At 42.1% G+C, this 57671-nt stretch carries 48 protein-coding genes and 4 tRNA genes (2 of these 52 cut by a window edge); 35 read left to right on the forward strand and 17 right to left on the reverse strand.

Annotated elements, in window-relative coordinates:
• Both MN869_RS16275 and MN869_RS16280 read right to left on the reverse strand, forming a co-directional pair.
• Positions 1-96, reverse strand: partial view of an SDR family NAD(P)-dependent oxidoreductase gene (locus MN869_RS16275; protein WP_005297403.1) — the beginning only. Its footprint begins 792 nt before the window's first position; 96 of the gene's 888 nt are visible here — the first part of the coding sequence; it begins with the start codon at positions 94-96; its stop codon lies beyond the left edge, outside the window.
• Positions 97-345: 249 nt separating this feature from the next.
• The gene (locus tag MN869_RS16280; RefSeq protein WP_171550753.1) at positions 346-1623 is read right to left on the reverse strand and encodes an aminotransferase class V-fold PLP-dependent enzyme; all 1278 of its coding nucleotides are present in this window, start codon (positions 1621-1623) and stop codon (positions 346-348) included.
• Between the two features lie 298 nt (positions 1624-1921).
• On the opposite strand from MN869_RS16280, the gene ettA reads away from it, so the two are divergent.
• Positions 1922-3583 (forward strand): energy-dependent translational throttle protein EttA, encoded by a 1662-nt coding sequence (gene ettA, locus MN869_RS16285; RefSeq protein WP_243308724.1) that lies wholly within the window; start codon positions 1922-1924, stop codon positions 3581-3583.
• A gap of 45 nt (positions 3584-3628) precedes the next feature.
• Here ettA and MN869_RS16290 read toward each other — a convergent pair whose 3' ends face one another.
• Both MN869_RS16290 and MN869_RS16295 read right to left on the reverse strand, forming a co-directional pair.
• The gene (locus MN869_RS16290) at positions 3629-4006 is read right to left on the reverse strand and encodes an SEL1-like repeat protein (protein WP_004803862.1); all 378 of its coding nucleotides are present in this window, start codon (positions 4004-4006) and stop codon (positions 3629-3631) included.
• A 172-nt stretch (positions 4007-4178) separates the two neighbouring features.
• Entirely contained in the window at positions 4179-4862 is a 684-nt protein-coding gene (locus MN869_RS16295; protein WP_243308726.1) for a hypothetical protein, read from the reverse strand.
• Positions 4863-5015: 153 nt separating this feature from the next.
• Between MN869_RS16295 and MN869_RS16300 the strand changes: the two genes are divergently transcribed.
• The 5 genes from MN869_RS16300 to MN869_RS16320 all read left to right on the forward strand — a co-directional run bounded on the left by MN869_RS16300 (position 5016) and on the right by MN869_RS16320 (position 12344).
• Positions 5016-5411: a cation efflux protein, CzcI-like gene (locus MN869_RS16300; RefSeq protein ID WP_216077928.1), complete on the forward strand. Its 396-nt coding sequence runs from the start codon at positions 5016-5018 to the stop codon at positions 5409-5411.
• 54 nt (positions 5412-5465) lie between these two features.
• The gene (locus tag MN869_RS16305; RefSeq protein ID WP_243308728.1) at positions 5466-6887 is read left to right on the forward strand and encodes a TolC family protein; all 1422 of its coding nucleotides are present in this window, start codon (positions 5466-5468) and stop codon (positions 6885-6887) included.
• Positions 6887-8116, forward strand: a complete 1230-nt coding sequence (locus MN869_RS16310; protein WP_243308730.1) for an efflux RND transporter periplasmic adaptor subunit — start codon at positions 6887-6889, stop codon at positions 8114-8116. Before MN869_RS16305 ends, MN869_RS16310 begins: the two co-directional genes overlap by 1 nt.
• Entirely contained in the window at positions 8106-11273 is a 3168-nt protein-coding gene (locus MN869_RS16315) for a CusA/CzcA family heavy metal efflux RND transporter (protein WP_243308732.1), read from the forward strand. Before MN869_RS16310 ends, MN869_RS16315 begins: the two co-directional genes overlap by 11 nt.
• Positions 11274-11399: 126 nt before the next feature.
• Entirely contained in the window at positions 11400-12344 is a 945-nt protein-coding gene (locus tag MN869_RS16320; RefSeq protein WP_243308734.1) for a cation diffusion facilitator family transporter, read from the forward strand.
• Between the two features lie 28 nt (positions 12345-12372).
• Here the strand turns inward: MN869_RS16320 and MN869_RS16325 are convergent, their stop codons facing one another.
• Positions 12373-12711 carry a hypothetical protein gene (locus tag MN869_RS16325; protein ID WP_243308736.1) on the reverse strand — a complete coding sequence of 113 codons (339 nt, stop codon included), beginning with the start codon at positions 12709-12711 and terminating at the stop codon, positions 12373-12375.
• Positions 12712-12939: 228 nt separating this feature from the next.
• On the opposite strand from MN869_RS16325, the gene MN869_RS16330 reads away from it, so the two are divergent.
• Both MN869_RS16330 and MN869_RS16335 read left to right on the forward strand, forming a co-directional pair.
• Positions 12940-14550 carry a hypothetical protein gene (locus MN869_RS16330; protein WP_243308738.1) on the forward strand — a complete coding sequence of 537 codons (1611 nt, stop codon included), beginning with the start codon at positions 12940-12942 and terminating at the stop codon, positions 14548-14550.
• A 206-nt stretch (positions 14551-14756) separates the two neighbouring features.
• On the forward strand, positions 14757-15665 hold the full coding sequence (locus tag MN869_RS16335; RefSeq protein WP_171061116.1) for a hypothetical protein: 909 nt from the start codon (positions 14757-14759) through the stop codon (positions 15663-15665).
• A gap of 43 nt (positions 15666-15708) precedes the next feature.
• Here the strand turns inward: MN869_RS16335 and MN869_RS16340 are convergent.
• The 7 genes from MN869_RS16340 to MN869_RS16370 form a co-directional block, all read right to left on the reverse strand.
• Positions 15709-15784 (reverse strand) — tRNA-Glu (locus tag MN869_RS16340).
• 100 nt (positions 15785-15884) lie between these two features.
• A tRNA-Glu gene (locus MN869_RS16345) sits at positions 15885-15960 on the reverse strand.
• Positions 15961-16205: 245 nt separating this feature from the next.
• Positions 16206-17612, reverse strand: coding sequence for an amino acid permease (locus MN869_RS16350; protein ID WP_005185572.1), 1407 nt, complete (start codon positions 17610-17612; stop codon positions 16206-16208).
• A gap of 110 nt (positions 17613-17722) precedes the next feature.
• Positions 17723-17798 (reverse strand) — tRNA-Glu (locus MN869_RS16355).
• A 69-nt stretch (positions 17799-17867) separates the two neighbouring features.
• Positions 17868-17943, reverse strand: a tRNA-Ala gene (locus tag MN869_RS16360).
• A gap of 58 nt (positions 17944-18001) precedes the next feature.
• On the reverse strand, positions 18002-19510 hold the full coding sequence (gene gltX / locus MN869_RS16365; protein WP_171550746.1) for a glutamate--tRNA ligase: 1509 nt from the start codon (positions 19508-19510) through the stop codon (positions 18002-18004).
• 105 nt (positions 19511-19615) lie between these two features.
• Positions 19616-19921 (reverse strand): hypothetical protein, encoded by a 306-nt coding sequence (locus MN869_RS16370; RefSeq protein WP_004803883.1) that lies wholly within the window; start codon positions 19919-19921, stop codon positions 19616-19618.
• A 408-nt stretch (positions 19922-20329) separates the two neighbouring features.
• On the opposite strand from MN869_RS16370, the gene MN869_RS16375 reads away from it, so the two are divergent.
• The 8 genes from MN869_RS16375 to MN869_RS16410 all read left to right on the forward strand — a co-directional run bounded on the left by MN869_RS16375 (position 20330) and on the right by MN869_RS16410 (position 29548).
• The gene (locus MN869_RS16375; protein WP_004803885.1) at positions 20330-21325 is read left to right on the forward strand and encodes a sulfate ABC transporter substrate-binding protein; all 996 of its coding nucleotides are present in this window, start codon (positions 20330-20332) and stop codon (positions 21323-21325) included.
• Positions 21326-21522: 197 nt separating this feature from the next.
• On the forward strand, positions 21523-22443 hold the full coding sequence (rsmH, locus tag MN869_RS16380; protein WP_243308740.1) for a 16S rRNA (cytosine(1402)-N(4))-methyltransferase RsmH: 921 nt from the start codon (positions 21523-21525) through the stop codon (positions 22441-22443).
• Positions 22444-22445: 2 nt separating this feature from the next.
• Positions 22446-22784 carry a cell division protein FtsL gene (locus MN869_RS16385; RefSeq protein WP_004803889.1) on the forward strand — a complete coding sequence of 113 codons (339 nt, stop codon included), beginning with the start codon at positions 22446-22448 and terminating at the stop codon, positions 22782-22784.
• Between the two features lie 10 nt (positions 22785-22794).
• Entirely contained in the window at positions 22795-24624 is a 1830-nt protein-coding gene (gene ftsI, locus MN869_RS16390; protein WP_243308743.1) for a penicillin-binding protein PBP3, read from the forward strand.
• Between the two features lie 7 nt (positions 24625-24631).
• Positions 24632-26131 (forward strand): UDP-N-acetylmuramoyl-L-alanyl-D-glutamate--2,6-diaminopimelate ligase, encoded by a 1500-nt coding sequence (locus MN869_RS16395; protein ID WP_243308745.1) that lies wholly within the window; start codon positions 24632-24634, stop codon positions 26129-26131.
• Between the two features lie 22 nt (positions 26132-26153).
• Complete coding sequence (murF, locus tag MN869_RS16400; protein ID WP_243308746.1) at positions 26154-27551, forward strand: UDP-N-acetylmuramoyl-tripeptide--D-alanyl-D-alanine ligase; 1398 nt, start codon at positions 26154-26156, stop codon at positions 27549-27551.
• Positions 27552-28670, forward strand: coding sequence for a phospho-N-acetylmuramoyl-pentapeptide-transferase (mraY, locus tag MN869_RS16405; protein WP_004803897.1), 1119 nt, complete (start codon positions 27552-27554; stop codon positions 28668-28670).
• A 59-nt stretch (positions 28671-28729) separates the two neighbouring features.
• A complete protein-coding gene (locus MN869_RS16410) occupies positions 28730-29548 on the forward strand; it encodes a putative RNA methyltransferase (RefSeq protein WP_243308747.1) in 819 nt (272 codons plus the stop codon).
• A 15-nt stretch (positions 29549-29563) separates the two neighbouring features.
• Here MN869_RS16410 and ponA read toward each other — a convergent pair whose 3' ends face one another.
• The gene (gene ponA, locus MN869_RS16415; protein WP_243308749.1) at positions 29564-32164 is read right to left on the reverse strand and encodes a penicillin-binding protein PBP1a; all 2601 of its coding nucleotides are present in this window, start codon (positions 32162-32164) and stop codon (positions 29564-29566) included.
• A 162-nt stretch (positions 32165-32326) separates the two neighbouring features.
• Between ponA and MN869_RS16420 the strand changes: the two genes are divergently transcribed.
• From MN869_RS16420 to MN869_RS16515, 19 genes are all read left to right on the forward strand, one after another.
• Positions 32327-33385, forward strand: a complete 1059-nt coding sequence (locus MN869_RS16420; protein WP_004803903.1) for a pilus assembly protein PilM — start codon at positions 32327-32329, stop codon at positions 33383-33385.
• The gene (locus MN869_RS16425; RefSeq protein ID WP_171550739.1) at positions 33385-34035 is read left to right on the forward strand and encodes a PilN domain-containing protein; all 651 of its coding nucleotides are present in this window, start codon (positions 33385-33387) and stop codon (positions 34033-34035) included. The genes MN869_RS16420 and MN869_RS16425 overlap by 1 nt, the downstream gene beginning before the upstream one ends.
• Positions 34032-34769 (forward strand): type 4a pilus biogenesis protein PilO, encoded by a 738-nt coding sequence (locus MN869_RS16430; RefSeq protein WP_171550738.1) that lies wholly within the window; start codon positions 34032-34034, stop codon positions 34767-34769. Before MN869_RS16425 ends, MN869_RS16430 begins: the two co-directional genes overlap by 4 nt.
• 2 nt (positions 34770-34771) lie before the next feature.
• Positions 34772-35299 (forward strand): pilus assembly protein PilP, encoded by a 528-nt coding sequence (locus MN869_RS16435; protein ID WP_171550737.1) that lies wholly within the window; start codon positions 34772-34774, stop codon positions 35297-35299.
• Between the two features lie 16 nt (positions 35300-35315).
• Positions 35316-37490 carry a type IV pilus secretin PilQ family protein gene (locus MN869_RS16440; protein WP_243308752.1) on the forward strand — a complete coding sequence of 725 codons (2175 nt, stop codon included), beginning with the start codon at positions 35316-35318 and terminating at the stop codon, positions 37488-37490.
• A gap of 19 nt (positions 37491-37509) precedes the next feature.
• The gene (gene aroK / locus MN869_RS16445) at positions 37510-38070 is read left to right on the forward strand and encodes a shikimate kinase AroK (protein WP_216077927.1); all 561 of its coding nucleotides are present in this window, start codon (positions 37510-37512) and stop codon (positions 38068-38070) included.
• Between the two features lie 20 nt (positions 38071-38090).
• Positions 38091-39173: a 3-dehydroquinate synthase gene (gene aroB / locus MN869_RS16450; RefSeq protein ID WP_243308753.1), complete on the forward strand. Its 1083-nt coding sequence runs from the start codon at positions 38091-38093 to the stop codon at positions 39171-39173.
• Between the two features lie 19 nt (positions 39174-39192).
• On the forward strand, positions 39193-40056 hold the full coding sequence (locus MN869_RS16455) for a hypothetical protein (RefSeq protein WP_243308755.1): 864 nt from the start codon (positions 39193-39195) through the stop codon (positions 40054-40056).
• 453 nt (positions 40057-40509) lie between these two features.
• Complete coding sequence (gene gltB / locus MN869_RS16460; RefSeq protein WP_243308759.1) at positions 40510-44988, forward strand: glutamate synthase large subunit; 4479 nt, start codon at positions 40510-40512, stop codon at positions 44986-44988.
• A 71-nt stretch (positions 44989-45059) separates the two neighbouring features.
• Positions 45060-46481, forward strand: a complete 1422-nt coding sequence (locus tag MN869_RS16465; RefSeq protein WP_005185515.1) for a glutamate synthase subunit beta — start codon at positions 45060-45062, stop codon at positions 46479-46481.
• A gap of 185 nt (positions 46482-46666) precedes the next feature.
• On the forward strand, positions 46667-48076 hold the full coding sequence (locus tag MN869_RS16470; RefSeq protein ID WP_243308760.1) for an MFS transporter: 1410 nt from the start codon (positions 46667-46669) through the stop codon (positions 48074-48076).
• A gap of 114 nt (positions 48077-48190) precedes the next feature.
• The gene (locus MN869_RS16475) at positions 48191-49081 is read left to right on the forward strand and encodes a metal-dependent hydrolase (RefSeq protein WP_243308762.1); all 891 of its coding nucleotides are present in this window, start codon (positions 48191-48193) and stop codon (positions 49079-49081) included.
• Between the two features lie 177 nt (positions 49082-49258).
• Entirely contained in the window at positions 49259-49849 is a 591-nt protein-coding gene (locus MN869_RS16480; RefSeq protein ID WP_016162297.1) for a LemA family protein, read from the forward strand.
• Between the two features lie 36 nt (positions 49850-49885).
• The gene (locus MN869_RS16485; protein ID WP_243308764.1) at positions 49886-50956 is read left to right on the forward strand and encodes a TPM domain-containing protein; all 1071 of its coding nucleotides are present in this window, start codon (positions 49886-49888) and stop codon (positions 50954-50956) included.
• Positions 50950-51510: a TPM domain-containing protein gene (locus MN869_RS16490; protein ID WP_243308775.1), complete on the forward strand. Its 561-nt coding sequence runs from the start codon at positions 50950-50952 to the stop codon at positions 51508-51510. The genes MN869_RS16485 and MN869_RS16490 overlap by 7 nt, the downstream gene beginning before the upstream one ends.
• 413 nt (positions 51511-51923) lie before the next feature.
• The gene (locus MN869_RS16495) at positions 51924-52424 is read left to right on the forward strand and encodes a pilin (protein ID WP_243308777.1); all 501 of its coding nucleotides are present in this window, start codon (positions 51924-51926) and stop codon (positions 52422-52424) included.
• A gap of 245 nt (positions 52425-52669) precedes the next feature.
• Positions 52670-53092, forward strand: a complete 423-nt coding sequence (locus MN869_RS16505; RefSeq protein WP_171550728.1) for a pilin — start codon at positions 52670-52672, stop codon at positions 53090-53092.
• 69 nt (positions 53093-53161) lie between these two features.
• On the forward strand, positions 53162-53896 hold the full coding sequence (gene tfpZ / locus MN869_RS16510; RefSeq protein ID WP_171550727.1) for a TfpX/TfpZ family type IV pilin accessory protein: 735 nt from the start codon (positions 53162-53164) through the stop codon (positions 53894-53896).
• Positions 53897-53978: 82 nt separating this feature from the next.
• The gene (locus MN869_RS16515) at positions 53979-55619 is read left to right on the forward strand and encodes an O-antigen ligase family protein (RefSeq protein ID WP_243308779.1); all 1641 of its coding nucleotides are present in this window, start codon (positions 53979-53981) and stop codon (positions 55617-55619) included.
• Between the two features lie 69 nt (positions 55620-55688).
• Here MN869_RS16515 and bfr read toward each other — a convergent pair whose 3' ends face one another.
• The 4 genes from bfr to MN869_RS16535 form a co-directional block, all read right to left on the reverse strand.
• Positions 55689-56153 carry a bacterioferritin gene (gene bfr, locus MN869_RS16520; RefSeq protein ID WP_004803950.1) on the reverse strand — a complete coding sequence of 155 codons (465 nt, stop codon included), beginning with the start codon at positions 56151-56153 and terminating at the stop codon, positions 55689-55691.
• A 245-nt stretch (positions 56154-56398) separates the two neighbouring features.
• The gene (locus MN869_RS16525) at positions 56399-56593 is read right to left on the reverse strand and encodes a bacterioferritin-associated ferredoxin (RefSeq protein WP_004776027.1); all 195 of its coding nucleotides are present in this window, start codon (positions 56591-56593) and stop codon (positions 56399-56401) included.
• Between the two features lie 183 nt (positions 56594-56776).
• Positions 56777-57157: a RidA family protein gene (locus MN869_RS16530; protein ID WP_243308781.1), complete on the reverse strand. Its 381-nt coding sequence runs from the start codon at positions 57155-57157 to the stop codon at positions 56777-56779.
• Between the two features lie 166 nt (positions 57158-57323).
• Positions 57324-57671, reverse strand: the end of a protein-coding gene (locus tag MN869_RS16535; protein WP_243308783.1) for an HD domain-containing protein. 1770 nt of this gene lie beyond the right edge of the window; the window shows 348 of its 2118 coding nt (coding positions 1771-2118); its start codon lies beyond the right edge, outside the window; its stop codon occupies positions 57324-57326.

Genomic DNA, 57671 nt, shown 5'->3' on the forward strand with positions numbered 1-57671 from the left:
TGAAACCGTTAAACCAATACCACTTGATGCTCCTGTGACAATGATTGTTTTACCGTCGACTTTTTGCTGAAAAAGTTTTTTGAGTTTTGCATTCATGTAAGTTACCTACATTAATCACGCTGTTGTTTGCAATGCCTTCTTATTACGATTAAACACTGCACTTTATTTTGGTGTAATATTAACCGATATTTTTTGTTTGTCTAGTGTAAATATTTGAAAAATAATGTCTTTTTTAGAGTAAAAGCTCTAAAACAAGATCTTGTAATAGTTGAAAAAGCAATTATATTTTTTAGCTTTTGCACAAAAAATAAGCCCCTGTAGAGAGGCTTATTGATTTCATTCAAATTAAACCTGAGCAAGGGCCTGTTCGAGGTCGGCAATCAGATCATCAACATGCTCAATCCCAATAGATAAACGCACTAAGTCTTCACTGACGCCTGCTGATTTGAGTTCCTCTGCATTGAGCTGGCGGTGAGTTGTCGTCGCTGGATGGCAAGCTAGACTTTTGGCATCTCCGATATTCACCAGACGCGTAAACAACTGTAATGCATCAATAAAGCGGGTGCCGCCTGCCAGACCATCCTGAACACCGAAAGAAAGGATGGCAGAAGGTTTACCTTTCACATACTTTTGTGCCAAATGGTGCTGTGGATGGTCTTTTAGACCTGCATAATTCACCCACTTCACTTTTGCATGTTGTTTTAAATATTCGGCAATTTTGATGGCATTTTCGGTATGACGTTCCATGCGTAGATTCAAGGTTTCGAGTCCTTGTAGGATCAAGAATACGCTTAATGGACTAATTGCTGCACCGGTATTACGTAATGGCACCACGCGCGCACGCGCAATAAAAGCGGCTTCACCCAATACTTCGACATAATTCACGCCATGATAGCTTGGGTCAGGTGTATTTAAAGCTTTAAAGCGTTCAGGATATTTGCCCCAAGGAAACTTGCCGCTGTCGACAATCACGCCACCGATGCTATTGCCATGTCCGCCGATATATTTGGTTAAAGAATGCACCACAATATCCGCACCAAATTCAAATGGCTTTAATAAGGCAGGTGTAGCCACCGTATTATCAACAATGACTGGTACACCATATTCATGGGCAATTTTGGCTATGGCTTCAAGGTCGATGATATTGCCAAGGGGATTACCAATCGATTCAACAAAAACCAGCTTGGTCTTTTCATCAATAATCTGACGCAATGCTTCAGGATTCTGATAATCGAAGAAACGGACTTCAATGCCTTGCTTTGGTAGTGTATGGGCAAATAAATTATAAGTCCCACCATACAAGGTAGATACGGATGCAATATTGTCACCTGCTTCGGCAATAGTTTGAATGGCATAGGTAATTGCTGCCATGCCTGAGGCTAAAGCCAATGCCCCAATACCACCTTCGAGCGCAGTTATACGCTGTTCAAGTACAGCCGTGGTCGGGTTCATAATACGGGTGTAGATATTTCCTTGAACTTTAAGATCAAATAAATCTGCCCCATGTTGTGTATTATCAAAGGCATAAGAGGTGGTTTGATAGATTGGCACCGCCACTGCTTTGGTAGTTGCTTCTGGTGAATATCCCGCATGAATGGCTAAAGTTTCATCTTTATAAGTCATGATTACATCATCTACGTGTGTTAAATGTTGATCGAGTCTAGCGTATTTTTTATCCAAAATGGTGCATAATTTTTGCGCTTGATAGTGATTTTAGTGATATAGCGAGTCTTTATCGGTCGTAATTGTTTTTGAAAATGACGAAATAATTCAAGCCTGTAATGTCTTGCAAAAGAAAATTCTTTGATCCAGACAAACAAATGTCATCTTAACTTCAAGTCAATTGGCTTTTCAGCGTATAATACGCCGATTATTTTATTCGCTATTTTGCGATGTATTCGTTTTTCTTGAGGAGTCCTGCGTGGCCCAATATATTTATACGATGAATCGAGTGTCGAAAATGGTTCCGCCGAAGCGCGAAATCTTAAAAGACATCTCTTTATCATTTTTCCCAGGCGCAAAAATTGGTGTGCTTGGTTTGAACGGTGCTGGTAAGTCAACCTTACTCCGTATTATGGCTGGCGTAGATAAAGATTTCTCAGGTGAAGCTCGTGCACAACCAGGAATCAAGATCGGCTACTTAGAACAAGAACCGCCACTCGATCCAAGCAAAGACGTTCGTGGTAACGTTGAAGATGGCGTACGTGAAGCACTTGATGCTTTAGCGCGTCTTGATCAAGTTTTTGCTGAATATGCTGAGCCTGATGCAGATTTTGATGCGCTTGCAAAAGAGCAGGAAAAATTAGAATCAATCATCCACGCTTGGGATGCGCATAACCTGAATAACCAGCTGGAAATTGCTGCTGATGCATTGAACCTCCCAGCTTGGGATGCTGATGTATCATTACTTTCAGGTGGTGAGCGCCGCCGTGTTGCCTTATGTCGTTTATTGCTTTCGAAGCCAGATATGTTGCTTCTTGACGAACCGACGAACCATTTAGATGCTGAATCAGTAACTTGGTTAGAGCGTTTCTTGAAAGACTTCCCAGGCACAATCGTTGCGATTACGCATGACCGTTATTTCTTAGATAACGTGGCTGAGTGGATTCTTGAACTTGACCGTGGCATGGGTATTCCTTATCAAGGCAACTATACCTCTTGGTTGGAACAAAAGAATGCGCGTCTAGAGCAAGAAAACAAGCAAGAAGAATCTTTTGCTAAGGCATTGAAAAAAGAACTGGAATGGGTTCGTTCAAATGCCAAAGGTCAGCAAAAGAAAAACAAAGCGCGTATGGAACGTTTTGAAGAGCTTAACTCACGTGAGTTCCAACAGCGTAACGAAACATCTGAAATTTATATTCCACCTGGTCCACGTCTAGGCAATAAAGTTGTAGAAGTTGAAGGGATCAGCAAATCATTTGATGGTCGTCTGCTTTATAAAGACTTAACTTTTACCATTCCGCCAACGGCGATTGTCGGTATTGTGGGTCCGAACGGTGCGGGTAAAACCACGCTATTCCGTATGATGACGGGCGAACAGCAACCAGATACAGGTACAGTAACCTTAGGTGAGTCAGTTAAAGTGGCTTATGTAGGGCAGATCCGCGATACGTTGGATAATAATAAAACCGTCTGGGAAGAAGTTTCTGGTGGTTTAGATATCCTAAAAATCGGTGAATACGAAATCGCATCGCGTGCTTATATCGGTCGCTTTAACTTCAAAGGTCAAGATCAGCAAAAACGTGTAGGTGAATTGTCAGGTGGTGAACGTAACCGTTTACAACTTGCGAAAATTTTACAGTTAGGTGCAAACGTTATCTTACTGGATGAGCCTTCAAACGACTTGGATATCGAAACCTTACGTGCACTTGAGGATGCAATTCTTGTATTCCCTGGTACGGTCATGGTGGTATCGCATGACCGTTGGTTCCTTGACCGTATTGCAACGCATATCTTGTCATTTGAAAATGAACAGCCTGAGTTCTACGAAGGTAACTATGCTGAATATGAAGCATACCGCCAGTCGCGTTTAGGTGATGCAGCGGTCGCAAAACGTTCTAAATATAAAAAGATTACAGGTTAATTTCTGTAAATAAAAAAACCAGCTTCCGAGCTGGTTTTTTTATGCTTATGAAAATGCCAATTCACTGAATGCACTATATAAATAGGCTTTGGCTTCAGGATGTCCTAAATGGGCTGCGCGTTCTAACCAATATTGCGCTTTGCCATAATTTTTATCTAAACCTAACTCGCCATGCAAATAGCTTTCACCTAGTTTAAAAGCGGCATCTGCATTACCACGTAAGGCTGCACGAAGGAAATACCAAACCGCATTGCGGTCATTGGCTGAAATAAAAGGGTGGCTGTCTTGCTCGTGTTCATGATGTGCCAATGTTTGAAAAAACTCAGCTTTATGAATTTCTCGTTCAGACTCAGATATGATGTTCTGTTGAACCAGACCAGAACAATAGGAATGCAACCGCTGTTTGATACTTGCAATATTCATCATGCAACTCCTTGAGCTAAGTTTTTCATTATTATGTTTTTAATATATGTTTTTTCTTTGCAGCTATTGTTCTATTTGTGTATTCCATAGCAGTGATAAATGCGATAGAAAATAGGCCAATACCAGATTGCTTCGGTCATTGGCTTATCTAGCTGTACCCATTTATTTGTGTCTATTTATTAAAATCACCTCGTAGATCAGACCACATCAGGAGCGGAGTAACAGTGACTACATCGAAGACCATTGCCAAAGGATAGAGCACCATACGGGTTGCTCGTTTGACTGGATGTTTGGTGGTGATGGTGGTCTGTTGTTGTAAGCTAATTGGATAGGGTTGTGCCAATTTTTGTTGGATTTTTTGCTGATCGAGTGCTTGATACAGCTGCCCTTTAAAAAACACATTGATATAAGGATAAGGCGCAGTTTCTTGATTTTGAATCAAGTCAAAATTTTGTCTAAAACCTAAGGATTTCAATAATTCTTTTTGCTTTGAATTGAGATCCACCATACGGGTGTGATAGCGCATTTTTAATACGCCACGAAAATGATTCGGGTCATCCATGGTCAGTACCAGTGGGCTAGGATGAAAGCTGCGTTGCTCGGCTGGAATGGCATGCAAAAGCTTTAGCAGCTCAGTACTCCCATCGGTCATTAAGTAATTGAAATCTTGTCCAATAAATATCAGACCTTGGCTTTTTTCATTTTGAATGGCTTGTCCAAGCGCCAGAATCTGATCGGTTTTTAGTGTGGTGGTTTGAACCTGTGAGCTTTCATTGGGTAAGGCAGTGGAAAGTAGGCTGGTTGCGCATCCGCTTAAAGTCATGGTTAAGACCAAAAGGGAGAAGGTTTTATACATAAAATACCCGTCAGAGAGAACATTATTATCATGAATGAGAATCAAAAAACCTTTTAAATCAGTGAGAAAATGACTGAAAATTGTTTTGTAATTTTATTACATTGGCATAGCCTGCTATAGTGCCTTTGTGCAATTTACTGTAAGGGTGTGCTGTTGCAACGCTCAACTGTTTTCGTGACCGTCTTGCTGAGTTTGTTCATGTTCCAAAGTTTCTGGAATGTGGCGGCAGCATTTTGCGCGCATGAGACGGTCAGTGAATACAGTACATTGAATCATTTTGGGCATCATGTTGCTGAAAAGACACACAGTTCTGAACAAGGCGCTGTCTTTGATAAAGTCGCAGCAGATTTACCGATGCCTTTAAGCTTGCAAGATCATCATGACCATCTGCCATCTTGTTTTCATGTGGTGGTGGCTGAAGTTCAGCAACGTGTAAATGAACCGATGTTGCACAGTCAGGACGTAGAACAAAAATATTACTGGTCCAACTTCTATCAGTCTCCACATCTTTCAGGGCTAAATCCGCCGCCTTTATCAACCCCGCTATAGGTGGGGTAGCCGAAAAATAGCCCACCGCAATCTTATTACTTTGCGGGGCTTTATATGTCTTCTAGTTTAAATCAGCGTATTCATGCAGTTGAGCAGCATACGCGAAAAAATCGTACTCAACTGTCATTGAAGTGGTCAGTGTTGGCACTTGCCTTAAGCACGGCCATTTTGAGTCCATCCATTGCCGCAGAATCTTTACTGGATGCGAATCAGCAGCCTGTAAGCAAAGCTGCACAACGCAATCTGAATTTTGAGCAAATCTTGCAGGATGTGAAACAATATCAGGCCGGCACAGGGGTGTGGCAAACGCAGCAAGGGATCGCTGAGGCCAATGTGAAACAAGCAGGGTTATGGTCGAATCCAAGTATTTCTATTCAGCAAACCGACTTTAGGTCAGGCAAAGACAAAGAGCTGGAATTTGGTGTTTCACAAAAATTAGACATTTTTGGTCAACGCCGTGCTGCGGTTAAGCTTGCCGATGTACAAGCATCTCAAGTGGGGCTAAATCAGGAACTCTACAATGCGCAACTTGAGTTAGCAGTTAAATATCTGTGGTCGCAAGTCGTGGTGCTAGAGCTGGAACATGATGTGGTTCAGGCACAGTTAAAAACCAGTCAGGATACTTTGGATGCAACGCGCTTAAGACTCAAAGCGGGCAGCATTGCGCAGGTCGATTTAGACCGTACCTTGATGGCGCATATTGAAAATCAACGGTTATTTCAACAAACCGAACTCTCTTTAGCCACTGCAAAGCGTCAATTGGCAAATCTGTGGGGCAGTACCGATAACCGCTTCTCTACTCAGGCAAGCAATGTCTGGCCACAACAAAATGATTTGCAAGATTATTTGCAGAACAATTTATTTGAGCGTGCTATTCAACTCGATATCGTGCGTCAAAAAGCCAATATCGATTATTTAAAAGTTTCCAATCGACCGAATCCAACCGTCAATTTAGGCATGGTGCAAAGTAAAAGTGCTGAAACCAATTCGACCGATAACAAATTCAGAGTGGGCATCGATATCCCTTTGAATATTTTTAATCGTCAGCAGTATTCATTACGGATTGCCAATGCCAAACAAGATTTACTGGTCAAACAGCAACAGTTTTACAAACAGCAAAACTTGAATGCGATTCAGACCTTAACGGCAGAGTTGACAGGATTGAAACAACAGTTCGATTTAGTCAATCAACGACAAATTCCATTGTCTGAAACGGTGCAAGAGAAAATGTTGCTCGGTTTCAAAGTCGGTAAATATGCCATTACCGATGTGCAGCAAGCCACCATGCAATTGCAAGATCAACGTTTAAATAAAGTGCAGTTACTCAAGAGTGCATGGCAAAAGCAAATTGATGCAGAAAGTTTAGCACTGGGAATTGAGCCGAGTATGGTGAGTTCAAGTGATGCCTTAAATCAGATTAATCAAACCCTTTGGAAAGATACCAATAACCTTCCCGCTGTAGTAGGAGCAGAATAATGTCGACAAATAAATCTAAAAAGCAGTGGTTTTGGGTCATTTTAGTTATCGCCGTTGGCTTAGTCCTGAGCGCGTTACTATTTTTCACGGGCAAGAACAAAGCCAGCGGTGATGCAGCAGCTGATAGTCATGGCGAAGGTGAGGAAGGACATACAGAAGGTGAAGCTGGGCAGGCTCAGGAAAGTGAGGAAGGTAGCTTAAACCTAAGCCCAAAACAGATGACTGAATATGGGGTTAAGCTGGCTCAGGTTGGTGTGGGTGAAGTCGGACAGCAATTTGCTTACCCAGCAAAACTAGTGACCAATACTGATCAGCAAGCGCATGTTTCAGCAACCTTTGCTGGACGTGTCGAAAGTGTCAATGCGGTACTCGGTCAACAAGTCAAGAAAGGGCAGGTGTTAGCCACGCTGTTTATCCCTGATCTGGTGGATCAGCAAGCCAATTTAAGTATTGCTCAGGAAGCTTTAACGCTTGCACAGCAAGATTATCAACGTGAAAAACAACTTTGGGAACAAGGCGTTTCTGCACGTCAGGATTATCAACGTGCCTACAATGCCTATCGTCAGGCACAGATTCAGGTACAAGCTGCACGTAGCCGTTTATCTGCCTTGGGTGCATCCAATGGCAGTCAGGGGCGTTATGTCTTGACCGCACCTTTAAGCGGTGTGGTGAGCCTGAAAGATATTGTGGTGGGTGAGCAAATTACCGCAGATAAGCAGTTATTTGTGATTGATCAGTTGGATCAACTCTGGATTGAATTTATTTTACCAAGCATCAATAACATCAATGTCCAACCCGATCAACAGATCGAGTTTAAGTCGTTGCAAACCAATAATAGCTTTAAAGCACAAATCCAGACTTTAACCACAGCAGCAGATACACAAACGGGTCGTTTACAGGTACGTGCCAAAGTGTTAACCCCAGCCAAAGAATTACGACCGAATTTGATGGTGAATGTACTATTAGATGGCACGGACAAGAAGCCTGTACTCCGTGTTGCCAAAGCAGCGATTCAGCAGATCGAGGGCAAAGCCACAGTTTTTGTTGCTAAGCAAGAAAAAGACCAAATGCATTTCACCCCAACGCCAGTACAACTGGGTAATTACTCAAGTGATGGGTTGTGGGTTGAAATCCAATCGGGTCTGACTGAAAAGCAACAATATGTCAGTCAAGGTAGTTTCCTTTTGAAATCAGAGATCGAGAAGGGAGAGGCTGAGCATGGACACTAACGATAAGTTGCAGCTTCCTCCCGCGGAAGGTCTGTTTGATCGGATTATTCAGTTTTCGATTCGCAATGCGATTTGGGTCATGCTGTTTGTGGTGGCGTGGATCGGGGTCGGCATTTATAGCTACCAAAAACTGTCGATTGATGCCGTGCCTGACATTACCAACGTACAGGTGCAGATTAACAGTCAGGCCGGTGGATTCACTGCCCCTGAGGTTGAACAACGAATTACTTATCCGATTGAAAATGCCATGTCGGGTATTCCGAATTTAGAACAAACCCGTTCCATCTCTCGCTACGGCTTATCCCAAGTCACGGTGATCTTTAAAGATGGTACCGATATCTATTGGGCGCGGCAGCTGATTAACCAGCGCTTACAGGAAGCCAAGAGTGCTTTGCCTGATGATATTGATCCACAAATGTCACCGATTTCAACTGGTCTCGGCGAGATCTATCAATGGGTGATCAAGGCTGAACCGAATGCCAAAAAGGCGGATGGTACGCCTTATCAGGCCATGGACCTGCGTGAAATTCAGGACTGGATTGTTCGACCTCAATTACAACGTGTGCCGGGTGTTGCTGAAATCAATACCATTGGTGGCTATAACAAGACCTATGTGGTTTCTCCCGACCTGAAACGTTTGCAACAACTGCAAATTCCCTTAACCGATTTGCAGACTGTTCTCACTGAAAATAATGAAAACCGCGGTGCGGGTTTTATTGAAGAAAATGGTCAGCAGCTTACCGTACGTATTCCGGGAATGTTGAAAACTGTACAAGACATTGAGAATGTCACGGTCAGTACCAAGAATGGTTTACCAATCCGTGTAGCCGATGTTGCAACGGTTTCAATTGGCCATGATCTGAGAACTGGTGGTGCCACCTATAACGGTGAAGAAACCGTATTGGGTATCGCCATGATGATGATGGGGGAGAACAGTAAATCCATCGCTCAAGCGCTCGACAGCAAAATGCAGGAAATCAAACGTTCATTGCCTGAAGGGGTGGTGGTCGAAACGGTATATAACCGCAGTAACTTGGTTGATAAAGCCATTAAGACGGTGGCGAAGAACCTGATCGAAGGTGCAATCTTGGTGATTGTGATCCTGTTTGTGTTCTTAGGCAACTTCCGTGCGGCATTGATTACCGCTTGTATTATTCCCTTATCCATGCTGTTTACCCTGACTGGGATGGCGGAGCAGAAAATCAGTGCCAACTTGATGAGTTTAGGGGCATTGGACTTCGGGATTATCGTCGATGGTGCGGTGGTGATCGTCGAAAACTGTATCCGACGGCTGGCAGAAGCACAGCATCATAAAGGTCGACTCCTGACCCGTTCTGAACGTTTTACCGAAGTCTTCTTGGCGGCAAAACAGGCACGACGTCCACTGATTTTTGGACAAATCATCATTATGGTGGTGTATTTGCCAATCTTTGCCTTAGCGGGTGTGGAAGCGAAAATGTTCCATCCAATGGCAATGACCGTGGTCTTGGCCTTGATCGGTGCGATTATTTTATCTGTGACTTTCGTCCCTGCTGCGGTGGCATTATTTGTTACCGGTGAGGTCAAAGAGAAAGAAAGCCGTTGGATGGCGGCATTAAAAAGCGGTTATGAAAGCTTACTGGATAAAGCTTATGCATTACGTTATGTGGTCGTGGCCGGCGCATTTACCATTCTGGTCTTAACGGCTGCGATTGGTTCGCGTGTCGGTAGTGAGTTTGCGCCACAACTAAGTGAAGGTGACTTTGCTTTACAGTTGATGCGTGCACCAAGTACTGGAATTGAAGAATCACTGAAGATTCAGGAAAGTGTTGAGAAGCAATTACTCGCAGAGTTTCCAGAAATCAAAGCGATCTTTGCCCGTACAGGTACGGCCGAAGTGGCAACAGATGTGATGCCTCCCAATATTTCTGATGCGATCGTTTTGTTAAAGCCGCGTGATCAATGGCCTGATAAATCGGAAACCATTGACGAGCTTCGAACCAAAATGTTGGCCTATGTTGAGAAAATTCCAGGCAATAACAGTGAGTTTTCTCAGCCGATTGAATTACGTTTCAACGAACTGATTTCAGGGGTGCGTAGTGATATTGGGGTGAAAATTTTTGGTGATGATATGCAGGTATTGAACCAAGAAGCAGAAAAAGTTGCTCAAACCTTGAGAACCATCACAGGCTCGAGTGAAGTGAAGGTTGAGCAAACTGATGGTTTACCTTTACTTAATGTGGATATTGACCATGCATTGGCTGCGCAATACGGTTTATCAGTAAAATCCATTCAGGACTTGGTTGCTGCCAGCATTGGTGGGCAAAGTGTTGGGCAGATTTTACAGGGTGACCGTCGTTTTGATTTTGTCGTGCGTTTGGATGATGGGATGCGTACGCCGCAGCAATTGGCCATGCTGCCGATTCAACTGCCGAATGGTGGTTTGATCAAACTGCAAGACGTCGCAAAAGTGGAGAATATTCTAGGCTTGGCACAAGTCAGCCGTGAAAATGGCAAGCGCCGTGTTGTGGTCACCACCAACGTACGCGACCGTGATTTGGGCTCATTTGTGGGTGAAATGCAGCAGAAATTATCTCAGCAAAAATTACCAAGTGGTTATTGGCTGGGTTATGGCGGTCAGTTTGAAAATCTGGCCTCAGCAAAAGCCAGAATGCAGATTGTGGTGCCATTGGCATTGCTAATGATCTTTGTTCTGTTGATGGCAGTGTTTAATAACTTTAAAGAAAGCTTGCTGGTGTTTAGTGGCGTGCCATTTGCTCTATCGGGCGGTTTGGTGGCGCTGTGGTTACGCGATATTCCATTGTCAATGTCTGCGGGTGTTGGCTTTATTGCACTCTCTGGTGTCGCGGTGCTGAATGGCTTGGTGATGTTGAGTTTTATCAAAGAGCTGCGTGAGCAATATGATGTTCACTATGCCACTTGGCATGGTGCGGTATTACGCTTACGTCCTGTGTTGATGACCGCTTTTGTTGCATCGCTTGGCTTTATTCCAATGGCGATTGCCACGGGTACAGGGGCAGAAGTACAGCGTCCACTGGCAACTGTGGTGATTGGCGGGATTATTTCATCCACTTTACTGACCTTGCTGATCTTGCCGGTGGTGTATCGTTGGATGAATGAAGCCAAACAGAGCAAACGTCAGGAAAGTGCAATTTAATCTGTTTATGCTATCTTCTTAATGAAGCACTTTATTAAGAAGAACCTGAACCAGCCAAAGCGATTTTCGCTTTGGCTGACTTTAAGACTGCAACAGGTCTTATTTAATTATGATAAGGAGTCCAACATGGGTGGACATCAAGGGCATGATCATAGTCATGCAGCGGTCACTGAAGGTAATATCAAAAAACTTACCATTGCGCTAATACTGACTTCAACCTTCTTAGTGGTTGAAGTGGTTGCGGGTTTAATCACCCAGAGTTTGGCGTTATTGTCCGATGCAGCACATATGTTTACCGATGCGGCTGCATTGGCGATTGCTTTAGTGGCAATTAAAATTGCCAAACGTCCAGCAGATAACAAACGGACTTTTGGCTATCAGCGCTTTGAAATTCTAGCCGCCTTATTTAATGCCTCAATGTTGTTCTTTGTGGCAATGTACATTCTGTACGAAGCTTATCAGCGCTTTACACAACCACCTGAAATTCAGAGTGTCGGTATGTTGATTGTGGCGAGCTTGGGTCTGATTATTAATTTAATTTCCATGAAATTGTTAATGTCCAGCGCGGCTGAAAGCCTGAATATGAAAGGCGCATATTTAGAAGTGCTGAGTGATGCACTCGGTTCAGTGGCTGTCATCGTGGGTGCTGTGGTGATCTATTTCACCAATTGGTATTGGGTTGATACTATTCTTGCGGTTGCGATTGGTTTTTGGGTATTGCCGAGAACATGGATTCTGCTCAAGCAAAGTATCAATATCTTGCTGGAAGGAGTTCCAGAAGAGGTCGATATTGAAAAGCTGCGCAATGATTTACTCGGATTGGATGGTGTTGAGAGTATCCATCAGTTGAAGGTTTGGGCGATTACTTCGAAGAATATTCATTTAACTGTACACTTATTTGCACCACAGGCTGATCGTAATCAGTTGCATCGTGTTGCAACGGAAATGTTGTCGCATGAGCATGGCATTGCTGAGGTGACCTTGCAAATTGAAGATGATGAAGAAATGAATTGCCAGCATACCCATCAACATGATGAAAAAGCTGAACAAGATCCTTCACATCAGCATTAAGCTGATGTGAATATTTTTTGGATAATAATTAATTCTGCCATTCGTTGTTGCAGTCACGGCATTTCCAATGTTTTTGTGCCTGCATAAACGCTTGCATTGAAATTTTAAAATCAGGTAGATCACGCCAGAATAAAACCCCTGCAATCACACAGATGACAAAAACGACGACGGTCGCAATTTGCAGACCTTGGCCTGCACCATTGCCAAAAATCCACATCGCAACGCTAATCAAAACCAAAATTAATAAAATAAAAATGGCAGGTACCAGAAGCACCAAACTTTTAGGTACGTTAGGACGAGGGCTGTTGGCACCCTGACTGGCAGGCATAATTTTCACGCTTTGACATTTAGGGCAACGGTATTGCATAGAGGATTCCTATTCTGTTTTGTCCATTTTAGCGAAAATTATGCAAAAGCAAAAATCTTGAGCCTTTCAAATACATAAATTTACTTATTTTTTTGTTTGTGATGCCACAAAGTCGATTTTTACATTTGCTTGAAAAGCTTGCTACAGCTCGTCTAAAGCCATTCGCAAAAGTTAGGGCAGTCTGCTAAGTTGCAACATGAGTGGGTTGAATAATGCGAAAGGAAACGCATGTTAAGCACCAAAATTCTAAAATTGCGTTTATCCCGCATTCAGAAGGGCAAACAACATTTATCCAGCCAAGATAAGTTGATGTTGGTGACGATGCAAAGCCCTGATCTCAGTGCGCACTTCCTACTACGTTTATTTAAGGTGACTTTACCCAAGCAATGGAAATTCAGGCATGAGGATGATGAAGATATTCTCTATGCCAGCCAATTGATTCAGTTGATTGAAGATGAGCTGCTGAGTGCTTATGAGTCGCATGCGCGTAAGTATGCATGGTATGAGCAGTGTTTGGTCTATCGTCTGAATTTCCTCGAGACTCAGCCGAATCAGCAGCACATTAATGGCTATCTACGTCAGTTGGATCGCTGTCTGGATCAACAACCGAAAATTGATCTTTTGCATTATTTTCAACAACATTATCCAAGTGCGCAACATGCGATTGCGCTGGCCAAAGCCTATGCAGGAGCAGCACAATACAGTCAAGCAATTGAATACTATGAATGGGCGGCACAACAATCGCAGCAGCGTAATGAAACTGCCTTTTATGCTTATATTGATTGTCTGTTGAGTCGCAATCAGCCTGAATATCAGCCACAGTTGAGTGATGTTGAATATGCGCTGCATCTGTTACTCCATCACCTGAAACCGATTGACCAGAAAAATCAGACCCAACGATTACAGCGTGCGGTCAGTTTATTGTTACCTGAGTCGATACTGCGGACACGAGCTTCAAATACCAATTTATTGGCAGATATGGGACGAGGCCTAAATTCGCTGGGGAAATCTTTAAATAGCATTTTTGGCTCTAAGCAATCGCATATCCCTTTTAGTCAGGACGTCATTGCAACCGCACCGCAGCTTTTAACAACGCAGCGTGTGCTCACAAGCTTGGTTCAGCAGAACACGATGCAAGTCGCTTGGCAGCATTTTCTGGAGCAGAATACGGCCAGTACAGGGCCAACTGATCTACCGATTACTTGTTTATGGCAAGCCATCCAGCAGAATGCAGAGATTTTGCGTCTATTACAGCGACCTGTTCATTATGAGGAATTGCTGACTCAACTGACTCCAATTAAATCGAAGCCAAAGCCTGATTTTGATCTGGGGCATATTCAGATGATTCTAGAACAAGGGCTGATGGCCTATTTAGGAGACATCCGTTTGAATAAACAACATCCTGAGCGCAACGCACTCTATGCGCAACGTGATGTGCTTGTTCAGGAGATGATTGCTTTTGCTGTCTGGTTCAATCAGGAGGTTTTAGCTCCATATCAGCAACAACAAAGCCAGCAGTTTGAGCAAGTGAGAAACGGATTGAGATTATTGGACGGATCGGCCTTAAGTAGTGGATTATTTGCCTTGCAGTTTGAAATGCAAAAACGTGTGCAGGATCTCGCTGATTGGATGGCACTAAAACTGGTGAAAGGCAGTGAGTTTGAGCAGATGCAAGCCGCATGGGTGGCCTTACGTGAGTTACCCAATTTTGGTATTGGACAAGTGCAAGTCCATCAGCTTGAAACAGTATTGGCACAGTATAAAGCGTTGCGTTTGAGTCAGATGCAGATGCTGAGCGCCGAAGATGGGCAGGCAACTATTCAAGCTGATGAGCCATAGAGTTTTATACAAAAGTGATGTGGGTCTGAAGCAGCAAATAATTTGAAGCTGTGCAACAAAAATAAGCAAATTGCTGTGCAGAGCATGCTAATCTACAGAAAAACGTCTAATAAGTTCAGAAAGCAGATCGACGCTCATAAGAAAAATGAGCCAGTAGCAAAGGGAAGAGGGAGAGCATCTTGAATCGACAAGATGATAAAAAGGCGATGTTCGATATTATGCCAGCAGATGTATCTTCATCTGATGATAAACCATCATTATCACGTCGACTAATTAATAAAACATTGCAACATGCACAAGATGCGGTGGAATTTGCCAGTGATACTTCACGCAATATTGCGGGGGTGGCAGATGCGGCACTTGACGCCTTAGATCATGTCACACACCAGACCAAGCGCGGTGTTGAAGGGGTGCGTAATACGGTACGCGATATGGTGTCAGAAACCAGCGAGGTCGCACGTCAGGTTGCATTGGCGATGGCAAGAACATCTTTGGGGAAAAGCAGTCTCACCTTATATTTACCTGAAATGCTGCTGAATAATCAAATTCGTAAAAGAATGGATCGCAGCGAAATTGATGATATTAAAATTGAATGTGGTAATGATCGCTTCCATATTGAACTCGATGGACACTATCGACGTTTTCTGTATCGACTTTCGCTCGAATTTAATGTCTTAGAGTGTCGTATTGGGCAGGAAAAGTATTTGCGTCTGCGCCAAGTCGATGAGCATCTTGATCTACAAATTCGCCATGGCGGCACCTTAACCAATTGGGCGGCACGTCGTGTTGGGAATGTGAGCTTTGAGTTAATTAATTCTTTGCCGATTCCGTTCTTGATCAATCATCTGATTCGTGATGTACCAGGTATTCAAAAAGAAGGGCATCGCTTGTGGTATATCGATCTGGAAGAAGCGGGCTTTATTGATTTCATTAATAACCGTTCGTGGATGGTGGATAAGTTATTAAACCTGACCGATTTTAGCATTTTACCAGGTTTAAATATCTTGCAAGAAAGTCGCGAGTTGGTACAACAACTGGTTGATCAATTCGAGATCCGTGGCCTACGGGTACAGTCTGGACGACTAGAAGTTCAGGTCGGGATTGGAACTGAATAGGCAATAAAAAAGCCACTGTCAATGCAGTGGCTTTTTCAGAATTTGGCGTCCCTACGGGGATTCGAACCCCGGTTACCGCCGTGAAAGGGCGATGTCCTAGGCCTCTAGACGATAGGGACATATCTGAGGAAATTTACCTGAGCGTCGTATGTCAAACATATTGATCGCTAGGCCTAAATTCTCGGCAAAGATTTTGTCTTTGCTTTTCCTCGAATTTAGTGGCGTCCCTACGGGGATTCGAACCCCGGTTACCGCCGTGAAAGGGCGATGTCCTAGGCCTCTAGACGATAGGGACGTTTCAGAGGTGGGCGTATATTAGGGCGAATTAGATAGGGTGTCAAACACTTTTCTGAATAAAATCTAAAAAAAGTGGATAAGTGTCTAAAAATAAAACATGTTGTAGAATAAACAATCAAAAATAAGCAGTTAAGCTGAAAGTCTAAATAAATCGATATTTTTACAGTGATAAAAAATGCAGCCTGAGCCAGCCAAAGCGATTGAAGCTTTAGCGCAGCGCAAGTGCATTTTTTTGCGTATTATTTATTTACGGTTTCGATAGAAAACATAATGACTTAGATAACATGCAGCAATAAACAGCAAACAACCGATAAAGCCTGCTTGCATCTCAGGATCTGCCGCCATACTTAAGCCAGTAATAAAGCAGAAGATAAAACCTAAGATCGGCACAATCGGATAAAGCGGTGCAGCAAATTTTAAGTCTTTTGCGCTATGACCCGCTTTGTACCATTGGCGTCTAAAGTTAAATTGACTCCAGCAAATACTCATCCACACGATGACCATGGTGAATGCTGCAACACCTAATAAATTCTTAAAAATCGTTTCAGGGGCAAAGTGCTCTGATAACAGACCAGGAATCGCACCAAACATGGTTACGACCAGCGCAATAATCGGGGTGCCACTTTTTGATAAGCGCGAGAATACACTTGGTAACTGACGCTGATCTGATAAAGACCACATCATACGTGATGCAGCATAAAGACCTGAGTTTGCAGCTGAGAGTAGTGCTGTAATAATCACGAAACGGATAATATCATCGGCATAAGGAATACCAATGTAGTTAAATACCGTTACGAAAGGACTGCTACTCACCCCTTCACCACCTAAGCCAGCGACTTGGAATGGAAGCAAGGCACTGATCACCACGATTGTGCCGACAAAGAAAATCAATAAACGCCAGATAGCCGCATTGATTGCCTTTGGAACATTCTCAGCAGGGTCTTTGGTTTCACCAGCAGCAACGCCAATCAATTCTGTGCCAGAAAAGGCAAAGTTAACAATCAACATGGTGGTAAAGATGGGTATAAGCCCTTGCGGGAACCAACCGTGTGCCGTCAAATTATGAAATAGTGGTGCTGATTCATAACCTTGGAATGGAATGAAACCAAAAATAGCCATCAAGCCTAGAATGATAAAGGCAATGACAGTGACTACTTTAACTAAGGCCAACCAGAATTCAGATTCGGCAAACATTCGGGTTGAGGTGAGATTTAAACCCAAAATGGTGACAGCAAAGATAATGGTCCAAATCCACATCGAAATGTGTGGAAACCATTCCTGCATCAGTAAGGCTGCAGCGGTAAACTCTGTACCTAAAGTTGCGGTCCATGTGAGCCAGTAGACCCAAGAAATCATATAACCTGTGCCTGGACCAATATATTTTTGAGCGTATGCACCAAAAGATCCAGCAACAGGCATGTGTACTGCAAGCTCACCTAAGCAGAGCATGACCATATAAGCAATTAAACCACCTAAAACATAGGCAATAATTGCACCCACAGGGCCGGTTTGAGCGATAACTTCGCCAGAACCTAAAAACAAACCTGTACCAATCGCGCCACCTAAAGAAAGCATGACTAAATGGCGAGTGCTCATGGCACGCTTTAGTGTTGTTGGTTCTGAATTCGCATTTGAGTTGGAAGATTGCATACGACAATTTGTCCAAGCATAGAGAAGCGGCTATTTTATGGAAAATTCGAAAATGTGCAATCTGCTTGAGAAAGATTATTAGAAAAATATAATTATTATATTTGAGAATATGGCGTCCCTACGGGGATTCGAACCCCGGTTACCGCCGTGAAAGGGCGATGTCCTAGGCCTCTAGACGATAGGGACAGATGAGGCAACACACAAATGACTAAAAGTCTAACTTCATCTCGGAAAAGCAGTGCGATTTCGAGAATCTGGTGGAGCCAAGCAGGATCGAACTGCTGACCTCTACAATGCCATTGTAGCGCTCTACCAACTGAGCTATGACCCCAGAATGTGTGAGCGCAATATTAGGGGGAATGCGCTCACACGTCAATCATTAAACTGAATTAAGTCTCACTATTTGCATCATTTTTCGGCAATTTTAGTGATTCATTTAGCTTTTCCCAAACTTTCAGCTCTTTCTTGCTTGGTCCACCGACAAGTTCTAGGGCGTGACGTAAACGTGCAAAAGTCAAATCAGGGCCGAGAGTAACCATCGCTTGCATGACCGGTGTTGAACTGGTCGAACCTGCAATCGCAATAAAGAAGGCTGGCATGAAATCACGTAATTTGATTTCCATTTGATTCGCCAAGTCCATCAAAGTTTGGCTAACCGTGTCGTTATTCCACGTAAACTGACTTTCTAAACGCCAAATCGCAAATTGTAGGCTTTGACGAACTTGTTCTTCGGTCAATTTTTTGCTTTCAAACTGCTCTTTGCTAATTTGTGGCATATGGTTGAAATAAAAACCTGCCCAATTCACAGCTTCAGAGAGTAAATTGATACGCGGTTGAATTGCGGCTGCGATATCTTCAAGCGTTTGACGGTCACTTTTCCATGCCAACAAGCGGTCTAGAAGTTGTCCTGGCGTCAAACCTTTGATCCACTGACCATTGAGCCAGTTGAGTTTTTCAACATCAAAGATTGGTCCACCCAGCGAAACACGTTGTACATCAAAGTTTTGGATCATGTCTTCTAGGGTGAATACTTCACGCTCATCAGGCATTGACCAGCCCATACGACCTAAATAATTTAATAATGCTTCTGGTAAAACACCGATATCACGATAGTAATTGATTGAGGTTGGGTTTTTACGTTTAGACAGTTTCGATTTGTCTGGATTACGCAACAATGGCATGTGACACAATGTTGGCATGTCCCAACCGAAATATTGATACAGTAATTGATGCTTCGGTGCAGAGGGTAACCACTCCTCACCACGTAATACGTGAGTGATTTCCATTAAGTGGTCATCCACCACATTGGCAAGGTGGTAAGTTGGTAAACCATCCGTTTTTAACAGCACCTGCATGTCAACTTGTACCCATGGGATTTCAACTTCACCACGGAGTAAGTCATTAATTTTACAAATGCCTTCCTCTGGTACTTTCATACGGATGACATGTGGCTCACCCGCAGCAAGACGACGTTGTACTTCTTCTTGTGATAATTTTAAGCCGCGGCCATCATATTTAGGTGTTTCGCCACGGGCTTGTTGTTCTGCACGCATTTGATCAAGTTCTTCTGCGGTTGCAAAACAATAGAAAGCATGACCTTTTTCAACCAATTCAAGCGCGTATTGCTTATAAATACCCATACGTTCTGATTGGCGATAAGGGGCATGTGGGCCACCCACATCTGGACCTTCTGACCAGTTCAGACCTAACCAGCGTAAAGAATCTAAAATCATCTTTTCAGATTCAGGCGTTGAGCGAAGTTGATCCGTATCTTCAATACGTAAAATAAACTCACCGCCATGCTGTTTGGCAAAACATAGATTAAATAACGCAATATAAGCTGTGCCTACATGTGGAAAACCTGTAGGAGAAGGCGCAATACGGGTACGAACTTTCATAAATTATCGAAGCTTAAATTTAAATTGAAACTATTATAACGAAAAAGCCTAGTCACAGCATGACTAGGCTTGATTTAAACATGTGAAGGGGCACATATTTAAAATTTAAGAAGTATGTGGCTGGAATATGGTTTGAACGAAACGTGAAAAACGTTCATGTTGACTGGCAAAAAACGTTTGCGTTGGTGTGGTACGGATCGTATTCAACATTTTTAACTCATCGTCTGACGATGGCAATAAACCCGTATTACGTTTTTGCTGGTCAAGCGCTTTAACAATTAAGCTTGAAGATGATTTATCAATTGTTTTTATGTTATTGCTTTCTTTAATTGCTGCCGCATGCCCCATTTGAACAGAAGCTGCTAAAAATAAGCTTAAGCATAGTGCTTTTTTCAATTTTAATGCTCGCATTGCTCACATCCCCTTCATGATTTTGAGTCTACAAGACTAACCAAACAACTATAGTATTGCTTTAATAATACGATTTAAACATAAATCTTAATAAAAAAGTATAACTACGTCACACTTTTTACAAAAATCTTAAAATTTGACACATACTGCCATGTATTTATAGCAAAACGACTACTTTATATACAAGTGGAATTTAGCAAGCAAATGTGTAGAAAAAGTGGAGAATGATAATATTTCTCATTTTGACATAAAAATAAAAGGCTGAGTATTGTTTTAATACAAAAATACCGGCTAGGGCTATATCTTAAAAATAGAATAGCAATAAATTTATTGATATAACTATATGATTGTAAATTATTTTTAAAGAAATATAGTGGTGACAAACGGGGCGAAATGGGTAAACAATAAATGAAAACTGTCATCGCAGCAGCATTGTTGGCGTTGGGCTTAAATGGTGTAGCACAAGCGGCAACTACTTTTTTAAACGTGTCTTATGATCCAACACGTGAGTTTTATCAAGAATACAATCAAGCATTTGGTCAGTACTGGAAAAAGAGAACAGGACAAGATGTTGACTTCAAGCAGTCGCATGGTGGCTCGGGTAAACAGGCACGCTCAGTTATAGATGGCTTACAGGCAGATGTCGTAACGCTTGCATTGGCCAATGATATTGACGAAATTGCCAATGCAGGTTTGATTCGTAAAGACTGGCAAAAACAATTTAAAGATAACTCTGCACCTTATACCTCAACCGTGGTGTTCTTGGTGCGTAAGGGCAATCCAAAGAATATTCGTGACTGGAATGACTTAACCAAGTCAGGTGTGGAAATTATCACTCCAAACCCCAAAACCGGTGGTGCGCCGCGTTGGATTTATTTATCAGCTTGGGGTTATGCATTGAAACAGCCGGGTGGTAATGATGCCAAGGCGCGTGAATTGGTGAAAAAGCTTTATCAAAATGTCAAAGTTTTAGACTCAGGGGCACGTGGTTCACTCACCACATTTGCTGAACGTGGCATTGGCGATGTGTTGTTGTCTTGGGAAAATGAAGCATTATTGGCAACTCAGGGCTTAGGGAAAGATAAATTTGAAATTGTGTATCCTTCAATTTCGATTTTGGCTGAACCTTCTGTGGCAATCGTTGATAAAACTGTCGATAAAAATGGCAACCGTCAGTTAGCGCGTGGTTACTTAAATTTCCTTTATTCGCCTTTAGGGCAAGAGCTGGCTGCGAAATATTATTTCCGTCCACGTAACCCGCAAGTAGCTGCTAAATATGCGCAACAATTTCCAAAGATTAAGCTATTCAAGATTGATGATGTGTTTGGTGGTTGGGCGAAAGCACAAAAAACACATTTTGTGAATGGTGCGATTTTTGACCAGATTTATGCGGAAAAACCATAAATTTAGTTCCTACTGAGATTAATGAAAACGATCGAAAAGCAAATACCGAAGGTGTTTGCTTTTTTATTGAGTGAAAAATGATAAGAAAACGGTTTTATCTATGAAAAGTTAAGAATTCTCTACAAAAAGTCGTTTGGTGCTGGCATAAAACAAGGTGATAATGTGCAGTTACATTTTCAGCTGTTGATTCATTTCTTATGTCGCATATTTCTGTCTTACTTCATGAAACCGTTGATGGCGTATTGGCAGGTCGCGATACTGGTATTTTTGTCGATGCGACCTTTGGTCGTGGTGGACATACCAAGTTGTTACTTTCAAAACTCGACCAAAATGCACGTGTTTACGCTTTCGATAAAGATCCACAAGCCCTTGAAGTTGCAGCACAATTAGAACAAGAAGATCCGCGTTTTAAAATTATTCATGCCAGTTTTGCAGATATTCAATCTGAGTTAGCCCAAATTGGTCTGACTGAAGTTGATGGCATTATGGCTGACTTAGGTGTGTCATCACCGCAATTGGACCAAGCAGAGCGTGGTTTCAGCTTTATGCAAAACGGGCCACTGGATATGCGAATGGACAATTCGCAAGGCTTGACCGCAGCAGAGTGGTTGCTTCAGATTGAAGAAGAAAAACTCGCAAACATTATTTACCAATATGGCGAAGAACGTTATAGCCGTCGTATTGCCAAAGCCATTAAACTGGCAGGTGAAATGACAACGACAGCCCAACTGGCAGAAGTGGTTAAAACCGCACATCCAAAGTGGGAAAAGCATAAGCATCCTGCAACGCGTACTTTCCAAGCGATTCGTATTGCCATTAACAAAGAACTCGATGATATCGAGACATTTTTACCGCAAGCTGTCACATTATTAAAACCAACTGCACAACTGGCAGTGATTAGCTTTCATTCTTTGGAAGATCGTTTAATCAAGCAGTTTATTCAAAAAGAATCGAGTTTGGCTGAAGACACGGGCTGGGGCATGCCTCAAGTACAGGTTGATACTCGACGTTTAAAGAAAGTTTCTCGTATTCGTGCGAGTGAAGCAGAAGTAAAAGCAAATCCTCGTTCGCGTAGTGCATGGCTACGTGTGGCTGAGCGTTTAGAGCAAAAAGGCTGAGAATGAACAACAAGAATGATGACGACGTTAAACCAAGCAGCAGAAAAGGACTGAAAAAGGTTGTTGTGTATGCTGTACTCGTTGCATTGGTGTTTACAAGTGCGATGATGGTGGTATTTCAAGTGTTTGAATACCGCCATGATTATCGTGACTTGAGTGCATATATGCGTGAAAGAGATGATTTAAACGCTGAATGGGGGCGTTTATTGATTGAACAGCAAACCTTTGGTGCAACCGCACAGATTGGTTCTCGCGCAGTCACACAACTCCGTATGTTCTCACCGCCAGCAACGCAGACGGTCGTGATTTCTTTACCTATGACTTCAAAGCAAGATAAATAAGGCATGCTGTATGGCAGATAAGCGAACTAAACCAATACGAAAAAAACAGCAGTCTATTTCTGAAAGACCGACCCTTGCTTTGGATATGTGGCGATTTTATCTGCTTTGGGGAACGGTGCTGCTTTGTTTTGTGGTGTTGATTGCCCGTGCGTTCTATGTGCAAGTGGTCAATAAAGACTTTTTGCAAAATAAGGCCAATGCCAATATTTTAAGAACTGAACGCCTAGAGGCGATGCGTGGCGTGATCAGTGACCGTCATGGTGTACCTTTGGCAATTAGTACGCCGATCATGAAAATTGTGATGGACCCAAGAGATTATTGGGAAACCAAACAACAATTTGACGAGATTACAGCTGAACTCAAAAAAGATCCGAATAATCGTAAATTAAAACGTCAATTGCCTGATAAAAACTTGAACCTAGACGAACTGGCAGATGCAGTGGGTGTAGATCGTGCAGATTTAAAGAAACAAATGCAGGCACGTCCACGTTCACGTTATTTAGTTTTGCAAAAAGAAATTCCACCACAGCAAGCTGACTTGATTACCAAGCGTAATTTCCAAGGCGTTTATGCAGAGAAAAGTTATAAACGCTACTACCCACAACCGCAGCCGAATGCACAGATTATTGGTTTGACCAATAGTGAAGGGATGGGGATTGAAGGTTTGGAAATGCAACTGAATAAACAGTTGTCTGGTATGGATGGTGAACAGAAAATTATCCGTGATAAAAAGGGTAATCGTCTCAAAGTTTCAGAAGTAATCAAAGAAGTTGAATCGGGTGAAAATGTTACCCTGAGTATCGATTCACGTTTGCAATATATTATGTACCGTGAACTGACTGCTGCTGGTGTTGCCAACAATGCACGCTCAGCAACTGCGATTGCAGTCGATGTCAAAACGGGTGAAATTTTGGCGATGACCAGTTGGCCATCGTATAACCCGAACGATAAAAATGGTCTCAGTAATAAAGATGCGATGCGTAACCGTGGCGCGATTGATATGTTTGAGCCAGGTTCGACCATGAAGCCATTTACGGTGGCTGCTGCGCTAGAAAGCGGTAAATATACGCCGAATACCATTGTAAATACTTCACCGGGATCAATGCGTTTAGGTTGGCATACCATTCGTGATACACATAACTATGGTGCTTTAACCGTTTCAGGCGTGATTATTAAATCCTCAAACGTAGGCTCGGCAAAAATCGCCTTGTCTCTACCAAAAGATACGGTTCCTTCATTCTTTAGACGTGCTGGTTTCGGTCATCGTTCAGCGGTGAAATTTCCGGGCGAAAGTTCTGGTTTGCTTTATTCGGGTGATAAGCTTAATCCGTCTCAGTTGGGAACCATGGCCTATGGTTATGGTTTGAACGCGACTATTTTGCAGGTGGCACAAGGTTATGCCATGTTGGCAAATCACGGCGTGCAAATGCCATTAAGCTTGCGTAAATTAGATAAAGCACCAGAAGGTACACAGGTATTGAGTCCTAAAATTGCCGATCAAGTACTCACTATGCTGGAACAAGTGACCATGCCTGGTGGCACCGCGAAACAAGCGGTAATTCCTGGCTATCGTGTTGGGGGGAAGACAGGGACAGCGCATAAACTACGTGCAGACCGTAAAGGTTACTCAAACAGCGAGTATCGTGCTTTATTTGCAGGTGTTGCGCCGATCAGTGATCCGCGTTTGGCCATGATTGTCGTGGTTGAAAACCCACAAGGTCGTTATTACGGTGGTTTGGTTGCAGCGCCTGTATTTGCGCGCATCATGCAAGAGTCTTTACGCCTTTTGAATGTGCCTTTAGATAAGCCACTTGATACTTCTATAAAATCCAATCCGTAGGTAAATTATGTCGATTCGTTTTCAACAGATACACCCGATCAGCATAGATGCGGCTTGGTATACCCAACCTTTTCAGGGTTTTTCTTTGGATAGCCGCAAGGTTGAGCAAGGGCAAATTTTTATTGCTTTAAATAGCTATAGCCAACCTGAAAAAACACGCCAGTTTGCACAAAATGCTTTGGATGCAGGCGCATTGGCCGTAATCAGTGAGGCATCATTAGGTCTCGCAAACGAATGGGTTTGTGCTGATGTCCGTTATCAAATGGGCGAATGGCAAAAGCAGTATTTACAAGCAGTTGATCCTGTACAGCTCTTACGTGGTCTTGCGGTGACAGGAACCAATGGAAAAACCACCATTTCACGCCTGATTGCGGAGCTGATCAGTTCACAAGGCAAAGGTTGTGCAGTGATGGGCACGACAGGCAACGGTATTCTGCCAAACTTAACCCCATCCACGCATACCACTTTGGATGCGCTGCAACTACAGTATGCGTTACATGACTATGCCAAACAAGGCGCGAGTTTTGTTGCACTGGAAGCCAGTTCACATGGTTTGGAGCAAGGGCGTCTTAATGGTTGTGAGCTTGAAATTGCAGTGTACAGTAATTTAAGTCGTGACCATCTGGATTATCACGGTACTTTGGAAGCTTATGCTGAAGCCAAAGCGTTGCTGTTTAAATTCAGAACCTTAAAAGCTGTCGTCATTAATCTGGATGACGCACATGCACAGCTTATGTTGGATGCAGCAAAAGCAAATCCATCGCAACCAAAGATTCTCACTTACTCTTTAACTCAAACGACGGCTGATTATCATATTGCAGATTTGCAATATCGTCTGAGTGGCGCAAGTTTCACGCTGATTAGCCCAACAGGTGCTTATCCAGTACAAAGTCCATTGCTTGGACAATTTAATGTTGAGAACTTATTGGCCAGCCTGATTGTTGCTGAATATGCAGGTTTTACGCTTGCTGACCTAGTACAGTTTGTACCGCAGCTCCAAGGTGCGCCAGGTCGTATGCAAGTCATTCAAGATGCTGAGCGTCTATTTGTGGTGGATTATGCGCATACACCTGATGCCTTGATTCAAGTACTGACCACATTGAAACGTCATGTCACGGGTCAGCTATGGGCGGTGTTTGGTTGTGGCGGAGATCGTGATCGTGGCAAACGTCCCCTGATGACCCAAGCTGCACTTGATCATGCCAATCCCGTTGTGCTTACTTCGGATAATCCGCGAACTGAAAATCCTGAACAGATTTTTGCGGATATGAAGCAAAGCATCAATTTCGCAGAACATGAGATGCATGAAATTCATGATCGTCGTGAAGCGATTAAATTTGTGGTGGCGCAAGCCCAAGCAGGTGATATTGTGGTGATCGCGGGCAAAGGACATGAAAACTATCAGGAAATTGATGGGGTTCGCCATTGGTTTGATGATGTGGTTGAGGTGCAGTCTGCGATTGATGCACAGCCACATCCTATCGATTCAGCCTATCCTGCGCAATAAGGTTAAAAGGTAAATAAAGCGTATGCATACTTCAACGACCAGTACTGTTCCATTACAACCTTGGACCGCAGAACAATTACAACAAGCCACACAAGGGCAGTGGCATAAACACAAGCTTCCACTAGGTGAAGTTAAACGTATTTTAACTGATTCACGTCATGCTGAGGCGGGCGATGCATTTCTTGCTTTAAAAGGTGAACGCTTTGATGCGCATAATTTTGTCGCACAAGTAGCAGCACAAGGGTGCCAAATTGCGATTGTTGATCATCCTGTCGATGCGGATATTGCACAGTTGGTCGTCAAGGATACGCGTTTGGCTCTGGGGCAGTTGGGTGCTTATCGTCGCCAACACAACCCGCAGTTGAAAGTGATTGCTTTAACAGGTAGTAGTGGTAAAACCACCACCAAAGAAATGTTGGGCAGTATTTTATCTCGCTTGGCGCCGACCTTAATTACCCGTGGCAATTTAAATAATGATCTCGGTGTACCGATGATGTTATTGGAATTGCGTCCTGAGCATCAATATGCTGTGATGGAGTTAGGGGCGAGTCATCAGGGTGAAATTGATTACACCTCGAATCTGGTGCAGCCGCATGTGGCAGGCATTTTGAATATTGGCACCGCACACTTGGGTGAATTTGGTGGGCGCGAAGGCATCTGCCGCGCTAAATCAGAAATCTATGCGCATATTTTGCCTCAAGGTACTGCAATCGTTCCTGCACAAGATGATTTTTCTGAAACGATTCGTGAGAATGCGCAAACACATTCAATGCTGAGTTTTGGTGAGGGTGGTGATATTTTTGTTACAGATATTCAGCTTCATCCTCAATCAGCACAGTTTAACTTGCATACACCACAAGGTGTGCGTGCAGTGAATTTACCATTTGCGGGTGCGCACAATGTACAGAATGCAGCAGCAGCCACCGCATTTGCTTTAGCACTGGGTATTGCATTGGATGATATTGTGCAAGGCTTAGAGCAAGCACAAGGTGCCAAAGGTCGTTTGAACTTTATTCAACATCAACATCATTTGTTTATTGATGATACCTATAATGCCAATCCGACTTCGATGCGTGCAGCGGCACAAGTTTTGCTACAACAGCAAGGCTTAAAAGTCATGGTGATGGGAGATATTGGTGAGCTAGGCGACAGCAGTTGGCAGGAACATCACGATCTAGGCCGTGACTTGGCAACTGTGCCACTTGATCACTTGGTTGTGGTCGGGGAATTCGCTGCAGCAGCGCAACAAGGTTCATCTCATTCAGAAAAGCTACATGCCTTTGCAACACAGGCAGAAGCATTACCATTTTTAATTAATTTAGTCCAAACACATCAACCCCAGTCCATGAGTTTCCTGTTCAAAGGGTCTCGTTATACCCATATGGAAACGTTGATGGCTGACTTGATGGAGAAAATTTAAATGTTGTTATGGTTATTTGAGCAATTGGCGGACTATAACAGTTCGTTTCAAGTTGTTCGTTATTTAACATTACGCTCTTTGTTGAGCTTACTGACGGCCTTGACGATCGGACTGGTTTTAGGCCCAGTGATGATTCGTAAATTACAAGCATTAAAATATGGTCAGGCTGTGAGTTCTTTTGCGCCTGAAAACCATGCCAAAAAAATGGGAACCCCAACCATGGGCGGGATTCTTATTTTACTCTCCATTGGGATTAGTACCTTACTTTGGGCTGATTTATCTAATCCATATGTTTGGATTGTGCTCGGTGTCATGGTGGTGTTTGGTGCTGTTGGTTGGGCGGATGACTGGATTAAAGTCCGTTATAAGGACAATGCGGGTTTACCTGCACGCAAAAAATTCTTCTGGACCTCAGTTGCCTCTCTGGGAGCTGGTATTGCACTGTATGTGATTGCAAAACAACAGGACAGCATAGAACATACAGCCAACATGTTGGATTTGTTGATTCCATTCTTTAAGAATCTTTCTATTCCGCTTTCAGCTGTGCCGTTAGGTTTAGCATTTATTGCGTTTACTTATCTGGTGATTAATGGTGCATCCAATGCGGTCAACTTGACGGATGGTTTGGATGGTTTGGCGATTATGCCAATTGTGATGGTCGCAGCGGGTTTGGGCGTATTTGCTTATTTATCTGGTGATATTCGTTTTGCCAATTATTTGCATATTCCTTATGTAAAATATACCTCTGAACTGGTGGTGATCTGTTCTGCCATGGTTGGTGCTGGTTTGGCCTTCCTTTGGTACAATGCACATCCGGCCCAAGTCTTCATGGGAGATGTTGGTGCTTTGGCACTTGGTGCGATGCTTGGTACGATTGCGGTGATGGTTCGTCAGGAAATTGTATTTGCCATTATGGGTGGTGTGTTTGTGATGGAGGCGATTTCTGTATTCTTGCAAATCGGCTCATTACGGATGCGGAATAAGCGTGTGTTCCTGATGGCACCTTTGCATCATCATTACGAAAAGCAAGGCTGGAAAGAGACTCAGGTTGTGATTCGTTTCTGGATTATCACGATTTTCCTGGTCGTGTTAGGCTTAATGACCTTAAAATTACGTTAAACCAAGATTCAAGAAAGAAGCTGGTATTGACCAGCTTTTTTTATGTTTGGAGAAAATAGATGAGTTTGTTGATGTGTCCTGTTTGTCGCCAATCCTTGAATTTGGTTGAGAATTCTTGGCGTTGCGAAAAAGGACATCACTATGATGTAGCCAAACAGGGCTATGTTAATTTACACGTGGTGCAGCATAAGCATAGCAAGTCTCCAGGAGATACACCCGAGTCTGTACTGGCACGCCGTGAGTTTTTGCAGGCAGGCTTTTATCAGCCTTTACAACAAGCTGTGGTTGATATGCTACAGCAACTTAAACCGAAAGCAGTTTTAGATATTGGTTGTGGTGAGGGTTATTACACCAGTGCCATGCAAGCACATACACAGCAGTGTATTGGTGTCGATATTGCCAAAACAGCCGTACAGCGAGCAGCGAGATTAAATTCAAAAGTGACATGGGTTGTGGGAACAGGTGCAACCTTGCCTTTACAAAATCATTCCATTGATATTTGTACCAGTCTATTTAGTCCGATTCCACAAGATGAAATCGTCAGAGTTTTGCGTGATGATGGTTATTTAATTGTGGCAACACCTGCACCTAAACATCTTTATGATTTGCGTGAAGCGTTATTTGAGCAAGTGAATTTGCATGAACCGCAAAAATTTGTAGAACAGCTAGATGCTCAGTTTGAGTTAAAGCAAGCACACCTTGTTGAAGCACCGCTGCAATTGGATCAAGATGCCTTGAAGAATTTAATTGCCATGACGCCTTATGCGTATAAAGCCAATCCAGAGCGGCGTAAAACATTAGAACAGGCACAGACGTTTGAGGCCACAGCGGCTTTTCAAATTTATCTGTTCCAAAAAAGAAAGAAGCCATCACATTGATGGCTTCTTTCTTTTTTACTGGATTTGATTGATCAAATGTTCAATCCCATCCTTTTCTTTTGGCGGTGGGTTCTGTGAATTTGAACCCATTGCAGGCGGTTGCTTTTTCGCTGGGACAATAGGCTGCTCGTCAGTCACTGGGGTTGTTCCAGGTAGGTCTGAGAAATCATTTTGTGTTGAGCGAACTGGTGCAGGTGGTGCAGGGCGATAAAGTGGGCGCGCCAACGGTGGAGAGGCACGATACTCTTTTTTATCTTCGCTTTGCTGGATTTGTAACTTATCACGAGAGATTGGATCTTTCGCTTCTTTATCCAAACGCACCCAAGCTGATGGGGTGTCTTTTAAAGATTTGCCCATAAAGTTGGTCCAGATTGGAAGTGCAGCAACGCCACCATATTCACGACGACCCAATGTACGTGGTTGGTCAAAACCGACCCAAGCAATTGCAACTAAGTTCCCATTAAAGCCTGCGAACCAAGCATCTTTAGCGTCATTGGTTGTTCCTGTTTTACCACCGAGATCATCACGACCAATTTTAAGTGCAGCTCGACCAGTACCATGTTGGATTACATCCCGTAAGATGTTGGCCATATCATAGGCTGAACTTGATTTTAAAATACGTTGCGCTTGACGATAATCACTATTGGCTTTTGCTGTTTGTGCCGCATCAGCAGGCATTATTTGTGCTTCAGAGGCTGCAGAGACTTCATCTAAAGTTTGGTTGCTAACTTCGGTCACCTTGTCCTTAGATTCATCTGCTTTCACTGTTTGCTGTTCGGTATTCTTATTCGTATTTGGATTGCTGATACATGGAATACACGCGTACTCAGGCTTTGCTTCATAAATCACTTTACCCGCCGCATCTTCGATACGTGTAATGAAGTGCGGTTGAATACGATAACCACCATTGGCAAAAGTTGCATAGCCTGTTGCCATTTGAATTGGCAGTACCTGCGGTGTACCCAATGCAATGGTATAGTTACGTGGAATCTGATCTTCTTGTAAACCAAAATCCATAAATAGTTGACGGGTACGTTCAATCCCCACGTTTTGTAATAAACGCACTGAAACGGTATTACGGGATAAATAAAGCGCACGACGTAAAGGGATCATACCCAAATAGCGACCATCAGAGTTTCTTGGAGACCACTTACCAATGGTGATTGGACTGTCATTGACCATGCTGTATGGGGTCATGCCGCGCTCCAAAGCCAATGCGTAGACAAAGGGCTTAATGGTAGAGCCAGGTTGTCTCCAACCTTGCACGGCACGGTTAAATTTAGATTGATAAAAGTTATATCCCCCCACAACGGCTTCAATTGCGCCATCATTGGGATTAATTGCAATAAGCTGTCCTTGGACTTTTGGAACTTGAACCAAAGACCAAACCGTTTTGCCTTCATTTGGACGTAGACGAATAATATCTTTGACTTTGACAATTTGTGAGGCGTTCGAAGGTGCTCCACCGACGCTATTGGCATTGCGGTACGGGCGAACCCATGACATCCCAGACCAGTTGACCGTTACTGTTGAGCCATCTTGCATCAAGGCATCAAAAGAATTGTTATTGACCTTGACCACTTGGGCAGGATAAGTGTTTGCATAAGCAATAAATTGTTTGAGTGGTTTGTCATGTGCTTCAGGACCACGCCAGCCATGACGACGATCATAAGCCTCTAAGCCATCTTGAATGGATTGCTCTGCATAACGTTGACGGTTGCTATCAACGGTCGTGTATACCTTATAACCTGAGTCAACCGCTTGTTCACCAAAATGTTCAACCAGTTCTGAACGAACCATTTCACCGACATAGGGGAATACGTTGCTGACCGAACGATCAATCATATTTAAGTTGATGGGTTCTGCAACAGCTTGTTGGTATTGATTCTGGTTGATATAGCCCAGTTGTAACATACGCCCTAAAATCCAGTTGCGACGTTCAAGTGCACGCTCAGGATTAACCACTGGATTATATTTTGAAGGTGCCTTAGGTAGACCTGCAATCATTGCCATTTGTGCTGTGGTTAGCTCGCCAATATTTTTGTTGTAATAGACACGTGCAGCGGCTGCAATACCATAGGCATTTTTACCTAAGAAAATTTTATTCACATAAGCAGCTAGAATTTCTTGTTTTGTTAAGTTTTGCTCAATTTTCCGTGCCAAAAACACTTCAGTTAGTTTGCGTCGAAGTGTTCGATCTGGGCTTAAATAATAGTTCTTTGCCACCTGCATGGTAATGGTTGAGCCCCCAGTTTGGACATCAGACCCGGTAACAGATTCAGTAAGTGCTCGCCCAAGCCCTTTAAAACTAATACCATTATGTTCAAAAAAGGATGAATCTTCCGCTGCTAAAAAAGCATGAATAAAGGTTGGCGGAATTTGCTCATACTTAACTGGAATGGATAATTTTCCGCCATATTCTGCAATTAACTGATTATCTGCCGTGTAAACTTGCAATGGTTTTAGTAAAGGCGCTTTTTTAAGTGAACTCATATCTGGCAGTGAAGGTGCGAGATAGAGATACATGCCATAAAATCCCATTGGAAGTGAGACTAAGATAATAATAATGATCAAAAAAAATGGGCGAACAATACCAGAACTGGATAGCTTTTTCATAATAAGTAAGTTTTAATAAGAGCGAATGGCAAACTAATTGTGGTCAGTATATCCTTTAGCCATGCGGATTGTTAGATGAGTTATTGTATCCGTATCAATTAAAGACCAAAACAAATTAGTGTGTTGTATTTTTGGGGATAAAAAAATAAATAGGAAAGTACTGTGCTCAGGTTATATCGTAAACCAAATAAGGGGTTAACGGGTGTCGATATCAGTTCGACAACTGTTAAATTATTGGAGCTCTCTGTAAAGAACGGTAGATATTGGGTTGAAAGTTATGCTGTGATGCCATTGCCTGAAAGCAGCGTGGTTGAAAAAAGCATACTGAATCCAGAGGCGGTAGGGGATGCGCTTGAGAGAGTGGTAAACCTTGCAAATCCTCACACTATGAATGTTGCGATTGCAGTACCGACATCGATGGTCATTAATAAGATCATCGAGATGGATGCTGACATGACGGATGAAGAACGAGAAGTTCAAATTCGTATGGATGCTGAGCAATACATTCCGTTCCCATTAGATGAAGTGAGCCTAGATTTTGAAGTTTTACCTGATCGTTTGGCCAATCCAAACCGGGTAAATGTGCTCTTGGTTGCAACGCGCACCGAGAATGTAGACACGCGTGTAGAAGTGCTTGAGCTGGCGGGTTTAACTGCAAAAATTGCAGAAGTTGAAAGCTATGCGATGGAGCGTGCGTTCAGTGTGTTTGCAGATACGCTACCAATGGGCGCAAATACGGTGGGGATTTTGGATATTGGTCATACCATGACGACCTTATCTGTTATGCAAAAAGGCAAGATCATCTATACACGTGAGCAAGTGTTTGGTGGTCGCCAATTGACCCAAGATGTTCAGAGTCGCTATGGACTGTCTTTTGAAGAAGCTGGTCGTGCTAAAAAAGAAAGAACCTTGCCCGATGATTATGATACTGAAGTCCTAGAACCTTTCTTGGACGCTGTCGTACAACAAGCTGCGCGTTCACTCCAATTTTTCTTTTCATCTTCTCAATTCAATGAAATTGATCATATTTTACTGGCTGGTGGGAATGCCAATATTCCAGGTCTAGCTAAGCTATTACAACAAAAACTCGGTTATCGTGTCACCATTGCCAACCCATTTCTACAAATGGGTTTTTCTCCCCAAATTGATATTAAAAAAATTGAAAACGATGCTTCCTCGTTGATGGTTGCATGTGGTTTGGCATTGAGGAGTTTTGATTAATGGCAAAGATTAACTTACTCCCTTGGCGTGATGAGCTAAGAGAACAAAGAAAGAAACAGTTTGTCGCATTTTGTGTTGGGGTTGCTGCATTAGGGGTTGCATCCGTTTTTTCGGGGTGGATATATTTTGATCATAAACTAAATGATCAAGAACAAGCCAACCAACTGATTGTGAGTACCAACCAGAATTTAGATACCCAATTAAAAGCATTGGATGGCCTACAAGAACGACGTAATGCGATTATTGAACGCATGAAACTGATTCAAGGTTTACAAGGGCAACGTCCTGTGACTGTACGTTTGGTCGATGAATTGGTACGAGTGACTCCTCCAACCATGTATTTAACCAAGTTTAGTCGTACAGGGGATAAATTCACGATTGAAGGAAAAGCTGAAAGTCCAAATACGGTGGCTGAACTTCTACGTAATCTAGAAGCTTCTCCTTGGTATCGCAATGCCTTTATGAATTCCTTCCTTGCCGTGGATGAAAACAAAAATAAAGACAAAACAGCAAGTTCTTTGGTGCCTCGTGTTGAGGAAAATTATGGAAGCTTTGTTGTCACTGTAGATTTAGGTGAAATCGGGACAACTGCTGAGGCGGCGCCAACGTCAGACGTTGCAGCATCAGGGGCAGTAGGGGTGACAAAATGAAGTTAGATAAATCGGATGATTTAAATCAAGACACCGTTGCTGTGAAGAAAAAGAAAATGACGGTAGACCAATTCTTCCAGCAATTTAATACGCTGGATATGAATAACTATGGCAGTTGGCCATTATCGGTCAAAATTACCTGCTGGATTTTTGTTTTCTTGGCGGTTGCAGCATTGGGTTATTTTGTGGTGATTAAGTCTCAGCTTGAATCGATTTCAAACGCCGAAGCTCAAGAACAAAGTTTGCTCAATGAGTTTAAAGAAAAAGATTCAAAATTACGTAATTTGCAACAATATCAAGCGCAATTGCAAGAAATGGAAGCTAACTTTAACCAACAGTTAGAGCAACTGCCTAAAGAGACGGAAATTCCAAGCTTGGTTGAGGATATTAACTTAACTGGTGTGAATTCAGGGCTGAAATTTAAAAATATTCGTCTTGAGAGTGAAGTTAAGCAAGAATTCTTTATTGAACAGCCAATCAGTATTGATGCCACAGGTGATTATCATGCTTTTGGTGCTTTTGTGACAGGCATTGCCGCTTTGCCGCGTATCGTGACCTTGCATGATTTTACGGTAGAAGCAAAAGAAAATACACAGAAAAAATCTGACATTCCTGTTGTCAATTATACCGTTAAAGCAAAAACATATCGTTATGTTGGAGCGGATGAGCAAACAAAGAATACTGTTGGTAAAGCTAAAACAGCAACTACTCCACCTGCACAAGGAGGGAAATAGTCGTGAATAATTATAAATTATTACTGTGTTTATTAATTGGGGCGAGTTTAGTGGGATGTGATTCGCGTATTGATGCGGTGAATCAGAAGATGGCGGATATTCGTAATCAACCACCTTTGCCAATTGAACCTGCACCAATTTTTACCCCTGTACCATTGTTTAACTATTCAGCTCATCAGCTTAAAAGCCCATTTATGCCAAGCTCATTGGCTGCTGAATTGAAGATTATGGCGGGTAAACGGGTTTATCCGAATTTTAATCGCCAGCCACAGCCTTTAGAGAGTTATGCGCTGGAATCGTTGAATATGAAGGGGAGTATGCGGGGTAAAACCAGCAATACTATTGCCTTGATTCAGACACCAGATGGTCAAATTGAACGTGTGCAAGTCGGAAGTTATTTGGGGATGAATCAAGGGCGTATTATTAAAATTAGCCCAACCCAAATCGATTTGGTGGAGATTGTACCTGACGGTCGAGAAGGCTATGTCGAGAGACCACGTACACTCGTTTTAATTGGACCAGCACCGTAAGATTAAGGGAATAAAAATGAAAAAACAGTTTAAAAATTCTTTATTTGGGGAAGCGAAGACCATGAATCATGCATTCCGTCAATTTTCTATGGGTGCGATTGCGATTGCGGTGATGCAAGTGGCATCAGCGCAAGTGAGTATGACCAATATTATACCAATAAGTTTGGGTGATCAGGGCACGGAAATTCGTGTGATGTTTAATGGCCTCCCACCACAACCACAAGCTTATCAACTTGAACAACCTGCTCGTTTGATTTTGGACTTTGATAAGTCACAACAGGGTCTAAAGCAAAACTCGATTCCAGTATCAACTGCTGAAGCGAGTTCGATTGAGGTTGCATCGGATGATCAGCGCTCACGTGTGATTGTGAATCTAAAAGATGCGGGTGCATTTACCACGCGAGTTGAAGGCAATACCTTTGTTCTTAAAATTAACTCAGCCAAGCCTGCTGTGATAAATACACCTGCTGCCGCTGCACGTCAGGTACAGCAAGGCGTTTCCAATATTGGTTTCCAAAGAGGCAACCAAGGTGAAGGCTTGGTTGTGATTGATTTGCTGGGTAATAACACCCCTGTGGATGTGCAACAACAAGGTAGTAAAATTGTCGTGCGTACAGCAGGGAATAAAATTCCGACACATTTAGCTCGCCGTTTAAATACCAATGATTTCGCAACGCCAGTTGCCAGTATTGATGCCTATAATGATAAAGGCAATGGTGTGATTACCATTCAATCTGCGGGTAGCTATGAATATATGGCGTATCAGGCAGAGAATAAACTCACTATTAGTCTGAAACGTCCTATAGATAACTCTCCAACCAAAGCCAAGACACAAACCTATACTGGGAATAAAATCTCTTTAGATTTTCAAGATATTGAAGTGCGCCGTGTATTGCAGTTGTTGGCGGATTTCACTGGCATTAATATGGTGGCAGCTGATACAGTCCAAGGTAATATCACCTTACGTCTTAAAGATGTGCCTTGGGATCAAGCACTTGATATTGTGCTAAAAACAAAAAGTCTGGATAAGCGTCGCAATGGTAATGTGATCTGGATTGCACCTGTTTCTGAACTAATTAAAGCCGAAGAAGAAGAAGCCAAAGCGATGGCGCAGAGTGTAAAATTAGCTCCTCTACAAACAGAGTACATTACATTAAGCTATGCGAAAGCAGCTGAAATTGAAAAACTAATAACTCAAGGAAAAAATAATAATGGTAATAATAGTTCAGGTTTAAGCGGAAATGATACATTGTCTGGAGGGTTGTTAAGTCCTCGTGGTACCGTTTCGGTTGACCCTCGAACCAATACCTTAATCGTAAATGACACTTCCCAGAAAATTGACCAGATTCGTAAAATGGTGGATTTACTCGATGTATCAGTAAAACAAGTCATGATTGAAGCACGTATTGTTAGTGCCAGTACCGATTTTACCCGAGAAATGGGGGTGAAATGGGGGATATTGTCACAGGGGATTACTAATAATAATGACCTGTTAGTCGGTGGTAGTGATAAAACACTCTGGAATTTACGAGATCCGAAAAAGAATAGTGAGACTGGCGGCTGGAAATATGAGATTGAGCGCCCAGATAATCTCAATGTGGATTTAGGTGCAGTGACGCCTGGGGCAAGCCGTATTGCTTTTGGTTTGATTAGTTTGTCTGACTTTATGCTGGATCTAGAGCTATCGGCTGTTCAAGCAGATGGTTATGGTGAAGTAATTTCAACGCCAAAAGTCATGACTGCGGACAAACAGCCTGCAAAAATTGAATCGGGGACTAAAATTCCATACGCATCTTCTTCGGGGGGAGGCGCGAATGCAGTGCCGAAAACTGAGTTTATTGATGCAACCTTAAGTCTAGATGTTACCCCAAGTATTACGCCTGAGGGTAAAGTTATGATGAAGTTGAATATTACTAAGGATTCACCAAGTAACCCAACACCAACAGGACAATTGACAATTAATAAAAATTCAATTGATACCAATGTACTGGTCGATAATGGTGAAACAGTCGTGCTTGGTGGTATTTTCGAACAAGAGAATATTAATTCACAGACAAAGGTACCTTTCTTGGGGGATATTCCTTATTTAGGTAAATTATTCCGTAGAGAGCGCAAAACAGATAATAAACGTGAACTGCTTATTTTTGTGACGCCGAGAATTGTTAATGACACTTTGACCAGAAATCATTAATATATTTTCAATAATTGCAATGAATATAGGTGGCGCGTTGCCAAGCAAAGCGTTTGAAACCCTACCAAATGTTTATTTGGTAGGGCCGATGGGGGCAGGGAAAACAACAGTTGGTCGGCATTTAGCAGAATTGTTAGGCCGAGATTTTATTGATAGTGATCATGAGATCGAACGTAAAACAGGCGCGACCATTCCATGGATTTTTGAAAAAGAAGGGGAAGCTGGATTTCGTTTGCGTGAAACCAATGTTTTAAATGATCTCACTTCCCGTTCCTTATTGGTGCTGGCGACAGGCGGTGGAGTTGTTACTCAAGCGAAGAATCGTGAATTTTTAAAACAACGTGGTATCGTTGTTTATCTTTATACTCCTGTAGAGCTACAGTTACAGCGAACCTATCGCGATAAAAATCGCCCATTATTACAAGTCGAAAATCCAGAGCAAAAATTACGTGACCTACTGACGATCCGCGATCCTTTATATCGTGAAGTCGCACATTATATAATTGAAACAAATCAAGGTGCAGCACGGGATTTAGCACAACGTATTTTGCACGTTATTTTATCTAAACAAGTTAAGTAGTCTCTGGTTGGTTTAAGTTTATGCAAACGTTACATGTTGAGTTAGGTGATCGCCGTTATCCAATCTTTATTGGCAGTCATTTAGACCCTAAAACCTTACTCGAACCGTATCTACACGGCCGACAAGTGATGTTAGTGTCCAATACCACTGTTGCACCGTTATATCTCGAGCATTATGTGAATGCGTTAACCCAGTTGGATAAACAAGTGGCGCAATGCATTTTGCCCGATGGTGAAAAATATAAAGATATCCAGCATCTAAACTTCATTTTTGATGCCCTGCTGGAAGCAGGATTTAACCGTGATTGTACGGTATTAGCCTTAGGTGGTGGCGTGATTGGGGATATGGCGGGTTTTGCATCGGCTTGCTTCCAACGCGGTGTGAATTTTGTGCAGGTGCCCACCACTTTATTATCACAAGTAGATTCTAGTGTTGGTGGTAAGACAGGAATTAATCACCCTTTAGGTAAAAATATGTTGGGTGCGTTCCAGCAACCACAAGTAGTGCTAGCAGATATGGCGCAACTAGATACCTTACCTGACCGTGAACTGTCTGCAGGTTTGGCTGAAGTGATTAAATATGCCTTGCTTGGTGATATTGATTTCTTGGTTTGGTTGGAACAAAACATAGATGCTTTAGTAGGGCGTGATGCAAATTTACTGGCTGAAGCAGTTTGTCGTTCATGTGCGCATAAAGCACGTATCGTGGCCAATGATGAAAAAGAACAGGGTGAGCGTGCGTTGCTCAATCTTGGGCATACTTTCGGTCATGCAATTGAATCCTATCTAGGTTATGGCACATGGTTACATGGTGAGGCGGTAGCAACAGGGATGGTGATGGCAGCAGATTTGTCGCAGCGTTTAGGTTGGATCTCTGCGGAAGATCTGCAACGTACAAAAAATATCATTCAACGCGCCAATTTACCGATATCATGTCCGAAAATTCCATTAGATGAATTCTTGGCTTATATGTCGCACGATAAAAAAGTCTTAAATGGTCAATTGCGCTTGGTTTTATTGAAGAAATTAGGGCAAGCGGTGATTACCAAAGATTTTGATGTTGAGCTGATGAAACAATCTATTCTTGCAAATCAATCTGCATAATTAATCATTTGGGAAAAGCATGGCTGTATCACGATCAATTTGGCAAAATATTCAACAATATAGCTGGCTGGTTTTTGCCATAGCTTGTTTAATAGCTGCATTGATATTTTGGGGTATTACCGATAGTCAAGTGTTGGTCAAAGAACAGCAGCCATCCCAAACCGAAACCCAAGTCCAAATTCAGCCAGAAAAGGTTGCTGCGACAGCGCATTTAGGCGCTCTTTCGGATGAAGTTAAGCCTTTGGATTTAACCACACGTGTCGTGGTTTCCAATGATCATGCACCAGAATTTCGTGGCACTAAATTTATCAAAGAAAATCAGCAGCGATGGACCATGGAAATTTTCCGTAGTTCAGATGAAGCGATTGTCAAAAATTTTCTACTGAACCGCGAAGATCGCAGAAAATTTATATATTTCCGTTTGAGTGGTGAAGATCAGGTTGAGCAATATGTTCTCGGCTATGGTGTATTTACGAATGCTGAAGATGCAAGTCGCCAATTTGCACAATTAAATCTAGCACTACCTGAATCTGTTCAGCCAACGGCGCATCAATTCTCAAGTTATACAGCCTTAGTGAATGATCTAGGTGCTGACGAAATGAAGTCAGCAACCAATCAACTTTATGCAGTTCAGTTAAGACCAGCGGCATTGCCTAGGGTAGATGAGAGTTTACTGATGGGAAGCGGTGCGTCTCCGAGTACAACGGCTGTACGTAGCACAGAACCATCGGCGGTGAAGACCACAGTTACACAGCGTGATGCGCAGGGTAATGTAGTCAATGTAAAGCAGACCCAATCGGCACCAAAACCACCTGCAACTGCTGAAAAAATAAAAGAAAATTCAGATGCTTCAAAGCGTGAAGTGAGTGATCCTTTTAATTAATATTGCACTATAATTGTGCATTTGTGATTCTTTTTATAGCATCGTGGAATTTTTTGGTGCATTTTTATGCGCAAAAATGAGTGCATTCTTCTTCGTATCTTGATGTTATTTTAACTTTTTTAATGATTTAGTAAAAACATGCATATATGGCATGTTTTTTGCTTTTTTGTGGTGCTAATTTGTCTGCTCATTGCCCTGTTTTGTGCTAAACAGTTCATTAATTGGGTGAAATGGAAAGTTTTTGTGCTTTACAAAGCTAGGTGAAGGTGTAATAACTGAAAACACTTTATAGGGTGCAATCTCGTAAAGGAAAGACGTATATTGCAAATTCGCCATGAAAAATGTTTTCGCGAAGCATTGAACTTTGTATGAGTTAATCGGCAATATCGCAGAAAATGAATTGATTGTTTGTTGCTCGAAAGAGCCATGTTGAAAGAAGGGTACGCTATGCACATGCCATCGCCTAATACTGTAGCTCCCGCTCAAGGTTTATATCAGCCTGATGAGTTTAAGGATAACTGTGGTTTTGGTCTGATTGCCCATATGAAGGGTGACTCAAGCCATCATCTGGTCGAAACTGCGATTCACAGTTTAAGTTGCATGACGCACCGTGGTGGTATTGCCGCGGATGGTAAGACAGGAGATGGTTGCGGATTGTTATTGGCGATGCCGAAACAATTTTTCCGTGAAGAAGCACAGAAATTAGGTAGTAATCTGACTGAGATTTTTGCTGCTGGTACGGTATTCCTAAACATCGATCCTGCTTTAGCGCAAAATGCCAAAAATATTTTGAATAAAGAAATTGCTGCTGAAGGTTTAACTGTTGCAGCATGGCGTGTCGTTCCAACCAATAATGATGCTTTAGGTGAAATTGCACTGCAATCTTTGCCTGCATTTGAACAAATTCTAGTGAACTGCCCGATGGGTTTAACCGAAGTTGAGTTTAACCGTAAGCTCTTCTTGGCTCGTCGTCGTGCAGAACAACAATTACAAAATGATCCGCTTTTCTATGTGACGACGTTGGCAACGACTGTTATCACCTATAAAGGTTTGATGATGCCAGCGGCAATTGCTGACTTCTATACTGACTTGGCGGATGAACGGTTAAAATCACATATTGTGGTATTCCACCAACGTTTCTCGACCAATACCTTACCACGTTGGCCGTTGGCACAGCCTTTCCGTTACCTTGCACACAATGGTGAAATTAATACCATTACTGCAAACCGTAACTGGGCATTGGCACGTACTCCAAAGTTTGAAAACCCATTACTACCAGGTTTAACTGAGTTAAATCCAATTGTGAACCGTACTGGCTCGGATTCTTCAAGCTTAGATAACATGCTTGAAATCTTGGTTGGTGGTGGTATGGATTTATTCCGTGCCTTACGTATGCTGGTTCCACCAGCATGGCAAAACGTCGAGACTTTAGATGCTGATCTACGTGCATTCTATGAGTTCAACTCGAAGCATATGGAAGCTTGGGACGGTCCTGCAGGTCTGGTGATTCAAGATGGTCGTCATGCGATCTGTATGCTTGACCGTAATGGTTTACGTCCAGCGCGTTGGGTGATCACCAAGAATGATTACATCACGCTTGCATCAGAAATTGGTGTATGGGGCTATGAACCTGAAGATGTGGTGTCTAAAGGCCGTGTCGGCCCTGGTCAAATTTTAGTGATTGATACTTTAACAGGCAAAGTGCTTGAGACTAAAGATGTCAGCAATCACCTTAAAAATATGCGCCCATATCGTGAATGGTTGCGTGATCATGCGATTCGTTTACAAGCCAATCCACAGCTTGAAGAGCAATTGGTTGATCAAGGCTTAACTGGCGATGCATTAAAAGCAGCTCAAAAAATGTTTATGGTGACATTTGAAGAGCGCGACCAATTGTTACGTCCAATCGCAGAAAGTGGCCAAGAAGCAGTCGGTTCAATGGGTGATGATACGCCAATGGCGGTATTATCCCGTCAAGTTCGCCATGTTTCTGACTACTTCCGTCAGCAGTTTGCACAAGTGACCAACCCGCCAATCGATCCATTACGTGAATCGATCGTGATGTCATTGGAAACTTGTTTGGGTCGCGAACAAAATGTGTTCGAGCAAGGTCCAGAGCATGCAGACCGTATCATCATTTCAAGCCCTGTATTGTCTAATTCAAAAATGCAGCAGCTTCGCGATGTTGAAAAAGAACGCGATGGTTATGGTGTTGTCGATATTGATCTGAACTATGTTGAAGCTGAAGGGTTACAAGCAGCAATTGCACGGATTTGTGAAGAATCAGCACAGGCCGTACGTGATGGTAAAACCTTAATCGTATTAACGGATAAAAACTTCCGTGAAGGTTTCTTACCTGCAAACGCGGCATTGGCAACAGGTGCGGTACACCATCATTTAATTAAAACCGGTTTGCGTACCGATGCGAACATTTTAGTTGAAACTGGTTTTGCACGTGATCCACATCAATTTGCAGTATTGCTTGGCTTTGGTGCGACAGCAGTTTATCCATATCTGGCTTATGATGTGATCAATGATTTGGTTGCAAAAGGCGAGTTATTGGGTGATCCAATTCAGGCGCAAGCGAACTTCCGTAAAGGCATGGAGAAAGGCTTACTCAAAGTCCTTTCTAAAATGGGGATCTCTACGGTTGCCTCTTATCGTGGTGGTCAATTATTCGAAGCGGTCGGTCTATCATCTGAAGTGGTGGATAAATGTTTCCTTGGCGTACCAAGCCGTATTCAAGGTGCAACATTTGCAGACCTAGAGAAAGATCAGAAAAAACTAGCAACCACAGCTTGGCAGCATCGTAAGCCGATTGATCAAGGTGGTTTGCTTAAATTCGTATTTGGTAAAGAGTATCACGCGTTCAACCCAGACGTGATTAACTCTTTGCATAAAGCGGTTCGTTCTGGTCAATACGTTGACTTTAAAGAATATGCAGAACTGGTCAACAACCGTCCTGTCGCAACGATCCGTGACTTATTTAAGTTAAAAACAACAAATTCAATTGCTTTAGATCAAGTTGAAACGATTGAAGATATTCTTCCACGCTTTGACTCTGCAGGCATGTCTTTAGGTGCATTATCACCAGAAGCGCATGAAGCAATTGCAATTGCCATGAATACCATTGGTGGTCGTTCAAACTCAGGTGAGGGCGGTGAAGATCCTGCGCGTTATGGCACAATCCGTAACTCGAAAATCAAACAGATTGCATCAGGTCGTTTTGGTGTAACTCCTGCATATTTAACTTCTGCTGAAGTGTTGCAGATTAAAGTTGCACAGGGTGCAAAACCAGGTGAAGGTGGTCAGTTACCAGGCGGTAAAGTGAATGGCTTAATTGCGCGTTTACGTTACTCAGTACCAGGTGTGACTTTGATTTCACCGCCACCGCACCATGATATTTATTCAATCGAGGATTTATCACAATTGATTTTTGACTTGAAACAAGTCAATCCTCAGGCAATGGTCTCGGTAAAACTAGTCTCTGAACCAGGTGTTGGAACGATTGCGGCAGGTGTTGCAAAAGCCTATGCCGACTTCATTACCATTTCGGGTTATGACGGTGGTACAGCAGCATCTCCACTGTCATCGATTCACCATGCGGGTTCACCATGGGAACTCGGTTTAAGTGAAGCGCATCAGGCCCTTCGTGTAAATGATTTGCGTGGTAAAGTCCGTGTTCAAACCGATGGCGGTTTGAAAACAGGTTTAGACGTGGTGAAAGCGGCAATTTTAGGTGCTGAAAGCTTTGGTTTTGGTTCGACACCGATGATTGCTTTAGGCTGTAAATACCTGCGTATTTGCCATTTGAATAACTGTGCGACTGGTGTTGCAACGCAACAAGATCATTTACGTCAAGAGCATTATATTGGCGAGCCAGAAATGCTGATCAACTTCTTCAAGTTTATTGCTGAAGAGACGCGTGAATGGTTAGCTGCACTTGGTGTTGCATCATTAAAAGATTTGATTGGTCGTGTAGATCTACTTGAAGTTTTACCAGGTGAAACAGACAAGCACGCACATCTTGACCTTAGTGCGTTATTAACTTCGCATCCTGCTGCTGAAGGCAAGGCGCAATATTGCCAAGTTCAAGGCAATGCACCATTCGATAAAGGCGTATTGGCGGAGAAAATGGTGGCAGAGATGTTACCAGCAATTGAAGCAGGTGCTGGCGGCTCATTCAACTTCACAGTAGGTAACTGTGACCGTTCGATTGGTGCACGTATCTCAGGAGAAATTGCACGCCGTTATGGCAACTTGGGTATGGAAAACAGCCCAGTGGTGATGAACCTTGTCGGTACAGCAGGTCAGTCGCTTGGGGTTTGGAACGCAGGTGGTTTGCATATCAAACTTGAAGGTGATGCCAACGACTATGTCGGTAAAGGTATGGCGGGTGGTCGAGTATCGATCTTCCCACCAAAAGGTTCACCATTCCAAACGCAAAATACTGCGATCATTGGTAACACCTGTTTATATGGTGCGACTGGTGGTAAAGTCTTTGCGGCGGGAACTGCGGGCGAGCGTTTTGCGGTTCGTAACTCGGGCGCATTTGCCGTGATTGAAGGTGCGGGCGACCACTGTTGTGAATATATGACAGGTGGTGTGGTGACCGTATTGGGTAAAGTGGGTCATAACTTCGGTGCAGGCATGACCGGTGGTTTTGCTTATGTACTTGACCTTGATAATGACTTTGTTGACTACTATAACCACGAACTTATTGATCTCAATCGTATTTCTACAGAAGCGATGGAAGACCACAAAGAAAATCTACTGCGTATTCTTGACGAACATATCCAAGAGACGGGTAGTGCTTGGGCCTACAAGATCCGTAATGAGTTCGACTTCTATAGTCGTAAGTTCTGGCTGGTAAAACCAAAAGCTGCTAATTTGCAAACGCTTTTGAAAACAACCCAAGCTGATCCACAATAATTCCACGACTGCATAGACATAGGCAGGTGCAGAGATGAGGGACATCGCTGCGCCTACCCACGGAGAGAGACATGGCAGAGCGCCTGAATAATGACTTTCAATTTCTGGATGTAGCACGCCAAGATCCAGAGAAAAAAGATATTACTGTCCGCAAGGCAGAGTTTGTGGAAATTTATAAACCTTTTACTGCGGAAGTGGCTGCGAATCAGACCCACCGTTGTTTAGGTTGTGGTAACCCGTATTGTGAGTGGAAATGTCCTGTACATAACTATATTCCAAACTGGTTAAAGCTGATTGCAGAAGGTCAAATTTTCCAAGCCGCTGAACTTTGCCACCAAACCAACACCTTGCCAGAAGTATGTGGTCGTGTTTGTCCACAAGACCGGTTGTGTGAAGGTGCTTGTACCTTAAACGATGGTTTTGGTGCGGTGACCATTGGTAATGCTGAAAAATATATTAACGATACAGCCTTTGCATTAGGCTGGCGCCCAGATATGTCTGGGGTCAAATGGACTGATAAAAAAGTTGCGATCATTGGTGCAGGTCCTGCAGGCTTAGGCTGTGCAGATATTCTTGCACGTGGTGGTGTAAAACCAGTGGTATTTGATAAACGTCCTGAAATCGGTGGTCTTCTCACATTTGGTATTCCAGAATTTAAAATGGAAAAAGATGTGATGAAACGTCGTCGTGAAATCTTCACTGGAATGGGCATTGAGTTTCGTTTAAATACCGAGATTGGTGTTGACGTAACCATTGAACAACTTCTGACTGAATACGATGCCGTATTTATGGGCATGGGAACTTATACCTATATGAAGGGTGGTTTCCCTGGTGAAGATCTCAATGGTGTGCATGATGCATTGGATTTCTTGATTGCCAATGTGAATCGTTGCCAAGGTTGGGAAAAAGATCCAAGCGAATACATCAATCTAGACGGTAAAAAAGTCATTGTTCTAGGTGGTGGTGATACCGCGATGGACTGTAACCGTACTTCATTACGTCAAGGTGCACATGATGTGACCTGTGCATATCGTCGTGATGAAAGCAACATGCCAGGTTCTGCACGTGAAGTGAAGAATGCTTATGAAGAGGGTGTAAAATTCCTGTTCAACCGACAACCAATTGAAATTGTTGGTGAAAATGGCAAAGTGACTGGCGTTAAGGTTGTAACTACACAAATGGGTGCACCAGATAGTCGTGGTCGTCGTAGCCCTGAACCAATTCCGGGTTCTGAAGAAGTGTTACCAGCAGATGCGGTGTTACTTGCATTCGGTTTCCGTCCAAGCCCAGCAGATTGGTTTAGCACTGCAAATGTCGGATTGGATGGTTCAGGTCGTGTGGTCGCGGCTGAACAACAAGAGTTCAAGTTCCAGACCTCGAATCCAAAAATCTTTGCGGGTGGCGATATGGTGCGTGGTTCTGACTTGGTGGTCACCGCAATCTGGGAAGGTCGTCAAGCTGCTGAAGGCATTTTGGACTACCTTGGCGTGTAAGCTCTTTTTCTTTATTTAAGTTGTCAAAAAGCCCAAGCCTCATGCTTGGGCTTTTTTATCGGGTTGATGATCTGTAATCTAACTGTTGTGGCTAAAGAAAATAAAAAACGTTAACAAGCAGTCAATAAATTGCTATGCTATTAATGATAATAATTCTCATTTTGTTGTGCTGAGTGGATAAAATAATGACATCGAAACTCAATGACAGGCTGTTAATTGCTGCGCTGTATACCAGTACCTTTCTTTGTTTGGTGGATTTGAGCAGTGTCAATCTGGCTTTAACCGCAATTCAGACACAGTTTAATAGCCATCTCGCAGATTTGCAGTGGGTGATTGATAGCTATGCACTGAGTATGTCGAGCTTAATGTTGGCGGTGGGGGCTTTAAGTCAATGGTTAGGGCGCAAACGTCTGTGGTTGACGGGTGTCGTGATCTTTATTTTTGGCTCGGTGATTTGTGCCGCTGCGCCAGATTTTAGCTTATTGATTATTGGGCGAGTGATCCAAGGCGTTGCGGGGGCGATGCTGATTCCTTTAACTCTTGCAATCATCGTACATCACTTTACCCAAGTCGATCGAAGAGCACGAGAAATTGGCAACTGGAGTTCATTCAGTGCTTTTGCCTTAATTGTTGGGCCACTCATGGGTGGCCTCATGGTGCATTATCTAGGCTGGCAGAGTATTTTTTGGTTAAATCTACCCGTTGGATTATTGGCCTTGTTTTTAGGCTGGAAAGGGATTGAAGCAGATTCAAGCCAGCAAAAAGTAAGTTTTGACTATTTAGGGCTGATTTATAGCGTGATTGCAATTGCAACGCTGACCTATAGCATTATCATGGTACAGCAAGCGCATATAGGGTATTTGATTGTTTTTAGTTTCTTGCTTTCGGTGGTGTTTGCGCTGATTTTTATTCGACATCAAAAACACGCTTTGCATCCACTGATTCCACGTCACTTATTCCGTAACCACATTTTTTTGCGTTTTAACCTGATTTCATTTTTATTGGGGTTTGCAGGGTATAGCTCTTTATTTGTGTTTGCCTTGTTTTATCAGGAACAAGTTCATTTAAGTGCAGCGCAAGCAGGCTGGTTGATTGCACCACAATTTCTGATGCAGGCGCTGGTTTCCATTTGCTTTGGTCGCTTGCAGCAAAGTTATGGAGCATTGTCATTGCTTCGGATCGGGTTGCTGATCTCAGGCGTTGCATTGATCGCGATGGTCAGTTTTCAGAGTAATTCTTCATATCTGCTGTTTATTGGCTTAAGTGGCATGATGGGTGCAGGCATTGGATTGATCGTGCCGAGTTCGAGTACCTTGAGCCTGCATGCAGTATCGCAGGCAGATGCCAGCTTTGCCGCTGCAATTTTAAATATGCTCAGACAACTTGGACTGACTTTTGGGATTGCGGTATTAGGCACATTAACTGCATTTATCATTCAATGGAGTGTTGTAAGCTTGCATTATTCGATGGCTCAGGCGCAGTTATTTTCTTTTCATATGGTCGTGGCAATCATGGGCGGACTGTTTCTTACAGCCATATGGAGCTTGAGAAAAATTAAACAAGAGCAGTGCATCGACTCCATGTCATCGTCATAAACCAATCATCATTTTGGTAGTTTTGGCAAACTTTATAAGCTTTTTTGCCCTGTCATTGCCATTTTCCCCGCGCAATACTCAAACCCAGTTCGGGAAATGATGCAGGCAATCGAGATGGCTCTTGCAAATGTGAATGTGGAAAAAAATTATTTAAATCGCCCTAAAGCATTGGGAATTACAGTACGACGTTTGCAATTTAATCCAAAAAAAATCAAACGTCATTATTTTGCTAATTCTCCAATCATGTCACATCTATTAACAGCACTGTCTTCAACATTTCCAATTGGAGAACAGTATTTTGTGAATAGTGTCCGCAATGTCCGAGATAAAGTACAAGATCCTCAGCTGCAGGCGCAGATTGCGGCATTTATTGGGCAAGAGGCGATGCACTCCAAAGCACATACTGAGTTTAACGATGCATGGCGACGTGAGGATTATAATCTCGATCGTTTTCAGGCGTGGTTGGCGAAACGGGATGATATGTTGCGAAATATTCACCCGAAATTACAACTGGCCTTAACTTGCGCTTTTGAACATTTCACAGCGATGTTAGGCGGTTATATTTTAAAACACCCAGAAATTCTCAGTACGCTAGATGATGATGCGATGAAACTTTGGGTTTGGCATGCAATTGAAGAAATCGAGCATCGTTCGGTGGCATTTGATGTCTACCAAGAAGTCTATGGCGATGATCGTATCCGTCGTTTACTGATGCGAAGTGTGACGACAGGCTTTGCCAGCCTGACGTTTTATGCAACCACGCGGTTGATCTGGCAGGATAAATGGAAGAGCTTACCGAAATTGGGTGGCAATCTGTTTGGTATGTATTTACTGAGTAAAATGCTATTACAGTTGATTCCTGAGTATTTATCTTATTATCAAGCTGATTTTCATCCAGCCAAACATGATTACACCGCATTGGTAAATTACTGGAAAGCACGCATGGCCGATGAATATGGTATGGCGAGCTTCCAAGAGGAAACTGCTTCTAAAATTTATAGTTAATCATCATCCAATACCATCAAAGTTGCTTAGCATGGCATTACATCAAGGTTCTTGAGTAATGCCTTTTTTATTTAAATTCAGATAAAGCAACTTTAATAAATGTTACACAGCCGACAAAAAATCTCATTACAATGAATTATCGCAAAAATATAAAGAAAAACTTGAGGATAAATTTTTATGAAAATCATCAAACAAACCGCACTCGCAACGGTATTAGCAAGCACACTGTTATTTACTGGTTGTGGTTATAACACTTTGCAAGTTAAAGACGAGGCAGTGACAGCTTCTTGGTCTGAAGTTCAAAACCAATATCAACGCCGTGCCGATCTGGTGCCGAATTTGGTCAATGTGGTGAAAGGCTATGCCAAACATGAAGAGCAAGTTTTGGTTGAAGTTACGCAAGCACGTTCGAATGTTGCTGGTTTAAAAGTTGATAAAGAAGTGTTGGAAGATCCAGCGCTATTTGAGAAATACCAACAAGCGCAAAGCCAATTGACGGGTGCTTTATCACGTTTGATTGCGGTTTCAGAAAGTTATCCTGACTTAAAAGCCAATGAGCAATTCCGTGATTTACAGGCACAACTTGAAGGTACTGAAAACCGTATCGCGGTTGCGCGTAATCGTTATATTACCACGGTTCAAGATTACAACGGCTATGTACGCCAATTTCCTCAAGCGTTGACTGCTAAAGTCATTGGCATGAAAACCAAAGAAAACTTTAAAGCGGAACAGTCTGCACAGCAAGCGCCAACAGTTTCATTTAATTAATCTGTGAAATTGTTTTGAACTGTGAGGAGTTACCGTATGTTGAACGTGTTTAAGCAGAGCTTAAAGCAGAGAATCCTACCTGTTTTAACCATTATTTTTGCGACACTGTTTTTCCAACATGCGGTTTGGGCTGAAGTCGCGACCGCAACCGATCAAAGTGATGCGCTTGTTGCGGGTAAAATTATCCAAGAACAGCAAAAGAATAAAACGACGACTACACCAGCCACGTCAAATGCTGAAACTCCTGCATTACCCCAAGTGGCCAATGACATGGCAGAGGGCGAATCGATTCGTGGTTTGCCAACTTTAAATCAACCCGTGATTGATCAGGCCAAAGTATTGAGTGCTGCTGAAATGCAGCAACTCAATCAGAAAATTCTCAGTCTGTATCAGCAAGGTAAAGCGCAAATCGGGGTGATTATCGTACCAACCACTGGGCAGGAAGCCATTTTTGATTTTGCTTTGAGAACGGGTGAAAAATGGCAGCTTGGCTCAGCCAAACGCGATAATGGTTTATTGATGGCAATTGCAGTCAATGACCGTAATATCCAGATCTTGACGGGTTATGGCTTGGAGGGCGTACTGCCTGATGTGGTATTGAGTCGAATTATCCGCAATCAAATCACACCCTATTTTAAACAGGGGCAGTATGCACAAGGGATTTCTGCGGGATTAGATGAAATCAGTCGTATCGTTAATTTAGACCCAGAGATTGCGCAGCAAGCCGCCCAAGAGTTGAAAGATCGGCATGAACAAGCAATCCAAGCACAGCAGGCTAAAGACAACACCCTCACCATGGCGTTATTCATTCTGGTTGCAGGTGTCGTCGGTTCATTTATTGTCGGTAATCGTTTAAGTGCTTCCACTGCAGCTGTGGCTGCAACTGTTGCAGGTTTGGTCAACGGTGCGGGTCTAGTGATGAGCTTATTACTCGGTGTCGGGATTTTCTTTTTATTGATCACCTCGTTGGCGCAACTGATTTTCCAAGCCTTTCTATCGGGTGGTGGTCGCGGTGGCGGCGGAGGTGGTTTTGGTGGCGGCAGTGGTGGTGGTTATAGCGGTGGCGGTGGCAGCTTTGGCGGGGGAGGAGCATCAGGCTCATGGTAACCAAGACAGATACAACACAGATTATTACTCAGCCTAAACTGGATGAGCATGTGCAACCGAGTTTAAAGCGTTGGTTTAAGCACTTTCTCTATGTCTCTTCTGCACATCGTTATTTTAGTAAGCAAGATCGATCAGAGATTGCCAAAGCGGTACAGCAAGCGGAAAAGGGCCATGTCGGAGAGATTCAGGTGGTGATTGAAGGACATATCCCTTGTTCACAAGCCTATCATCAAAATACTCGTTTACGCGCTCAGCAATTGTTTGCCGAGCTTGGAGTTTGGGATACCGAACTGAATAGTGGTGTATTGCTCTATCTCAATCTATGTGAGCGTAAAGTCGAGATTGTGATTGATCGCGGTTTAAAAAATGCTACACCTATTGAAACATGGAATACGATTTGTCAAAACATTGTGCAGTTATTGGCTCAAAAGCAATATTTACTCGCCGTAAATAATGGTGTTGCAGAGGTTGGACAGGTACTAGACCAATATTATGTGAAAACAGACCTGAATGATCAAAATGAATTGCCGAATGAGCCGATTATTCTAAATTAAAATACGATCTTGCCATTTAAAAATAGGGCTTGTTGTTTTGTTTAAAATCTATTAATGTGCAGAATGTTCTGTACATTAAATCTATTATCGGTGGTTTGTTCCAAATATCTTCTGATAAGCGGTAAAAAAAATATCAATAAATTTTCTGTGAATTGAGTCGCTCAATTTACATACAAGTAGAAAGTAATCAAATTCATTAGCTAAAAAAATGAATAATTAAGCAGTAAAGCTGACGTTATTTGTCATTTTTTTTCTTAAAATGTCTGAATTGCTCTCATTTTATCCAGCATGAATTTTTTTTAAGTCCCTGTTTTTTTAGGTTAAAATTAGCTAAGCTAAGGACTGGCATAAAACATGCTAATTACTAAATAGCTGAAAAAAGCTTATAAAAAAATATCCATTGGAGAAATGTTATGAAATCAATGCAAAAGGGTTTTACTCTTATCGAATTGATGATCGTTGTGGCGATCATTGGTATCTTGGCTGCGATTGCGATTCCGCAATATCAAAACTATGTAGGTCGTTCAAATATTGCAGCGGCAGTACAAACGGTTTCGGCCAATAAGACTGGTTTGGAGGAATACGTGATGGAATATGGTGAATTCCCAGATGGCACAACTGAACCAAAAGCAGCAGTTCCTGAATCAGCTCCAGGTGCCGGAGATGCTCAAGCAGCGGTTCGTGGTGAACGCGCTGAAGATTTAGGAATTGTAAATCCATCATTTGGTAAAATTGTTCTTAAAGATTTAACTAATGGTTCAGGTGCAATAACTTTAACATTTACTACTGGAAATCCTGGTATTAATACTAAAAATGTTCAATTATTCCGTGATTCAAATGGTACATGGTCTTGTGTAAGTGATGTTGATAAAAAGTTTGAAAATAAAGCTTGCTCTATTGGTACAATTAACTAAATATATTTAGTTTTGATAAAAAGTGCATCTTATACAGATGCACTTTTTTTATTCCTATTATATCCAAGATATTTAATTTATTTATAAAACATTAATTATTTAAGAGATAATAAAAAATATTTCAAACTGACTAAAAAGGTCACATAAAAACAAATCTCAATAATTGTTTTATTTCATCACTTTGATTTTTATCATTATTTTTATTGGCACGCTTATTGAATGAATAAGAAAAAAGGGGTGAAGTAATGAATAAGGGTTTTACATTAATCGAAGTTATCATTGTTGTAGCAATTGTTGGTATTATTTCTGCTATAGTAATTCCTCAATATCAGAATCATATTGCACGGTCTCAAATTGCAATTGCAATTGCTGAATTAAGAGGTGCACAACCTCAATATGAGCTAATTATACACGGTGGCTCAGCATCCAGTGATTTTACTGTAACAAATATGTTTTTTTCTAGCGCGTATTCACACATATGTACTTATCTCGTTAATCCCCCTGATGTTCATAATGTAGCTGATCAAGCACTAGTGTGTAAGTTAAGGCAAGTTAGTCCTGCTTTAAAAGGGCAATTTGTTTATTTTAGTCGTGATAAAAATGGGAAGTGGAAGTGTGACACATCTTTGGGCGTGAGTGATAAATATAAACCAGCTGGATGTAGATAGTAGTAAAATGCCTTGCTTATATGAGTTGCAAGCGTTATAGAAACAATGTAAATCGAAAAAGGAAATTGGATGTCGAAACGTATAAGATTTTTTATTGGTCATTTATTAATTTCTTTTTTCATTGCATTGAATGTGATTGGAATCATTTTTTTTATTTGGTACCCTGATCCAATTGCCCAAGCAGTTGGTGTAACTAATATTCTACTAATGCTGCTATTTATTGATGTAATCATTGGGCCATTTTTAGGATTATTAGTCTATAAAGAAAATAAAAAAACCTTAAAAATGGATTTAAGTGTCATCATATTATTACAGTTGAGTGCATTAGGATATGGGGTTTATACGATTGAAAAAGCACGCCCAATTTGGATTGCCTATTATGTGGATCAGTTTCAGCTTATAAAAAAGAATGAACTTTTTTTAGAGAATATCCATCATGCCTTACCCGAATATCAGCATATTCCTTGGCTGAAACCACAATTTGTGGGGGTTGAGTTTGCTAAAGATAAACAAACTCGTGGTGATGATATGCTAGCTGATGTTCTGGGTGGAATTTCAATAGCACGAAGACCAGAACGCTATGTAGCATTAAATACAGTAAAAAAACAAATTCAACAACATTCACAAAGTTTAGCCTTGTTAAACCAATTTAATGAGAAAACATTGGTAAAAAACACTTTGGCAAAATATCCTGAAGCTACGGCTTTTGTCCCTTTAAAAGCGAATGCAGTTGATATGACGGTTCTCATTAATAAAGAAAAAAGTGAAGTGGTTAAAATTGTAGACCTACGTCCTTGGAAGTAAATTGTAGTTTTTATCTTATATTTAATTTGTAACTTAAGGCTTAGCGATATAATTCACTAAGTTTTTTTCTTATGTATAAAGTATGCAATTTTTATGCTTTTTTCTTGCCAGCGTTCTGATCAGCTTTGCTTGGCTCTCCCCATTTCATACTTATCCTTGGGTGACTTTTTCAGGTGAGCTGGCTAGCTTTTTAGCTGGCTTAGTCTTACTTGCTGTTTTTCTCAATAAAAAAATGATTATTCCAAGAGTACAACTCTGGATCGCACCGATTATAGCTGTTCCATTGCTGCAATGGAGCTTTGGGTTGGTTAATGACTTTAGCTCGGCACTATTAAGCTCTCTATATGTATTCGCTTTTTGGCTGATGATTGTGCTTGGCTATAACCTTTCTTTAGAAGCAGAAAAGCGTGAAGCGCTGATGCAAGAGACCTCTAAGCTGCTATTTGGTATTGCGATTGTCTGTAGTGTTATGGCAATTGTGCAATGGTGTGGTTTAGGTGGCGTTATTAATGGGGTGATGCAATTGAAAGGGGATCGCCCTTATGCAAACTTTGGCCAACCGAATCACTTGGCAACCTTTTTGATTATGGGCCTCATGGGAGCTCTATATCTATACGAAAAAAGAGTCGTGGCTACATGTTGGTTAGTGCCATCTAGTCTATTGATCCTATTTACCATTGCTTTAACCCAATCTAGAACTTCATGGGTAGTCTGTTTATTTATTCTATTCTATTGGATGTATAAGCAATACAAGCAGCAACCACGTTTCAACTTTGGTCAGCTTTGGATTTGGTGTGTCGGTTTTTTTGTGATTGCAGCATGGGGCTTGCCGCTACTCACAAATGTCATTGAAACGTTCTTAAACTCAGAAGTCATCCAAACAACCAGTTTGGCTGAACGGGCTAGCTCAGGCTATTTACGTTTTGATATCTGGACGCAGATGCTTTTGGCACTAAAAGAGCAGCCATGGTTAGGCTATGGCTGGAATCAGACCAGTGTTGCGCAAATCAGTATTTTTAATTTACATCCTTCGCATGAGTGGGTGATCAGTGCACACAATGTTTTGTTGGATATCTTGGTCTGGAATGGTTTACCACTTGGATTATTGATTATTGGTTATATGGCAATCTGGTTCTTCTGGTTAGACCGAAATGCCAAAGATATCACTTCAGTGGTTGCGATTCTGATGGTTGCGGCAATTTTGATTCATGCCATGTTGGAGTTTCCGCAACGTTATGCGTATTTCCTATTGCCCATGGGCTTTTTATTGGGTCTAGTTCAAGCACAAACACCTCAGCTAAAAGCAGTGACGTTAAATAAAAATGTCATTCGCTTTATTTGGCTGATTGGTATCGTACTGCTGTTATTGATTTGGCGTGATTACAAGCTATTTCAGGAAAACAGTCGTTTAATTTTTAAAAAGCAGCAACCTACAGTAGAGATATTGGGAAGTTCTAAAATTCTGTTATTGACGCAATTTCAGCAGCGACTTGATTGGATCAATCTAAAACCTCAAACTCAAATGTCTGGTACGGAATTGGAGTGGATTGATGCTTTAGTCAAAAATAAAGCAACCCCTTATAACCTGAAAAAGTATGCACAGGTATTGGTTTATAATCACAAGTTTGAAGAAGCAGAACAGCAGCTGTTTATTTTACAGCAGCTGTATGGACAAACACTTAGCCTGCCAGAAGTGGTTGAAATAAATAAACAAGCGAAATAAAAATAAAGCCCTGATTAGGGCTTTATTTTTTGATTCAACCCAATAAATAGTTGGGGTTGAAAAGAAGAGTTAGATTTGGCTTTGAATATAGTTTTCAATACCTACATTCTCAACCAGATCAAGTTGGGTGTCGAGCCAATCCCAATATTCTTCTTCTTTCTCTAAAATTTCTTGGACCAAATCACGGGTCACATAATCTTGTTCTGCTTCAGCAAGTTCAACAGTTTGTTTGATTGCCTCAATATTTTCTTTGACCTTACGGATATCGCAGTTCAGAACTTCTTCGGTATGTTGACCGATATAGAGCTTGCCTAAATGCTGTAGATTCGGTAAGCCTTCTAAGAATAAAATGCGCTCAATCACTTTATCTGCATGTTTCATTTGGCGAATAGATTCTTTGTATTCAGCTGAACCGAGTTGTTCGATTCCCCAATCATTAAACATGCGAGAATGTAAGAAATATTGGTTGATCGCAGTTAAATGGTGGTACAGCACCTGATTGAGCTGATTGATAACTTCGCGATTGCCTTTCATTGCACTTACTCCAAAAACACCAAGTGATGCCCTAGTTGCTAAGGCAATTTATTGTATTTTAATCAACAAAGAATCGTCTGGCGAGTAATTTATAGAACGGCAAATGAAAATCACAATCAAAAACATCCTGATATGGTTATGATTTTTATAAAAAAACCGCTTAAATGAGGAACTTTTTAGGTTCTACAGGAAGCGGTGGAGTCGTAAAACAGGAAATGAATTGGAGGAATAATTTTGAAGATAAATCAGGCAGCTATAGATATACGTGCGGCGATTTCAGCAAGTTCATCGCTGATAATAGCGCGGGCTTCAGGAGCACAACGACCACAACATGTTCCTAGATCGAGTAGGTCACGGATTTCACGATAGCTCTCAGCGCCATTTGCAACGGCGTCTTTGATATCCTGATCGGTAATTCCACGACATAAACAAACATACATGGGAGTGAGCCACAAATATAAATGCGATAATTGATATTATTGATAATTATTATCGTTTGTCAATGAATTTCATTCTAACAATGAGTATATTCTTATTGGGAATTTGAATAAAAAAATACCGCCTGATCGGCGATATTTTTGATGATTTATAACTTTTTGATAAATATAAATTTAAAAAAGTGCTTATGGAATGATCACAATTCCATCCATTTCCACCAAAGCACCTTTGGGTAAGCTAGCAACACCAAGCGCTGCACGTGCAGGGTAGGGTTGTGCAAAGTATTCGCCCATAATTTGGTTCACCAATTGGAAGTGTGACAAGTCTGTTAAAAAGATATTGAGTTTGGCAATATCAGCTAAACTGCCATCAGCCGCAGTACAAACGGCTTTAAGGTTATCAAATACGCGACGGATTTGAGCTTCAATGCCTTCTACAAGTTCCATACTGTACGGATCTAAACCAATCTGACCAGAAAGGTAGAGTGTATTGCCAACAAGAATTGCTTGAGAATATGTTCCGATAGCAGCAGGGGCGTGTTCAGTATGAATAACTTGGCGTGACATTTAGCTCTCCTAGGTTGTTTTTTCTATCTTAAACCATGCGACTTTAACACAAAAATTCAGGCACGAAAGTCTTGAGTACTGTGTAGTCGCAGTTGCATGGATATATTATTAGAACTTTTATGTCGATAACATGCTTTAAATATTCATTTTACAGCTGTACTTGTATTTAATTGGTGGTTGCCAATTTTGCGACTTCAGGCTGTACGATAGGCATATTTAGGCGTTCAATACGAGGGAAGCCAAAGTTCATGCGTAAATCTCGGATAATTTGGGCGATTTGATTTCGGTTACTGACCACGATGTTGACATAGGTTTTTTGGTCTTGTGAGTGAACCATTTCTACCCCCGTTTTGGCTTTACGGCATTGATAGATTAAATCAGAGATCTGCTCATCGTTCATTGCCATGTGAATACATAAATAAGCACTGAAACGGACATCATCAATTTCTTCGGATTGCCAATGCAATGGCATGATATTTTCTGGATGCAGGTGCTGTTCATGTAATAAATTGCG

This window comes from Acinetobacter sp. NIPH1876 (genome assembly GCF_022808535.1).
In the GTDB taxonomy this organism is placed as follows: domain Bacteria; phylum Pseudomonadota; class Gammaproteobacteria; order Pseudomonadales; family Moraxellaceae; genus Acinetobacter; species Acinetobacter higginsii.

Excerpts from the sequence above, each read along its gene's own strand:
- MN869_RS16280 (WP_171550753.1), bottom strand. The coding sequence starts at position 1,623 with ATGACTTATAAAGATGAAACTTTAGCCATTCATGCGGGATATTCACCA.
- MN869_RS16290 (WP_004803862.1), bottom strand. The coding sequence starts at position 4,006 with ATGAATATTGCAAGTATCAAACAGCGGTTGCATTCCTATTGTTCTGGT.
- MN869_RS16295 (WP_243308726.1), bottom strand. The coding sequence starts at position 4,862 with ATGTATAAAACCTTCTCCCTTTTGGTCTTAACCATGACTTTAAGCGGA.
- MN869_RS16305 (WP_243308728.1), top strand. The coding sequence starts at position 5,466 with ATGTCTTCTAGTTTAAATCAGCGTATTCATGCAGTTGAGCAGCATACG.
- MN869_RS16310 (WP_243308730.1), top strand. The coding sequence starts at position 6,887 with ATGTCGACAAATAAATCTAAAAAGCAGTGGTTTTGGGTCATTTTAGTT.
- MN869_RS16315 (WP_243308732.1), top strand. The coding sequence starts at position 8,106 with ATGGACACTAACGATAAGTTGCAGCTTCCTCCCGCGGAAGGTCTGTTT.
- MN869_RS16320 (WP_243308734.1), top strand. The coding sequence starts at position 11,400 with ATGGGTGGACATCAAGGGCATGATCATAGTCATGCAGCGGTCACTGAA.
- MN869_RS16325 (WP_243308736.1), bottom strand. The coding sequence starts at position 12,711 with ATGCAATACCGTTGCCCTAAATGTCAAAGCGTGAAAATTATGCCTGCC.
- MN869_RS16330 (WP_243308738.1), top strand. The coding sequence starts at position 12,940 with ATGTTAAGCACCAAAATTCTAAAATTGCGTTTATCCCGCATTCAGAAG.
- MN869_RS16335 (WP_171061116.1), top strand. The coding sequence starts at position 14,757 with ATGTTCGATATTATGCCAGCAGATGTATCTTCATCTGATGATAAACCA.
- MN869_RS16350 (WP_005185572.1), bottom strand. The coding sequence starts at position 17,612 with ATGCAATCTTCCAACTCAAATGCGAATTCAGAACCAACAACACTAAAG.
- gltX (WP_171550746.1), bottom strand. The coding sequence starts at position 19,510 with ATGAAAGTTCGTACCCGTATTGCGCCTTCTCCTACAGGTTTTCCACAT.
- MN869_RS16370 (WP_004803883.1), bottom strand. The coding sequence starts at position 19,921 with ATGCGAGCATTAAAATTGAAAAAAGCACTATGCTTAAGCTTATTTTTA.
- MN869_RS16375 (WP_004803885.1), top strand. The coding sequence starts at position 20,330 with ATGAAAACTGTCATCGCAGCAGCATTGTTGGCGTTGGGCTTAAATGGT.
- rsmH (WP_243308740.1), top strand. The coding sequence starts at position 21,523 with ATGTCGCATATTTCTGTCTTACTTCATGAAACCGTTGATGGCGTATTG.
- MN869_RS16385 (WP_004803889.1), top strand. The coding sequence starts at position 22,446 with ATGAACAACAAGAATGATGACGACGTTAAACCAAGCAGCAGAAAAGGA.
- ftsI (WP_243308743.1), top strand. The coding sequence starts at position 22,795 with ATGGCAGATAAGCGAACTAAACCAATACGAAAAAAACAGCAGTCTATT.
- MN869_RS16395 (WP_243308745.1), top strand. The coding sequence starts at position 24,632 with ATGTCGATTCGTTTTCAACAGATACACCCGATCAGCATAGATGCGGCT.
- murF (WP_243308746.1), top strand. The coding sequence starts at position 26,154 with ATGCATACTTCAACGACCAGTACTGTTCCATTACAACCTTGGACCGCA.
- mraY (WP_004803897.1), top strand. The coding sequence starts at position 27,552 with ATGTTGTTATGGTTATTTGAGCAATTGGCGGACTATAACAGTTCGTTT.
- MN869_RS16410 (WP_243308747.1), top strand. The coding sequence starts at position 28,730 with ATGAGTTTGTTGATGTGTCCTGTTTGTCGCCAATCCTTGAATTTGGTT.
- ponA (WP_243308749.1), bottom strand. The coding sequence starts at position 32,164 with ATGAAAAAGCTATCCAGTTCTGGTATTGTTCGCCCATTTTTTTTGATC.
- MN869_RS16425 (WP_171550739.1), top strand. The coding sequence starts at position 33,385 with ATGGCAAAGATTAACTTACTCCCTTGGCGTGATGAGCTAAGAGAACAA.
- MN869_RS16430 (WP_171550738.1), top strand. The coding sequence starts at position 34,032 with ATGAAGTTAGATAAATCGGATGATTTAAATCAAGACACCGTTGCTGTG.
- MN869_RS16440 (WP_243308752.1), top strand. The coding sequence starts at position 35,316 with ATGAAAAAACAGTTTAAAAATTCTTTATTTGGGGAAGCGAAGACCATG.
- aroK (WP_216077927.1), top strand. The coding sequence starts at position 37,510 with ATGAATATAGGTGGCGCGTTGCCAAGCAAAGCGTTTGAAACCCTACCA.
- aroB (WP_243308753.1), top strand. The coding sequence starts at position 38,091 with ATGCAAACGTTACATGTTGAGTTAGGTGATCGCCGTTATCCAATCTTT.
- MN869_RS16455 (WP_243308755.1), top strand. The coding sequence starts at position 39,193 with ATGGCTGTATCACGATCAATTTGGCAAAATATTCAACAATATAGCTGG.
- gltB (WP_243308759.1), top strand. The coding sequence starts at position 40,510 with ATGCCATCGCCTAATACTGTAGCTCCCGCTCAAGGTTTATATCAGCCT.
- MN869_RS16465 (WP_005185515.1), top strand. The coding sequence starts at position 45,060 with ATGGCAGAGCGCCTGAATAATGACTTTCAATTTCTGGATGTAGCACGC.
- MN869_RS16470 (WP_243308760.1), top strand. The coding sequence starts at position 46,667 with ATGACATCGAAACTCAATGACAGGCTGTTAATTGCTGCGCTGTATACC.
- MN869_RS16475 (WP_243308762.1), top strand. The coding sequence starts at position 48,191 with ATGGCTCTTGCAAATGTGAATGTGGAAAAAAATTATTTAAATCGCCCT.
- MN869_RS16480 (WP_016162297.1), top strand. The coding sequence starts at position 49,259 with ATGAAAATCATCAAACAAACCGCACTCGCAACGGTATTAGCAAGCACA.
- MN869_RS16485 (WP_243308764.1), top strand. The coding sequence starts at position 49,886 with ATGTTGAACGTGTTTAAGCAGAGCTTAAAGCAGAGAATCCTACCTGTT.
- MN869_RS16490 (WP_243308775.1), top strand. The coding sequence starts at position 50,950 with ATGGTAACCAAGACAGATACAACACAGATTATTACTCAGCCTAAACTG.
- MN869_RS16495 (WP_243308777.1), top strand. The coding sequence starts at position 51,924 with ATGAAATCAATGCAAAAGGGTTTTACTCTTATCGAATTGATGATCGTT.
- MN869_RS16505 (WP_171550728.1), top strand. The coding sequence starts at position 52,670 with ATGAATAAGGGTTTTACATTAATCGAAGTTATCATTGTTGTAGCAATT.
- tfpZ (WP_171550727.1), top strand. The coding sequence starts at position 53,162 with ATGTCGAAACGTATAAGATTTTTTATTGGTCATTTATTAATTTCTTTT.
- MN869_RS16515 (WP_243308779.1), top strand. The coding sequence starts at position 53,979 with ATGCAATTTTTATGCTTTTTTCTTGCCAGCGTTCTGATCAGCTTTGCT.
- bfr (WP_004803950.1), bottom strand. The coding sequence starts at position 56,153 with ATGAAAGGCAATCGCGAAGTTATCAATCAGCTCAATCAGGTGCTGTAC.
- MN869_RS16525 (WP_004776027.1), bottom strand. The coding sequence starts at position 56,593 with ATGTATGTTTGTTTATGTCGTGGAATTACCGATCAGGATATCAAAGAC.
- MN869_RS16530 (WP_243308781.1), bottom strand. The coding sequence starts at position 57,157 with ATGTCACGCCAAGTTATTCATACTGAACACGCCCCTGCTGCTATCGGA.